The 57,671-nt window shown below is 40.5% G+C and carries 54 protein-coding genes and 1 pseudogene; 40 read left to right on the top strand and 15 right to left on the bottom strand.

Features of this window, described 5'->3' with window-relative positions:
• Positions 1 to 129 precede the first annotated feature (129 nt).
• The gene (locus tag ACZ5AE_RS17740; protein WP_464565931.1) at positions 130 to 999 is read right to left on the bottom strand and encodes a LysR family transcriptional regulator; all 870 of its coding nucleotides are present in this window, start codon (positions 997 to 999) and stop codon (positions 130 to 132) included.
• A 221-nt stretch (positions 1,000 to 1,220) separates the two neighbouring features.
• Between ACZ5AE_RS17740 and ACZ5AE_RS17735 the strand changes: the two genes are divergently transcribed.
• On the top strand, positions 1,221 to 2,114 hold the full coding sequence (locus tag ACZ5AE_RS17735; RefSeq protein ID WP_464573656.1) for a DMT family transporter: 894 nt from the start codon (positions 1,221 to 1,223) through the stop codon (positions 2,112 to 2,114).
• Positions 2,115 to 2,568: 454 nt separating this feature from the next.
• Positions 2,569 to 2,769 (top strand): cold-shock protein, encoded by a 201-nt coding sequence (locus tag ACZ5AE_RS17730; protein ID WP_090629284.1) that lies wholly within the window; start codon positions 2,569 to 2,571, stop codon positions 2,767 to 2,769.
• Positions 2,770 to 3,050: 281 nt separating this feature from the next.
• Here the strand turns inward: ACZ5AE_RS17730 and ACZ5AE_RS17725 are convergent, their stop codons facing one another.
• The 4 genes and pseudogenes from ACZ5AE_RS17725 to ACZ5AE_RS17710 all read right to left on the bottom strand — a co-directional run bounded on the left by ACZ5AE_RS17725 (position 3,051) and on the right by ACZ5AE_RS17710 (position 7,680).
• Complete coding sequence (locus ACZ5AE_RS17725) at positions 3,051 to 4,223, bottom strand: MFS transporter (protein ID WP_464573655.1); 1,173 nt, start codon at positions 4,221 to 4,223, stop codon at positions 3,051 to 3,053.
• Positions 4,224 to 4,448: 225 nt separating this feature from the next.
• Positions 4,449 to 5,927, bottom strand: coding sequence for a flavin monoamine oxidase family protein (locus ACZ5AE_RS17720; protein WP_464565930.1), 1,479 nt, complete (start codon positions 5,925 to 5,927; stop codon positions 4,449 to 4,451).
• Between the two features lie 367 nt (positions 5,928 to 6,294).
• Positions 6,295 to 6,621, bottom strand: a pseudogene (locus ACZ5AE_RS17715) (YnfA family protein).
• 87 nt (positions 6,622 to 6,708) lie between these two features.
• Complete coding sequence (locus ACZ5AE_RS17710) at positions 6,709 to 7,680, bottom strand: LCP family protein (protein WP_464565929.1); 972 nt, start codon at positions 7,678 to 7,680, stop codon at positions 6,709 to 6,711.
• 325 nt (positions 7,681 to 8,005) lie between these two features.
• Here ACZ5AE_RS17710 and ACZ5AE_RS17705 point away from each other — a divergent pair, with 325 nt between their 5' ends.
• Complete coding sequence (locus tag ACZ5AE_RS17705) at positions 8,006 to 8,194, top strand: hypothetical protein (RefSeq protein ID WP_464565928.1); 189 nt, start codon at positions 8,006 to 8,008, stop codon at positions 8,192 to 8,194.
• A gap of 79 nt (positions 8,195 to 8,273) precedes the next feature.
• Here ACZ5AE_RS17705 and ACZ5AE_RS17700 read toward each other — a convergent pair whose 3' ends face one another.
• The gene (locus ACZ5AE_RS17700; protein ID WP_464565927.1) at positions 8,274 to 8,900 is read right to left on the bottom strand and encodes a metal-dependent hydrolase; all 627 of its coding nucleotides are present in this window, start codon (positions 8,898 to 8,900) and stop codon (positions 8,274 to 8,276) included.
• Positions 8,901 to 9,063: 163 nt separating this feature from the next.
• Between ACZ5AE_RS17700 and ACZ5AE_RS17695 the strand changes: the two genes are divergently transcribed.
• Positions 9,064 to 9,918, top strand: coding sequence for an MBL fold metallo-hydrolase (locus ACZ5AE_RS17695; RefSeq protein WP_464565926.1), 855 nt, complete (start codon positions 9,064 to 9,066; stop codon positions 9,916 to 9,918).
• Between the two features lie 11 nt (positions 9,919 to 9,929).
• On the opposite strand, the gene ACZ5AE_RS17690 is transcribed toward ACZ5AE_RS17695, so the two are convergent.
• Together ACZ5AE_RS17690 and ACZ5AE_RS17685 are read right to left on the bottom strand one after the other, a co-directional pair.
• Positions 9,930 to 10,445 (bottom strand): DnaJ domain-containing protein, encoded by a 516-nt coding sequence (locus ACZ5AE_RS17690; protein ID WP_464565925.1) that lies wholly within the window; start codon positions 10,443 to 10,445, stop codon positions 9,930 to 9,932.
• Positions 10,446 to 10,625: 180 nt separating this feature from the next.
• Positions 10,626 to 10,961: a L,D-transpeptidase gene (locus tag ACZ5AE_RS17685; RefSeq protein WP_213119178.1), complete on the bottom strand. Its 336-nt coding sequence runs from the start codon at positions 10,959 to 10,961 to the stop codon at positions 10,626 to 10,628.
• A gap of 230 nt (positions 10,962 to 11,191) precedes the next feature.
• On the opposite strand from ACZ5AE_RS17685, the gene ACZ5AE_RS17680 reads away from it, so the two are divergent.
• From ACZ5AE_RS17680 to ACZ5AE_RS17635, 10 genes are all read left to right on the top strand, one after another.
• On the top strand, positions 11,192 to 11,563 hold the full coding sequence (locus ACZ5AE_RS17680; protein WP_464565924.1) for a heterocycloanthracin/sonorensin family bacteriocin: 372 nt from the start codon (positions 11,192 to 11,194) through the stop codon (positions 11,561 to 11,563).
• A gap of 163 nt (positions 11,564 to 11,726) precedes the next feature.
• Positions 11,727 to 13,679 (top strand): putative thiazole-containing bacteriocin maturation protein, encoded by a 1,953-nt coding sequence (locus ACZ5AE_RS17675; protein WP_464565923.1) that lies wholly within the window; start codon positions 11,727 to 11,729, stop codon positions 13,677 to 13,679.
• Positions 13,676 to 15,616 (top strand): TOMM precursor leader peptide-binding protein, encoded by a 1,941-nt coding sequence (locus tag ACZ5AE_RS17670; protein ID WP_464565922.1) that lies wholly within the window; start codon positions 13,676 to 13,678, stop codon positions 15,614 to 15,616. The genes ACZ5AE_RS17675 and ACZ5AE_RS17670 overlap by 4 nt, the downstream gene beginning before the upstream one ends.
• A 22-nt stretch (positions 15,617 to 15,638) precedes the next feature.
• A complete protein-coding gene (locus ACZ5AE_RS17665) occupies positions 15,639 to 17,219 on the top strand; it encodes a SagB family peptide dehydrogenase (RefSeq protein WP_464565921.1) in 1,581 nt (526 codons plus the stop codon).
• Between the two features lie 247 nt (positions 17,220 to 17,466).
• Positions 17,467 to 17,775 carry a hypothetical protein gene (locus ACZ5AE_RS17660; protein WP_464565920.1) on the top strand — a complete coding sequence of 103 codons (309 nt, stop codon included), beginning with the start codon at positions 17,467 to 17,469 and terminating at the stop codon, positions 17,773 to 17,775.
• 229 nt (positions 17,776 to 18,004) lie between these two features.
• On the top strand, positions 18,005 to 18,325 hold the full coding sequence (locus ACZ5AE_RS17655) for a heterocycloanthracin/sonorensin family bacteriocin (protein WP_464565919.1): 321 nt from the start codon (positions 18,005 to 18,007) through the stop codon (positions 18,323 to 18,325).
• A gap of 408 nt (positions 18,326 to 18,733) precedes the next feature.
• On the top strand, positions 18,734 to 20,101 hold the full coding sequence (locus ACZ5AE_RS17650; protein WP_464565918.1) for an arsenic transporter: 1,368 nt from the start codon (positions 18,734 to 18,736) through the stop codon (positions 20,099 to 20,101).
• Between the two features lie 26 nt (positions 20,102 to 20,127).
• Positions 20,128 to 20,802 carry a DUF2642 domain-containing protein gene (locus ACZ5AE_RS17645; RefSeq protein ID WP_464565917.1) on the top strand — a complete coding sequence of 225 codons (675 nt, stop codon included), beginning with the start codon at positions 20,128 to 20,130 and terminating at the stop codon, positions 20,800 to 20,802.
• A 444-nt stretch (positions 20,803 to 21,246) separates the two neighbouring features.
• Positions 21,247 to 21,420 (top strand): hypothetical protein, encoded by a 174-nt coding sequence (locus ACZ5AE_RS17640; RefSeq protein WP_464565916.1) that lies wholly within the window; start codon positions 21,247 to 21,249, stop codon positions 21,418 to 21,420.
• A 40-nt stretch (positions 21,421 to 21,460) separates the two neighbouring features.
• Entirely contained in the window at positions 21,461 to 21,655 is a 195-nt protein-coding gene (locus ACZ5AE_RS17635) for a hypothetical protein (protein ID WP_464565915.1), read from the top strand.
• A gap of 183 nt (positions 21,656 to 21,838) precedes the next feature.
• Here the strand turns inward: ACZ5AE_RS17635 and ACZ5AE_RS17630 are convergent, their stop codons facing one another.
• Positions 21,839 to 23,095 (bottom strand): MFS transporter, encoded by a 1,257-nt coding sequence (locus ACZ5AE_RS17630; RefSeq protein WP_464565914.1) that lies wholly within the window; start codon positions 23,093 to 23,095, stop codon positions 21,839 to 21,841.
• A 523-nt stretch (positions 23,096 to 23,618) separates the two neighbouring features.
• On the opposite strand from ACZ5AE_RS17630, the gene ACZ5AE_RS17625 reads away from it, so the two are divergent.
• The 4 genes from ACZ5AE_RS17625 (at position 23,619) to ACZ5AE_RS17610 (ending at position 27,352) form a co-directional block, all read left to right on the top strand.
• On the top strand, positions 23,619 to 24,671 hold the full coding sequence (locus ACZ5AE_RS17625) for a flavin-containing monooxygenase (RefSeq protein ID WP_464565913.1): 1,053 nt from the start codon (positions 23,619 to 23,621) through the stop codon (positions 24,669 to 24,671).
• A gap of 167 nt (positions 24,672 to 24,838) precedes the next feature.
• Positions 24,839 to 25,033, top strand: coding sequence for a hypothetical protein (locus tag ACZ5AE_RS17620; RefSeq protein ID WP_464565912.1), 195 nt, complete (start codon positions 24,839 to 24,841; stop codon positions 25,031 to 25,033).
• A gap of 133 nt (positions 25,034 to 25,166) precedes the next feature.
• Positions 25,167 to 26,645 carry a PAS domain-containing sensor histidine kinase gene (locus ACZ5AE_RS17615; protein ID WP_464565911.1) on the top strand — a complete coding sequence of 493 codons (1,479 nt, stop codon included), beginning with the start codon at positions 25,167 to 25,169 and terminating at the stop codon, positions 26,643 to 26,645.
• Between the two features lie 155 nt (positions 26,646 to 26,800).
• Positions 26,801 to 27,352 (top strand): CBO0543 family protein, encoded by a 552-nt coding sequence (locus ACZ5AE_RS17610; RefSeq protein WP_464565910.1) that lies wholly within the window; start codon positions 26,801 to 26,803, stop codon positions 27,350 to 27,352.
• A 121-nt stretch (positions 27,353 to 27,473) separates the two neighbouring features.
• On the opposite strand, the gene ACZ5AE_RS17605 is transcribed toward ACZ5AE_RS17610, so the two are convergent.
• Entirely contained in the window at positions 27,474 to 27,773 is a 300-nt protein-coding gene (locus tag ACZ5AE_RS17605) for a hypothetical protein (RefSeq protein WP_464565909.1), read from the bottom strand.
• Positions 27,774 to 28,027: 254 nt separating this feature from the next.
• Here ACZ5AE_RS17605 and copZ point away from each other — a divergent pair, with 254 nt between their 5' ends.
• The 6 genes from copZ to ACZ5AE_RS17575 all read left to right on the top strand — a co-directional run bounded on the left by copZ (position 28,028) and on the right by ACZ5AE_RS17575 (position 36,678).
• Positions 28,028 to 28,237: a copper chaperone CopZ gene (copZ, locus tag ACZ5AE_RS17600; protein WP_464565908.1), complete on the top strand. Its 210-nt coding sequence runs from the start codon at positions 28,028 to 28,030 to the stop codon at positions 28,235 to 28,237.
• Between the two features lie 67 nt (positions 28,238 to 28,304).
• Entirely contained in the window at positions 28,305 to 30,863 is a 2,559-nt protein-coding gene (locus ACZ5AE_RS17595; RefSeq protein WP_464565907.1) for a heavy metal translocating P-type ATPase, read from the top strand.
• Between the two features lie 1,230 nt (positions 30,864 to 32,093).
• On the top strand, positions 32,094 to 33,020 hold the full coding sequence (locus tag ACZ5AE_RS17590) for a hypothetical protein (RefSeq protein WP_464565906.1): 927 nt from the start codon (positions 32,094 to 32,096) through the stop codon (positions 33,018 to 33,020).
• Positions 33,021 to 33,199: 179 nt separating this feature from the next.
• Complete coding sequence (locus ACZ5AE_RS17585) at positions 33,200 to 34,621, top strand: PAS domain-containing sensor histidine kinase (RefSeq protein ID WP_464565905.1); 1,422 nt, start codon at positions 33,200 to 33,202, stop codon at positions 34,619 to 34,621.
• A complete protein-coding gene (locus ACZ5AE_RS17580) occupies positions 34,621 to 35,271 on the top strand; it encodes a response regulator transcription factor (protein ID WP_464565904.1) in 651 nt (216 codons plus the stop codon). The genes ACZ5AE_RS17585 and ACZ5AE_RS17580 overlap by 1 nt, the downstream gene beginning before the upstream one ends.
• A gap of 237 nt (positions 35,272 to 35,508) precedes the next feature.
• Complete coding sequence (locus ACZ5AE_RS17575) at positions 35,509 to 36,678, top strand: uracil-xanthine permease family protein (RefSeq protein WP_464565903.1); 1,170 nt, start codon at positions 35,509 to 35,511, stop codon at positions 36,676 to 36,678.
• A gap of 148 nt (positions 36,679 to 36,826) precedes the next feature.
• Here ACZ5AE_RS17575 and ACZ5AE_RS17570 read toward each other — a convergent pair whose 3' ends face one another.
• Positions 36,827 to 36,988, bottom strand: a complete 162-nt coding sequence (locus ACZ5AE_RS17570) for a hypothetical protein (RefSeq protein ID WP_464565902.1) — start codon at positions 36,986 to 36,988, stop codon at positions 36,827 to 36,829.
• 139 nt (positions 36,989 to 37,127) lie between these two features.
• Here ACZ5AE_RS17570 and ACZ5AE_RS17565 point away from each other — a divergent pair, with 139 nt between their 5' ends.
• The gene (locus ACZ5AE_RS17565) at positions 37,128 to 37,580 is read left to right on the top strand and encodes an SgcJ/EcaC family oxidoreductase (RefSeq protein WP_464565901.1); all 453 of its coding nucleotides are present in this window, start codon (positions 37,128 to 37,130) and stop codon (positions 37,578 to 37,580) included.
• Positions 37,581 to 37,856: 276 nt separating this feature from the next.
• The gene (locus ACZ5AE_RS17560; protein WP_464565900.1) at positions 37,857 to 38,000 is read left to right on the top strand and encodes a YrzI family small protein; all 144 of its coding nucleotides are present in this window, start codon (positions 37,857 to 37,859) and stop codon (positions 37,998 to 38,000) included.
• 458 nt (positions 38,001 to 38,458) lie between these two features.
• On the opposite strand, the gene ACZ5AE_RS17555 is transcribed toward ACZ5AE_RS17560, so the two are convergent.
• A complete protein-coding gene (locus ACZ5AE_RS17555) occupies positions 38,459 to 39,220 on the bottom strand; it encodes an SDR family NAD(P)-dependent oxidoreductase (protein WP_464565899.1) in 762 nt (253 codons plus the stop codon).
• Between the two features lie 302 nt (positions 39,221 to 39,522).
• On the opposite strand from ACZ5AE_RS17555, the gene ACZ5AE_RS17550 reads away from it, so the two are divergent.
• From ACZ5AE_RS17550 to ACZ5AE_RS17515, 8 genes are all read left to right on the top strand, one after another.
• Positions 39,523 to 40,965, top strand: a complete 1,443-nt coding sequence (locus ACZ5AE_RS17550; protein ID WP_464565898.1) for a sigma-54 interaction domain-containing protein — start codon at positions 39,523 to 39,525, stop codon at positions 40,963 to 40,965.
• 129 nt (positions 40,966 to 41,094) lie between these two features.
• A complete protein-coding gene (locus ACZ5AE_RS17545; RefSeq protein ID WP_464565897.1) occupies positions 41,095 to 42,249 on the top strand; it encodes an acyl-CoA dehydrogenase family protein in 1,155 nt (384 codons plus the stop codon).
• A gap of 174 nt (positions 42,250 to 42,423) precedes the next feature.
• Positions 42,424 to 43,599, top strand: a complete 1,176-nt coding sequence (locus ACZ5AE_RS17540; RefSeq protein ID WP_464565896.1) for a thiolase family protein — start codon at positions 42,424 to 42,426, stop codon at positions 43,597 to 43,599.
• A 64-nt stretch (positions 43,600 to 43,663) separates the two neighbouring features.
• Positions 43,664 to 44,551, top strand: a complete 888-nt coding sequence (locus ACZ5AE_RS17535) for a 3-hydroxyacyl-CoA dehydrogenase family protein (RefSeq protein ID WP_464565895.1) — start codon at positions 43,664 to 43,666, stop codon at positions 44,549 to 44,551.
• On the top strand, positions 44,548 to 45,330 hold the full coding sequence (locus ACZ5AE_RS17530) for an enoyl-CoA hydratase (RefSeq protein WP_464565894.1): 783 nt from the start codon (positions 44,548 to 44,550) through the stop codon (positions 45,328 to 45,330). Before ACZ5AE_RS17535 ends, ACZ5AE_RS17530 begins: the two co-directional genes overlap by 4 nt.
• Positions 45,331 to 45,420: 90 nt before the next feature.
• Positions 45,421 to 46,656, top strand: a complete 1,236-nt coding sequence (locus ACZ5AE_RS17525) for an acyl-CoA dehydrogenase (RefSeq protein ID WP_464565893.1) — start codon at positions 45,421 to 45,423, stop codon at positions 46,654 to 46,656.
• A 78-nt stretch (positions 46,657 to 46,734) separates the two neighbouring features.
• A complete protein-coding gene (locus ACZ5AE_RS17520) occupies positions 46,735 to 47,802 on the top strand; it encodes a phosphotransferase family protein (RefSeq protein WP_464565892.1) in 1,068 nt (355 codons plus the stop codon).
• A 371-nt stretch (positions 47,803 to 48,173) separates the two neighbouring features.
• Positions 48,174 to 48,614, top strand: coding sequence for a hypothetical protein (locus tag ACZ5AE_RS17515; protein ID WP_464565891.1), 441 nt, complete (start codon positions 48,174 to 48,176; stop codon positions 48,612 to 48,614).
• A gap of 188 nt (positions 48,615 to 48,802) precedes the next feature.
• Here ACZ5AE_RS17515 and ACZ5AE_RS17510 read toward each other — a convergent pair whose 3' ends face one another.
• A complete protein-coding gene (locus tag ACZ5AE_RS17510) occupies positions 48,803 to 49,399 on the bottom strand; it encodes a hypothetical protein (protein WP_464565890.1) in 597 nt (198 codons plus the stop codon).
• 231 nt (positions 49,400 to 49,630) lie between these two features.
• Between ACZ5AE_RS17510 and ACZ5AE_RS17505 the strand changes: the two genes are divergently transcribed.
• Positions 49,631 to 50,320, top strand: coding sequence for a DUF1259 domain-containing protein (locus ACZ5AE_RS17505; RefSeq protein WP_464565889.1), 690 nt, complete (start codon positions 49,631 to 49,633; stop codon positions 50,318 to 50,320).
• A 150-nt stretch (positions 50,321 to 50,470) separates the two neighbouring features.
• Here the strand turns inward: ACZ5AE_RS17505 and ACZ5AE_RS17500 are convergent, their stop codons facing one another.
• Positions 50,471 to 51,013: a DUF1259 domain-containing protein gene (locus ACZ5AE_RS17500; protein ID WP_464565888.1), complete on the bottom strand. Its 543-nt coding sequence runs from the start codon at positions 51,011 to 51,013 to the stop codon at positions 50,471 to 50,473.
• 134 nt (positions 51,014 to 51,147) lie between these two features.
• Positions 51,148 to 52,734 (bottom strand): GMC family oxidoreductase, encoded by a 1,587-nt coding sequence (locus ACZ5AE_RS17495; RefSeq protein WP_464565887.1) that lies wholly within the window; start codon positions 52,732 to 52,734, stop codon positions 51,148 to 51,150.
• 270 nt (positions 52,735 to 53,004) lie between these two features.
• On the opposite strand from ACZ5AE_RS17495, the gene ACZ5AE_RS17490 reads away from it, so the two are divergent.
• The 5 genes from ACZ5AE_RS17490 (at position 53,005) to ACZ5AE_RS17470 (ending at position 57,122) form a co-directional block, all read left to right on the top strand.
• Positions 53,005 to 53,682, top strand: a complete 678-nt coding sequence (locus ACZ5AE_RS17490; protein ID WP_464565886.1) for a TerC family protein — start codon at positions 53,005 to 53,007, stop codon at positions 53,680 to 53,682.
• Between the two features lie 350 nt (positions 53,683 to 54,032).
• Complete coding sequence (locus tag ACZ5AE_RS17485; protein ID WP_464573654.1) at positions 54,033 to 54,881, top strand: DUF1002 domain-containing protein; 849 nt, start codon at positions 54,033 to 54,035, stop codon at positions 54,879 to 54,881.
• A 334-nt stretch (positions 54,882 to 55,215) separates the two neighbouring features.
• Positions 55,216 to 55,407, top strand: a complete 192-nt coding sequence (locus ACZ5AE_RS17480) for a hypothetical protein (RefSeq protein ID WP_464565885.1) — start codon at positions 55,216 to 55,218, stop codon at positions 55,405 to 55,407.
• A gap of 249 nt (positions 55,408 to 55,656) precedes the next feature.
• Positions 55,657 to 56,775, top strand: coding sequence for a cysteine desulfurase family protein (locus tag ACZ5AE_RS17475; RefSeq protein WP_464565884.1), 1,119 nt, complete (start codon positions 55,657 to 55,659; stop codon positions 56,773 to 56,775).
• 176 nt (positions 56,776 to 56,951) lie between these two features.
• Positions 56,952 to 57,122, top strand: coding sequence for a hypothetical protein (locus ACZ5AE_RS17470; RefSeq protein WP_464565883.1), 171 nt, complete (start codon positions 56,952 to 56,954; stop codon positions 57,120 to 57,122).
• Positions 57,123 to 57,671 lie beyond the last annotated feature (549 nt).

Genomic DNA, 57,671 nt, shown 5'->3' with positions numbered 1-57,671 from the left:
ACAATATTTAAATTTGAGTGGAAGATAGAGGGAGGAGGGGGCCCTTTCTTTTGCCTTTGTGACGATGAATGGGTCACTTACTTCTAATAGGCTATTATATGTGTTTTATAATGAATCCACCATAATCATTTACTCTGTGTTCCTATATGGCAAATATTCTAAAAATTTCTTGGATGCAAGGGAAAGTGATTTTTGTTCTCTCATCGCAACACCAATATTTCTAAAAGCAGGTACTTCTAGCTCTTTCGCTATAATTTTGTGCGGAATGCGCTGTAATATCAATTCTGGCAAAATACTGATTCCTAGCCCATTTTCCACCATAGACATAATGGCATAGTCATCCCATGTTGTAAAATTAACATGCGGTGAAATATGGTGCCTCTCAAAAATTTCAGAGATCTCTGCTTTAGCTCCTTTCTCCAACAGCATAAACGGACTGTTCAATAAGCCGTTGAGGGGAAACGTTTCGCAATTAGCTAGAGAATGATTTTTTGGAAGCACTGCCAGTAAACGATCTTGTTCCAAAAAGATTGTTTCAAGTTCTGCTTTTGTAGGCAGCCGCAAAAATCCAAAGTCAACACGCCCATTTAGGATCCAGCTCTCAATTTCAGTATAATCACCAAGCAAAAATTCAAAATCAATCTTTGGGTAATCCTTTTTAAAAATTTTAATCATGTTAGGGAGCCAATGAGATGCTACGCTGGAAAATGTCCCAATGCGAATCAGCCCAGATTCCACATTATGTAAGTCTTTAATTTGCTTCATTAAGATTTCATACTCATTGCAAATTCGCTTTAATTGGGGCAGTAATTTTAAGCCATCCGAGGTTAAATTGATACCCGCGCGTCCTCGCTCAAAAAGGAAAATCCCCCATTCCTTTTCTAAATCGTTAATCATTCGGCTAATCCCAGACTGTGAATAGTCCAATATTTCGGCAGCTTTTGTAAAACTACCCGATTCCACTACTTTTACAAATGCCATATATTTTTGGATATTCATTTCTCTTTGCCCCCACATCTGGTTTTATCATATATTGTATGATAAACATTCGTTTTTGTAATACATGGGGATATGATATGTTATTACTATTAATAATTCAAGTTATGAAAGGGTATGAAAAGATGTTTATTGTGAATGAAATTTTGCAAAATGCACCAGACAGCTGCAAGTCACAGAATCTGCGAGTTATAAGCTGTTTCGCGGATTCGCAGGAGTAGATGATGAAATCTAAAATTCAGTTTATATTATCAATGATTATTTTCGGTACAATTGGGTTAGTTGTTCGAAACATTGATCTATCTTCGAGCGAAAGAGCTTTATTAAGTAGTTTCATAGGATGCTTATTTTTGCTGTTAATATTCTTCATGATGAAGAAAAAAATTTCATGGAATGTAGTCAAATCTAATGCTTTATTTTTGATTCTTTCAGGTATTGCATTGGGGGGAAATTGGATTTTTCTTTATCAATCATATGACCATACAACAATTGCCAATGCAACGCTAGGTTATTACTTTGCACCTGTATTTGTGATGATTCTATCTCCCTTTGTACTGCGGGAACAATTATTCATCAAGAAAATGATGTGTATTGGTATAGCGATCATAGGGATGATAATGATTGTCGGAGAAGGCGTGAGAGCATCCAGCTCAGACGATCTTCTTGGCCTTACCTTCGGACTAATCGCAGCTGCATTTTATGCTGCGTTATTGCTTCTAAATAAATTTATTAAAGATATGGGAAAGTTAGAGCTGACTATCATTCAGCTTGGAACAACCACTTTGCTTCTAATGCCATATGCTTTCTTGACTTCCGGCTTTGGTATCTTTGAAGTATCAAGCTCCTCCATTTCTTATATTTTAATTTTAGGGATTATTAATACTGGGATTGGATTTTGGTTATTTTTCTCTGGTATGGAAGGATTAAAAGGACAGAGTATAGCTATGCTAAGTTACGTAGATCCATTTGTAGCCATATTAATTTCTGCCATTATCCTGCATGAACAAATGACCATTGTTCAAATGCTTGGCGGTGTATTGCTATTAGGCTCTACATTTGTCAGTGAGATTAAATCAGTCAACTTTTCAAAACAACAAATGAATACACCAGCTGAATAACTTAAAGGCTCTTTTCGTAAAGTTTGTTGTTTTTGGGAATAACACTGTCCGTTCCTTTCCGCTACAGGCGCTCAGCAAACCCGCGGGGAGGAAGTCGAGCCTCCTCGACGTTCCGTCTGCGGGGTCTCGACCTTTCCTCTATTTCCCGCAGGAGTCAAGCACCTTTCGCTCCAATCCACTCGGTGTTTTCAATAGAGTTAAAAGCAACAATCTCTGAGAAAAGAGCCAACTTAAAAAAAGCGGAACCAGTTGTTTCCCACTTTTTTGTATTTTGAGTGTTCTTTTTTCAAACTACCCAATTAGTGACTAAACTTTTCCAGTGTTAACTTGAAAACGTTTTTATTAAGTGATATTCTTTAATAAATATTTTTGTTCGGTGTATTTCGTCTTGATGACCACTTAGAGCAAGGATAGGAATATATTGTGTGTTAACACACTAGGAGGCAACTGAAAAATGGAAAATGGCAAGGTAAAATGGTTTAACAGCGAAAAAGGCTTTGGATTCATCGAGCGTGAAGGTGGAGAAGATGTCTTCGTACACTTCTCAGCTATCCAAGGCGAAGGCTTCAAAAGTCTTGAAGAAGGTCAATCAGTTACTTTTGACGTTGAGCAAGGTAACCGTGGACCTCAAGCGGCTAACGTTCGTAAAGCTTAATTTAAACTCATTGACGGACTCCACTTTGGGAGTCTGTTTTTTAATGCTAAAAAAATAAGGACCCTACTTTTGAATAAGTGGGGAAGAAGCTGAAAATTAAACGGTATACAAAGCAGTACATAAATGTTGAAAAGCTCATTCGCTGTTCAATAAATGAAAAAGAAATGGCTCAGTATGTGGACTGCCATTTCTTTTTGCTGTATACATTAGTGATTATACTAACGATTAAGAACATAGACCATATTAATAGAGATTTCATGTACTATTTGTGTTCCTTTTCATCAAGCAGCCAATTTCTTTTCCATACGATCATTCGGTAAAAAGACGGCAATCAGTGAGCCAGCAAGCGGGAGCAGCGAGAGAATGGTGAAAACGGTCGCGATCCCAAAGATGTCAGATATGCCGCCCATAAACACGGATCCAATCCCGCCGGCACCTACACCAAATCCAATCGAAAGTCCGGACGCCAGACCAATGTTTTTCGGCAGCATGCGCTGCATGTAAACCACACTGACAGAGAAGGAAGAAAGAACACTGAAACCAAACAAGAGCAGCACAAGTACCGACAACACCCCATGTACATAAGGGAACATGAGCGCAAACGGTGTCGCTATCAGCATCGAGCTGACCAGTAAACGTTTCATGCCAAGTTTGTCTGCCAGAACTCCGCCGACAAAAGTACCAAGTGCTCCTGCTCCGACAAAGACAAAGCTAAGAATCTCTGATTGTTGAATGGTGAGGTTGTGCAGGTAAAAAGGCAAAAAGACGACAACACCAATTTGGCACCAGGAACGCAGGATGATTACAAGGGAAAGCAGGGTAGCTCCCAGTAAATTGTTGTCTCCATATATTTGTTTCTTTGATTGAAGTTTAGTAGTCTCTAATTTTTCACTTAACCAAGGCAGAATTTGTCCAGTTAATAGAAGAGATAAGAACGCTACTGGAATGAGCCATAGGAGTCCCTGAATCCCTGAGTGGCTAACATATAGGGAAACTAATAATGGCCCAAAGGCTTGCCCGGCATTTCCACCAACCTGAAAAATGGCTTGGGCGAGAGCTTTTTTAGATCCCGAAGCAAGATGGGTAGCTCGGGAGGCTTCCGGATGGAACGCGCCCGATCCGAGACCAGAGATCGAAATAAATAAAAGCAGCCAAGGCAGTGATGGTGCAAATCCTGTTAAAGCAAGCCCCATAATCGAACAGAACACTCCTGCTGGATACAGCCAGACACGAGGCTTTCGGTCCGCGAACATGCCAAACAAAGGCTGAGAGACGGAGGATGTTAGATAAGACATTAAAACCACTAGTGTGGACTGGGTATAGTTTAGGTCAAAGGCTTGTTTGTATAGCACAACCAGTGCCGGAACCATACCTGTGGTCACTAAATCATTTAAAAAATGTGAGCCGCTGAAGGTAAAAACACCTCGTCGAAAAAGGGGTTCTTTTCCTTTCATTATGGGTTGTGATGCTGTTTCCAATGGTGTGCTCCTCCAATCAATTGCAAAGCGATATTTTGTGGTACAAATTTTTTCCTTTTTTAATAATATCTCAGCTTCATATAATTGTCACTTTTTCAAACCTTAATTTGGAAAGGGATTTTTTGGAAGGGTGATTGGTGATGAATGAAAAAAATAGATGGGTGTTCCCGTAAAAAACCAGGGGAAACCCATCATTTTTTTCTAGATTGGCAGATGATTTACTTCATTGGCAACGCGAATGCCTGATTCAATTGCCCCCTGCATCCAACCGTGGGTAAGTGTCGTATGTTCTCCTGCAAAGTGAACTCTTCCTTCTGGCATTGTTATATAAGGAAACAATTCATTTTCCTGGCCAGGCTCAAATGCCACCACCGCTCCTGTAGCCAGCGGATTATCGACCCAGCTATAAGAAGTACCAGAAACAAATTCAGAATAGACTTGGTTTCCAAAAATTTCGGCTAAATTCTTTAAGGCGAATTGAATTCGTTCTTCGTTTGATAAACCATTCCATGTCATCGCTTCATCCGCCCATGTATAGCTTGCGACCACCACAGCCGGTTCAGAGGTGCCGATCCCCTGACTCGGGTAATAGGTGAACCGAATGGGCAGGTCCGTGATAGATTTACCGCCGTATTGGCCGTACCTTTCCCAAAAACGGCTCTTAAACTGAATTCCGATTTTTGTGGCAGCCATATAGTTGATTTCACGAATCGCTCTGTGTTTGTAATATGAAAAAGAATGATAAGGTTCAATGGTTACAAATCGTAATACAGAAAAGGGGATGGTGATGATGGCAAGGTCACTAAAAGTAGTCGAATTGGATAATGTACGAGGATTAGTCGAATGGATGGTGACACCATTGTTATGTTGGGAAATTTTTGTTATCCGATGATTAAACCAAATATCCTCTTTTAACTGTGGCAAAAATGCCTTCGGAAGCAGATCCATTCCACCAGTGATTTCAGAGAAATGATTAGTTGAGAGGTCCGCCGTTTCGCGCAAAACTTCAAGGAACGACATCCCCATAAAAGCTTCATAGTCGAGAAGGACATCAATCATATCAATGGCACCATCTGAAAAAGTCGTTCCATATTGATAATGATACGATTTCAAGAACGTACCGAGTGACTGGTTTTTAAATTCTTTTTCGATAAGAGGCCAATGTCTCTTTGGGTTCTTATTAATAAATTGCACAATCGGATCTGTTGCTAATTTCCATAGTTCTTCTGCGCTCTTGCCTTTTTCATTCGGCTTGACAGGAAAGTTTAGTATATCAGGATTTTGTTCAAATATGCTGAGAAGGGTCTTGACACCATTTACATAAAGAATGTCAGTAGAAGTCCGGTTGATAAAAGGGTTTACGGGCAATCCAAATTTTTTAATATATTCTAGAGTCAATAAATGGGTATGGGGAATACGCATAGGGCCTGTGTTTAAATAAAGTCCATTGCTGAATGGGCCGCGAATCGTGCATATACGTCCGCCAACCGTGCTGCTGGCTTCTAAAATCGTAACCTTGTGCCCCGCCTCCTTCAGCAGGGAGGCTGCCACAAGCCCTGCAATTCCCGCACCGACAATGGTAATATGCTTAGGAGTTTGTGTTTTATTAAGCCCATTCCTAATCATGTGCATCATTTGTTGGGGCGTAAATAATGTTGGTCCATTCATATTTATTGGCATCTCTCTACCTCGTTTAAATAAGAATTAATACATTTTATTCACTTGTTGAGATGTCTATGTACGATGAATGGGGACGGTTCTGATGTAAACAAAAAGAGAGGGGCCGCTTCTTGTATTGATTCGCAAATATTACAGGGAGATTCGCAAATAAAAGGAGAAGATTCGCAATTAATAGGGATTTTTCGCAAATAACTTGCAGGGGCAGTGCCTTCATGTTTCCGGTCCGCATCTATTACAGGGGGAATCGTAAATAAAAAGGAGAATTTCGCAACTATTCCGCTTGGATTCGCAAATACTTTGTTTGAAATCGAAAATTAGATAAAAAAAATGAGGAACATCACTCAGATGTTTCTCATTTTTTATAGTTTTATTGGCGAGGTGCAAACAAGATCACGGCAGCTCCAATTAAGCATATGCCGGCGCCAATCCAGTCATATAAGTCAGGAGCTTTTCGATCAATTCCCCATCCCCATAAGATAGACAGAACGATAAATACTCCTCCATACGCAGCATATACTCTGCCGAAGGATGGGAATGATTGAAAGGTTGCTATGACACCATACAGTGCCAGGATAAGTCCGCCGAAAATTCCCCATTATAATGGTTTACCTCCTCTTAACCATAGCCAAACTAGATAGCCGCCGCCAATTTCGGCAAGTCCAGCAAGTTTAAATAATACAATTGATTTAATCAAATGACATACACCTTTCAAAAGCCTATCTAATTGGAATTATATTTTTCAATTAGGTTTAGGTCAAATTCGGCAAAAACAGCTTGGTAATCAGTCGGGTGAGTTGCTTTTATCTTCATTTTGACTATCACTGTTCCCGTCAAAAAAACGGTCAAGAGCTTCTTTATTTTTCACGAAATCCACTTCCAATACATCCCCAAGCTCTTCATCCCGTTTATTTTGAAAACTGCCATCCTCAGGAATCCGTAAAGTTTCAATCTCGCTGTTCTTTCTCGTAAGTATATCTTTTCCAATTCCAATAAGGGTGGAACTGTTCATATTGGTCTCCAAATATTTATCTAAAAGCCCGATTAGCTCGGGGAGTTTTAACACACTTTTTGGACCTAATGCTTCTTCCTTTAATTTTGAAATCACTTCCTGCTGCCTTTGAATCCGTCCGAAATCACTTAGACGGTCATGACGAAACCTAACATAGCCTAGCAGCTCTTTCCCATGGAGCCGCTGCTTGCCTTCTTCTAACGTCATGCCAATCCCATATGACATCTCATACGGCACGTCCACTTCGATTCCCTTTGGAACGAGAATGTCGACTGCTTTTTCGAAGCCTTTAAAATCGATGATTGCATAATAATGAATATCGAGTCCGAAATTTTCTTTGATTGTTTTACTTAGCAATTCAGTACCGCCAAAAGCGTAGGCGGCATTTAGTTTTTGCTGGCCATGATCGGGGACAGATACAAGCATATCTCGCATTAAAGAAATCAGTTTAAATTGATGTGTTTTTGGGTCATAATGGGCGATCATAATTGTATCTGTTCGGGATTGTTTTTCTCCCCGTGAGTCACTTCCTAATAAAAGCACATTGACCTCATCGATGTTACTCTTTGCATCTTGAACTGTATGTTTTCCCTCCACTTTTTTAAGCGGGGGGTTGATTGTTTTAATTTTTCCTTCTATGTATTGAAAAATGGTAAAGAGACCAACTGTGATAATGCCAATTACAAGCAGGGCGCCAAAAACTCTGCCCCATCTTATTCGTTTCTTTTTTAACCGAGTCAACATTTGCACCACCTAGACTAAACTTATATCCTTGGTTCAAAGACTATTAAGTTGGAAAATTTTACGAATCCCTGAAGTAGTGATTATCCCATAAATAGTTTACATTTATTTAACTATCAGGTTACAATTTTTTAAATTTCTTATTATATTAATAAAAGGTGTCGGGAATGAGGCATGCTATTAGAGGAAGTTTCAGCGTAAAGCATAAAAGGAATTTATTTGATTAATTACAAAAATAATAGTAAGTTATTTGAAAGGTGAAGGTGATTTTCACAGAACCCGAATGTACTAGAAACAACTACATAAATTCACCACTAGAGGTTATGGAATGAAGGTATATAAACTTAAAAAGCAGTTTAATGGATATAAAAAAGGAACACATTTTTATTTGATTAGCGAATCAGAATTTATAGGAGTTAAAGAGTTTGTTTTTAGAACAAAAGATTTAGCCAATAGGATATCCATTAATGAAAATGAACTTCTTAAGAATTTTATTTATATAAAAGAAATCTTTTAACGAATTAATGAGCCATTCTGGAGACAAAAAAGAGCTGCCCCCTATAAAGGGCAGCTAATCACTATTTTTCCAGCTTGAATCATATTTCTTTAGACGTCAGCGGCAAGAACAGTTTAATCCCCCGCTTATTAAATGGCAAGATTTTTAGATCCGCAATTAGGTGACTGATATAGCCTGCTAAACAGGTATAGAAAACACCGTGAATCCCAAGCGAGGACTCAAAATTGAAAGCAATGACTCCGAAGAATACAACGCCTAAGATGGAATGAGTATAGCTCCGATGAGAAGTCAAGGAAGCAATGATAAAGAAAATTCCTAAGAGGATGATCCATAGCTCCCTTAAAGATAATCCTCCAAGCAGAACAGCAATCCCCGTAATGGTTAACATATGTTTTTGCTTAATGAGGGATGCAGCCAGGACGATCAAAAGCCCGATACCGATCCCCATCCATCGTTCTGCTGCCGTTTTCTCTAAGATACTATAGGAAATCATCAGCAATCCAATGATCATCGCAGATAGCCGAACCATCTTATGCGACAGTGTAATTTTTCCGCGAAGCTTCCCGTCAATATCCAAATCAGGCATCAATCCTGACACGGCTCCTAATCCGACAAATAAGAGTGTCGCAGAAGGAGACGTCTGATAGGTATTAGCCACCATATATCCCGTTGCTGATCCAATTACTGCATGTGCTGTACCATTCAAATTCTTTCCACCTCTAAAACTATTAATCTAGTCAAACTAAACAGACATACCTATTTTACACTAAAACATCTGTTCTGTTTACAAGTTAAATTAAATTTCAGTAGACTTGGATTAGGATTCATATTGTTTAACATTTAAAGATGATGAAAGAGGTGAAATCGTAATGCAAACCATAAACAAAATAGGCCATTCATTTTGGTATATGACACCTGTTTCGGAGACAGACCGGCCGATATTAGGGATGGTTGTGGGAAAAGATAAAAGATTAATGATTGATGCCGGGAATTCGGAAGCACATACTCAATTATTTTTAAAAATGCTGGAGGAACAAAATGTGGGCAGTCCTGATATGGTTGTGTTAACCCATTGGCATTGGGACCATATTTTTGGACTGTCGGCATTAAAGGATAGTGTATCGATTTCTTCAAAAGCAACAAAAGTAGAAATAGAAAAACTAATGCCGTTAGTATGGTCGGATGAGGCTTTAGATGAACGGGTAAAGGCAGGCGCAGAAATTGAATTTTGTGCCAGCTGCATTAAAAAGGAGTTTGCAGATCATAGGAATATACATATCGCATCGCCACAGGTCGTTTTTGACAACGAACTCGAAATCAATCTCGGCGGGGTAACTTGTGTATTAAAGCATGTGGGAGGGGACCATGCTTCTGATTCTGTTGTCATCTATATTAAAGAAGAGAAAATATTATTTTTAGGTGATAGCATTTATCCTGATATATTTTCTCCCAAACGGAACTATACAATTAAACGAACAAAGGAACTGTCGGCAATCCTGGAACAGTTTGATGCAGAGACCTATATCCTTTCCCACTGGAAACCAATATCGCGGACTGAGTTTACCAGCGAAATGCAATTGTTAAAGACAGTGGCCGATTACACAGAAACATATAACGGTGATGCAGAACAAATAAAAGCGAAATACGAACGAAAGTTAAATCGTGAGTTAAACGAAGATGAATCGGAAACGATCGAATATTTTGTAAATGGATATGAATTATAACTCACTTTCACTTAATCTCGTGAACTTGATTGCTTAAGGTTCTCGTAATGTTCATTAAACACTTTAAAAAGCCGTTCATCCCCGCCTCGGTCGGGATGGAGGGCTTTTAGCAGTTTCTTAAATTCTTTCTTCATTAGATGAATGCTTGAGTCTTGATTTAATCCCAAAAACTCACCGTAGTGAGAAGTCCTAGATTCGGTGACTTCAATCTGTGTGTTAAGTAATTTTTTTAAGGTGCGTACCTTTGATTGTTCAATATGTATACGGGTTTTTAATATTACTATCTGTTCGGTAAGGTTTTGATTTACTTCTAGGGACTCTTTTAATTGAGCGGTAAGTTGAGCGGTATGCTTATGGATGATAAATTCAATTAGATCCTTAACATTGATTTTGTAGGTAGTTGTTCTCCTTCTGTTTATTTCGGCCTTCATTTTGCCTTCCTTAATCCACGCTATTACGTCATCGTCACTGGCGGTTATGCCAGACAGGGTTAATTGCTCAGCAGCTTCTTTTATGTTCAACATCATTTTTCACTCGCTTTTTTTAAAATCTAGCATTCTGTATTACAGATAGAACCATCATAACATTGAATTTTTTCAGAAAAAGAACAAGAGTATGACATTAAATTAAAGTCTCTTTACATTGAGACATTTTAAAAAAAAGGATGCTCTATAGGTGAGAACATCCAAATTTTATGGATAGATGAGTTATTTATGAATAAAAACCTGCGTGCCAATAGGGACTAAAGATGACAATTCGAGAACATCATGATTAAACATTCTAATACAACCATGTGAGACATTCTTACCGATAGAAGATGGATTATTTGTTCCATGTATACCGTAATGAGGTCTTGACAATCCCATCCAAAGGACTCCGAATGGTCCGCCGGGATGAGGATCTTTGTTTATAATCGTGTAGGTTCCAGTAGGAGTTGGTGTCAATATTTTCCCAACTGCAATTGGGTAAGTTTTTAGAAGCTTATGACGATCAAAGAGTTTTAATTGGTGTTTTGATGTTGATACATCAATCCATTTCGCCATGTGGATCCACTCCATTTTTTGATTAGTGTATTAAACAAAACAAACAAATGTTCATTAACAAGAATTGGCGAACCGTTATTTTTACTTGCGAAACCAATTAATCTAGTATTTGTAGACGTATTTTGGAAACATTCTTTAGACCATCAGCATAAAATAGGCTCTTGATTTAGTGACAGCAACCTATAAGAAATCATAATTTGTTGAAGAGAGTACACAGCGAATCTGATGTCTTGATATACACAAATAAAAACAATCACTCTCTATACAGTTTTCAGCTGATTAAATACAAAGGGGAGGAAAAAATGCAAAATTTTCATAATGAGCTGCAAGGGTTGGGAATCGACCCTTATCAAGCTGGTCAGTTAGTTCCATTCGACCAACAGATGGATGATTCACGATTGTGGGGTCGCTGTGGCGGCTTCCATCGATGCGGAGGCTTTGGTTTTCGCTGTGGTTTTGGCTGCGGTTTTCGTTGTGGTTTTCGTTGCGGCGGTTTTGGCTGCGGCTTCGGTTGCGGCTTTGGCTGTGGCTTCGGCTGCGGCTTCGGCTTCGGTGGATTTGGCTGTTTTGGCTGTGTTGGTATCGGTGTCGGTTTTATTTAATTGGTGTGGCTTTTGGCAATTACTCCAAAAATATGAAACAAAGTGCCCCTGCACGGTCTTGCGCCTCAGGGGCTCTTTTTACTGTGTTTATCATATTGGACAAAAAATCGTACATAAACTGATAGTGCGCAAGTAGTAAAGATAGGAATAAGGAGGAGCGCCAGTGACAGAACTTACCTCGTCCTCACGTCTAAAGGTCAAAAGGGATACCTTTTTTCTCCCAGACCAAAAGGGGGGTGTCTATTTTAGAAATAACACAAGTTCATTCAAAATGGAAGGCAAAACCATCTATCAGTGGATTGAAAAATTGGTTCCGATGTTCAATGGAGAGCACACTTTGGAAACTTTGACACACGGACTAACGCCGCCTTACCGTGACAGGGTATTCGAGATTGGAGAAACGTTGTACAAGAATGGGTTTGTTCGAGATGTCAGCAAAGATATTCCCCATGCATTAAATCGTCAAGTTCTTGAAAAATATGTATCACAAATTGAATTCATCGAGAATTTTGTCGATTCAGCTGCTTACAAATTTCAAGAATACCGCCAAGCTAAGGTTTTGGCTGTAGGTTCAGGACCCTTCATGGTTTCTTTGGTTTCTGCTTTACTGGAATCAGGACTGCCCAAATTAAATGTCATGATAACAGATGGGGTTCCAACCAATCGGTTCCGTGTCCACGAGTTGGTGGAAAATGCGAGAAAAATAGATTCTGAGGTAGAATTGGCAGAAGTCCCTTACCATCATGGGGCAGGGATAAATTTTTGGAAAGAAGCCGTTTCGGACTATGATTGGATTCTATATGTTTCTCAGGAGGGAAATTTAAATGAATTAAGGAGTCTAAATCAAGTCTGCAAAGAAGAAAAAAAGGCATTCCTTCCAGCCATCTGTTTGGAAAAAAAGGGGATCTGCGGTCCGTTGACCCATCCTGAATCAGAGGAATGCTTTGAGTCAGGGTGGCGAAGAATTCATCAATCTTACCTGCAATCAGGAAAGCAGTCTGAAGAGTATTTTTCCACATCAGGAGCGCTTTTAGCCAATGTCTCAGTTTTTGAATTTTTCAAGAAGGCTACAGGAGTTGCAGGTTCAAATCAAAGTAATCAAATTTACCTGCTTAATCTTGAAACGATGGAAGGAGACTGGCTTTCTTACATCACACATCCCTTATTAGCAGCTAAACGTAATACACCTGAACTGATTGAAAATCTTGATGAAAGACTGAAGCAAGAAACGGACAGGGATGAGGAACCGGGTTTGCTTTTAGAGTATTTCAGTCGATTAACGTCAAAAGAAATAGGCATTTTCCATACCTGGGAGGAACGGGATTCGCTGCAGCTTCCTCTTTCTCAGTGCTATGTTCAGGCTGTTGACCCATTGTCAGAGGGACCTGCAGAGCTGCTTCAGGAAGTGTTATGTTTAGGCCTGACACATGAGGAAGCAAGAAGAAAAGCTGGGTTGAAGGGTATTGAAATGTATGTTTCAAAAATGATAGATTCCAATCTATTTAGAGGCAGGAATCAGTCAGAGGGAGCACCAGTCGGTTTTATGGGCATCGGTTCGGGGGAAACAATTGCAGAGGCTGTTTGTCGGGGGCTGCAAGCCTATCTGGATGAAGAGTTGGAAAAAAGAAAGGCTGAAGGGCACAACACGGTTTATCGTATGCCGATTGGAGCCATAGAAGATAAAACATGCAGATTTTATATTAATGCCCTGAATACCTTGAAGGGTTCACCGGCCATTGGTGTAAAAGAAGATTTAGCAGGCTTCCCAGTTGTATGGGTAAAGTCAAACGGCCGCTGGTACACAGGCACTGGCTTAAATGCAACATTGGCATTGCGAAATACACTCGAGCAAGCACTTTTCGATGCTCAAAACGGGATTAGTTCCGCTGAAAGGCAAGAGAATGATTCGATGATTTATCTGGAAAGAATAGGTACCAAATTCGAAATCTCTTCATGTGAAGACATGACACAATTGGAGCTATTGCAATCTGCTATTCAGGTGCTGCACAGAAACAACAAACAGCTATTAGTCTATGACCTGTCGTTGGAGCCTTTTTTACAACAAGGGCTGGCAGGAGTGTTTGGTGTGCAGGTCCGAGAGGGGGATCCCAAATGACTGCACAGATCCTCATCGACGGAAATGGTTTATTAGCGGATTATGTCTGTGACCAATTGGCAGCCGATTATCTAGTAAGACGTCAAAGCATTATGGAAGAGATTCCCGAAGGAACAAAATTAGTATTGGTGCTTGACGATGCTTGGCATCCAGCCGTTCATCAAAAAGCGGAACAGAGATGCAGAACCACCGGTATTCCTTGGATTCGAGGTTTCGTTTCCTTTGGTGAGGGGATCATTGGCCCAATAATAAGGAGAGAAAAACCGGGATGCTCACTCTGTGCTGACAAACGGCGCTTGATCGCCGGACCCGACCGCCTTGAAATGTGGGGAATACAGGCGAAATTGACTTCAAGTGAAAGTGTGCTGCATGATGCCTGGGCTTCCCGAACGGGGCTATCGCAAATGGCCATCTTGATCAGAAACGAGGTTGAAAAAGTTCTTCAAGGTGAACCCTCCTTCTTGGAAGAAAGAATGTTCATTACCAATCTGAGATCGTTAACGACCTCTAGTCACTTTTTCCTGCCGGAACCATTGTGCCCGGTCTGCAGCCCAATCCCTGAAGACATACCGGAATTAGCACAAATCAAGTTGGAATCCAGTCCTAAATTCAATGGTGAAGGCTATCGCACTCGTTCGATGGATGAATTGAAAACGGTGTTAGCCGCAGATTATCTGGATGAGCGGACTGGAATCATGAATGGAAAAATGGAGGATTTCAGGCTCCCATTTGCCGATGTCCTGGTGAACATGCCGCTGTTTGGAGCGGACGAAGGAGTAGCGGGCCGTACTAATTCCTATGAAATGAGTGAGCTGACGGCCATTTTGGAGGGGCTGGAGCGATATTGCGGAATCGAGCCTCAAGGCAAAAGGAGGAAAGTCCGAGATAGTTATAACAATGTAAAGCATATTGCACTAAATCCTGCATCAGTAGGATTACATGATCAGGACCAATATGCAAAGCCTCATTTTCCGTTTAAACCGTTTCATCCTAATGCCCCGATGAATTGGGTCTGGGGTTATTCTTTTTTACAAGAACGTTCAATACTGGTACCGGAGCTGCTTGCCTATTACAGTTTGGGCAATGGGGATGGCTATGTTTACGAAACCTCTAATGGATGTGCGTTGGGTGGGAGCTTGGAGGAAGCCATTTTCCATGGGATTATGGAGGTCGTCGAGCGGGATTCCTTCTTGTTAACCTGGTATGCCAAGCTGGCCCTTCCGCGGCTTGATCCTCGTTCAGCTGACGATAAAGAAGTAGAGTTGATGGTGGACCGCTTACGTGATGTCGCGGGATATGACGTTTATCTTTACAATTCAACGATGGAACATGAAATCCCCAGCGTTTTTGCGATTGCAAAAAACAGACAATCAAAGGGGGTGAACCTTATCTGTGCTGCTGGGGCAAATCCTGACCCTGTCAGAGCTGTAAAAAGTTCCCTTTTTGAGCTCGCTGGAATGATGGTTCGGCATGATAAAGAACTGGAGGAAAACCGGCATAAATATGAACAAATGCTGAAGGATCCATATGCAGTCCGGTTGATGCCGGACCATGGCCTGCTCTACGGTCTGAAGGAAGCGGAGAACCGGCTGGACTTTTTATTGGATGACAATCGTCCATTACGAACATTTGCTGAGGAATTTAAACAGCCTCCTTCGAATACCGATTTGAAGGATGACCTGCAGGAAATTCTTCAGCGGTTCCAAGAATTGGACCTTGAAGTTATTGTGGTGGACCAAACAACACCGATCACCAAACGAAATGGATTATACTGTGTAAAGGTTTTGATTCCTGGTATGCTGCCGATGACATTCGGACACCACCTGACCCGCGTCAAAGGGCTGGAAAGGGTCCTCCAAGTGCCAGTGAAACTTGGATACGCCAGACAGCCGTTGTCGTATGAACAGCTAAATCCAGATCCGCATCCATTTCCATAATGGAAAGGAAGGAGGTTTACACTTGAAACTCGAAACATTTCTGCACCACCTTCACTTTGATCCGGATAAAATCGCTCCGCCAGATTGGCAGGTCGATTGGGACGATGCACCGCTTCCCTATAAACTATACCGCGGCCTGCCCGAGATTTCATTGAACGGTGAAGTGCCGTTAACACTTGAACAGCGAAAAGCTGATGCAGAGGCCGGATTAGAGGAACTCGGGTGTTTCTTATGGTATGTATACGGTCTAACGCATTACACACAATCCGCATTCCTTAAGGATCCCGAGGATAGAACTACTGTAAGCTATCTCCAGTTATTACGTAGATTTGTTCCTTCTGGCGGTGCGTTGTATCCCAATGAATTATATGTGTATGTAAAGATGAAGGACGTCCCAACGGGAATTTACCATTACGATACAGCCCATCACAGCCTTCACTTGCTCCGAGAAGGAAATTACGATTCCTACGTGTCCAGGAGCCTTGGAAATTGTGATGTTTCTGACTGTTTCTGCACGGTTTTTGTCTCGACTGTTTTTTGGAAAAATTTTTACAAATATAATAATTTTTCCTACCGTCTACAAGGTTTAGATGCCGGTGTGGTCATTGGGCAAGCATTAGAAGTGGCCGATCGAATGGGCTTCTCATCACGCGTATGCTACCAATTTCTTGATCGTTCTATTAATCATTTACTTGGGCTAACCGAACAGGATGAAAGTGTCTATGCGGTGCTATCTTTATCTATCAATCCATCAATCCAGTGTGATGACAACGTTAATAGAGAGGAGATTGTTTCTGCCGCTGAATTGTCCCAGGAAGTGCCGTTGTTGAAAACGGAAACCTATAACCGTTCAAAGAGAGTACTTGATTACCCGCTGCTCAGAGAGATGAACGGGGCATCGATGTTTGAAACAACCCAGTCATTTGTGAGGATAAAAAAGGATGATCGTGTTCAAAGGTCCTATGGTACGGAATTGATCATGCTTCCATTTACAGAACCCTATTCTTACGATCTTGCTTCTGTTTGTAGAGAGCGGCATTCTCCTGATGTTGATTTTATAATGGGGAAAGTAAGTCAAACCCAACTAGCCACCTTGTTGAAAGAGGTCTTTTCCAAACCTTACCATAATGATCTTGACGTCAAAGATGGAAAAATGGGGACTCGTGTTTCGCTGTACGGCTTTTTTTATAACGTGGAGGGTATACAAAATGGCGCTTACGCCTATGAAAAAGGAGCTCATACACTTAGTAAAATAACCAACGGGGATTTCCGTGAGATATTGCAAAATGGTTTAACCATGCCCAATGTTAATCTGTTTCAAGTTCCGCTCTGCCTGCATTTGGTTGCAGACAAGGATCATCTTAAAGAAGAACTGGGCTATAGGGGATACAGAATTCAACAGATGGAAGCGGGAATATTCTTGCAAAGGCTGCTGTTGGTTTCATGTGCCTTAGGGATGGGAGGCCACCCTTTATTAGGGTTTGATGCGAAACAATGTGATGAACTTTATCGAGCTGAAGCGAAACAAATAACGAGCCTTATCCAAATCCCTGTGGGGCCGTACCGTTCGCGTGCCTGGTTGAAAGGAAGTTTAAAGAGCTAGTTTTAGCTATTTTACTTTTTATAACTGAAAACAGGCAGGGCCCTAGTCAAAGGAGTTTAAAGGACTAGGGTCATTTGTTTTTATTAACGTAAATGACAATGTGTAGGAATGCATGCCGAGTTATAAACAAAAAATTCTTTACTGCAATTGCCTGAAATCAAAATGTAAATATTCTGTCACTATAATATCGTTGAGGTTTTGAATTGATAAGTTTAAACTTTAATTACTATTTTGAGGAGTGATTAAAGTGAAAACAGTTTCAGTAAATGAATTAAAGTTTAAGAAAAATTTAACGATGATTGAACAATTTTCAATCCAAGATTTCCTATTTAGGTATATAAGACAAACCACAGAAGATATTGAAGAGATTTTAAAACTTGAGTATTCAGAGAATGTCTTTGCCAAGATGGAGGCAAAGCCGGAACCAGTGGTACTTATTAATGGGGATGAACAATTCAGATATGTGACAATATCTGAAGATAATCAAATTGTAATAGGTGTTTTAGATTCCAATAAAGAGTTAAAGCATAGAATCATTTTTTTAGATGAAGTATAAGCGACTTACATACATAACAAACCTTTTAATCTAGTTAATATTAATTTTGGACATTTTGGTGAACGTTTTACAGAACTTCAACGTGCGAAAATAGGCTCTTTATATAGTGACAGCAACCTATAAAGAATCATAATTTGTTGAAGAGAGTAAACGGAGTGTTTAATGTTCTAACTTACACAACATCTCTCTATTCAGGTTTAACCTGATGAAATACAAAGGGGAGGAAAAAATGCATAATTTTTCAAATGATCTGCAAGGGTTGGTAATCGACCCTTATCAAGCTGGTGAGTTAGTTGTGATGGATCCACAGAGCATGGATCCGCGCTTGCATGGTGGTATGCGGTGCGGCGGAGGTATGCGATGCGGCGGCATGCATTGCGGCGGCATGCATTGTGGCGGCGGCTTTCATTGCGGCGGTTTTCGTTGTGGAGGCTTTCGTTGTGGTGGTTTCCGTTGTGGTGTTTTTAGCTGTGTTGGCATTGGTTTTTCGTGTGGCGGATGTGGCGGCTTCTATAACTGCTATAACTGTGTTGGCGTTGTTGTTATTTAAACTCATTCAAGTAACCAGCAGTTTAGCTAAATAAGCATAAAAATAGTAAAGGGACAAGTATGTTTCCTTTCCGTTGGATTTAAATAAATTTTACTTTGCGAAGCATAATTTGCTTCGCTTTTTTTGTTTTCTCCGTGAGACTTAGCCTGCAGCGTTTCATTCTTTATTGGACTTTCCTTCTGCCTGGGCATCTGTAAATTTATATCATCATTATTTTTTAGACTTCAGTTGATTTATTGAAAAAAGGGTACAAGTCTATAGCCTGTCTTAATCGTTTTTCATAGGATAAAGTACAACAACACAAGAGGGACAGATGGCAGGGGGGGACATCAGCGGAACGATGGAAGAGGAAGGTATGTGGTTTCAGGATACTTCCTGAGAAATCACAAAATGAAGGGAGAAAAAAATATGGTCCATTTAACCGTTTGGATTACCATTGTGACTTTTTTGGTTACCCTCACATTTATTCTGTGGAGACCAAAAGGTATCAATGAAGCGATACCTGCCGCAATTGGTGCGGTTATCGTCGTCCTCAGTGGAAGTGTTTCATTATCAGACCTAGGGATCATTTCAGAAACCATTAGCGGTGCCGCCATTACGATCATGGCAACGATCGTCATGGCGATTGTCTTAGAAAGTTTTGGTTTTTTTAACTGGATGGCTGAGAAGCTCGCTGAGAGAGCAAAGGGGTCTGGAATTCGATTATTCTGGTATGTCAACCTTTTGTGCTTTCTTATGACACTTTTCTTCAATAACGATGGAAGTATCCTGATTACAACCCCCATCCTGGTCATGCTGTTAAACAATATGGGTTTAAAAAACAAGCAAAAAATTCCGTATTTGCTATCTGGAGCGTTAATTGCGACAGCCTCGAGCGCCCCGATTGGTGTAAGTAACATTGTCAATTTAATCGCGCTTAAAATCGTTCATATGGATTTGTGGCTGCATACCGCAATGATGTTTGTACCTGCAACGCTTGGGTTGCTGCTGCTGACTTGGTTTTTGTTCCTTCGCTTTAAGAAAATATTACCCAAAACCGTTCCGACGAATGTTTCAGGGCTGACAAGTTCAACGTATCACCCGCTTAAACCAGCCAAAAGCATTCAATATCCTTCAGAAAAAGCCCGTTCAAGATTTATGCGAAATGTTCTGCTGTTCGTGTTTGCTGTCCGTTGCAGCCTGTTTGTTGCATCGTTTTTGGGCATTCCCGTTTATCTAATGGCAGTAATCGGCTCGCTCATTCTATTAGCATGGAGATGGGCATATTTAAAAATTTCCCCAGCCGATATGCTGAAGAAAACGCCATGGTATATTATCGTTTTCGCCTTTTGTATGTATACCATCATTTATGGTCTCAATAACATCGGATTGACAGACTGGATAATTGGTTTCATGGAACCAATAGTTTCCGGAAGCCTGCTCCACGCGAGTGTGATGATGGGCGTGCTTCTATCCGTTCTTTCCAATATTTTCAATAATCACCCAGCCCTCATGGTTGGAACACTCACCTTAACCCATATGGATCTTAGTTTGCTCGAATTGAAAATCGCCTACTTGGCGAACGTGATTGGCAGCGATATGGGTTCGTTACTGCTCCCGTTGGGAACCCTTGCTACATTGATGTGGATGCATATCGTAAGGAAAGGAAAAGTAATGATCAGTTGGTGGGAGTATATCAAAATCACGGTCGTCGTCATACCACCTGCAACTTTGTTTACCCTAGTCATTTTATATTATTGGGTCTCTTGGCTTTTTGGCGGCGCTCTTTCGCATTAAGATTTTAATAAAAAAGGAGAATTAAGATGCAGATTGATTTTGTTGATTTAGTAGGAAAGAAAATAGAAGTTGAACTATCGGGAGGAATTTTTCAAAAGGGAATTCTATTAGATAGCGGATTAGACATCATCGTCTTGTACGACAGTAGAAACTATCGTTTCATTTATATTCCATTCCTTCATGTACAAAGAATAAAAGAAACAGAATTAGAAGAAGAAGATATTACTAATACCCCGCCTGAGGAAAAACCAATTGAAACGGATGCCATATCCTTTCGAAAGACATTAACGGTCGCTAAAGGATTGTTCTTGAATGTTTATGTCACAGGGAATAAGTCCATTCATGGCTACCTAACGAGCATTATGAACGACTATTTCGTATTTCACTCACCTGTATATAAAACAATGTGCATCTCGATGAATCATGTGAAATGGCTCATTCCCTATCCGCCAAATACAACTCCATATTCCTTAAATAGTGAAAATCTGCCGCTTATGCCCAAGTCCACTCCCTTAGCAAGGTCATTTGATGAGCAGTTGAAAAAATTTGAAAATCAACTTGTGATATTTGATGGCGGAGACAATCCTGAAAAAATCGGCGTACTCCACAAGATTCAAAATAACAAAATTGCTTTAATTACAGCCGAAGGGGAACGGATCTATCGGAATGTGGAACACATTAAAACAGTCCAATTACCATAACAACGATTTGAAAACTGGTGAAATTGATATAACAACATTAAAGAAAGGCAGAGTGGTGTCATGTTTAGTCAATATAAACAAAACAAATAATCCATCCTGTTGGCCGACAAAGATGGATTATTGAATCACCGTTAACACTGTATTTGACCGTGCCGCTTTTGTCACGGTCTTTTTTCTGGTGTCCTACCTATGGTTATGATATGTTATTGACTTTAATTTTGTTCAGGCTAATAAAATTTTGTCAGTTCATCTTTCAAAAAAATTTCTTAGAAGGCTTCTTCCTGATCCACCGTATTTTTTGTGAGTACAGGTTCATTGACAAAAATCAACAATTATATGGAATTATATGTTAATATTAAAATTAGGATGTATAATTTTTGATACAATAAGGTTTCGTGAAAAGATCCACTCCATAGTGCAAAATGGAAAGGGGGGCATTTTATCATGAAATCCAATCTTACATCGCTCTTTTTTTTATTGATTGTATTCGTGCAAACAGTTGGTTTGTTAGTTGATTTTCCTTGGGAGGGGATCATTTTATGGACCCTGACGGTAGTTCTGCTTTTATGTGCTGGATACTTCACAAAATACCTTAATAAAACAAATACTAATAAATAAGTAGATTCAAAACTTAGTTAGAAATAGGGAGAAAATGCTGATGGATATAAATAAATATCTTATTAGGTTATCTTATATGATCATTTTAATATTTGGCGGAGTATTCGTAATTCGTTATTTGAAAGATCATGAGTTGCTATTGGGAGAAATGTTAGGGCTAGTTGTAGGAATTCTTTTGCTTATTTCATCGATTATATGGAAAATAAGTAATCAAGAGACAGAAAAGAGTTATTAGCAATGGCTGATGACTGTGAGAAAATAGCAAAGGAATAGAACAAGTAACGAACAGGAAAGAAGCGCTGTGGTGAAGTATAGCACTCCCAGCATTTTATAAAGCGTTCAATTCTTTTATCCAATGAAAAAGCACCCGAATCACTCATTCGGGTGCTTTCTGTCTGCAACTCTCTAAAAGGCCCATTTAATGGTGCTGCATAGGGACTGCTTTTACTTGTTTGGCTGATTTAAGCTTTAGCATTGGGAGTAACGCTAATGCGCCGATAAGGAATAGGGAGGATGCCATTAGATACATCACAATAAGCGGATATTCTGCCTTTAATAGACCCACCAAGCTCATGTTTAACACCATTCCACCCATAAATAGAGGGTTTAAGATTCCATTGACTCGACCTACAAAAGATTCTTCAGCATTTGTTAAAATTAATGTATTACATGCAATATGGATAGGAGGACCCATAATTCCGAATACGAATTGAGCGAGTAAGGCTGCCCAAACCAGGTTAACAGACCCCAATACCGCAACAGATACGGCACTCGAAATAAAACCAATCAGAAGCATCTTTTGTGGTGTGATCTTTTTTGACAGTGCCATTGCCCCGACCCCGCCAAGGATCATACCTGCACCATTTAAAGCGGTAAACCATTGCAGGTTTTGTGCCGATAATCCGAGGTTTTCAGTGACCAAGAAAATGCCCAGCGGGTTAACAAGGCCCAGCCCCATACCAGCAGCAAGGAAAAATCCCCCCATGAAAAGGAAAAGCTTATTTGAAAATACATATCGCAAACCCATTTTCATCTCTGCGGACACATTTGTTGTCGACACCGTTTCTACCTTTTGATCAGCAGGCAAGAAGGCAAGAACAAGCGCTGATAACAGAAAACAAATGCCCATAATGGCGATCGAAACATAGATGCCGAATTGGAAGTAGATTAAAGTTCCAATGATGGGTCCCAATACCGTAAAGATAGATTGAAGTGTTTGGTTCATGGACATTCCCAGCTGCATTAAGACTTGCGGAACATGAAGCTTAAACAATTTCATACCAGATGGCTGTGAAAATTGTGACAAAACAGATGACACAAGAGTAGCAAAGAAGATCGCTTTCCAGCCGCCAAATACGAGCGCCAGTAAGACAGCGAATATGGACAGTGCACTTAGCAGATCACATAAAACCATGGTGCGTTTTGGTCTCCACCGGTCAGCGAAGGTCCCGCCGATAAAGGAGAATAAAAAGATTGGCCCGAATTCAGCAACAGAAATCATGGAAATTGCGAATGGATCCTTATTGGTTTGTTCGGTTACAAACATTAAGATAGCAAAGTTTCGGACCCAGATGCCTAACTGTAAAAACAGTCCTGATAATAATATGGATTGAACAAAGCGATTGGCAAACAACGATTTCATCGTTGGTGCCTGGATTTGTGGTTGACTTGACATTTTAACAACACCCTTTCAAATTTTTTTGGAAAGCGAAAATTCAGCTTGTGATTCTAAAGGTGCTTCTTAAGAATCGGCTTCGTCTGCTTTGAAATTATCTTACGCCTGTTTGAAGAAGCCAAAACCGCAAACATACGGCATGATTTCCGCAAATAAGCCGGGTGGGCTCGCAAATAAATAGATGAAGTCCGCAATTATAGTGTGAGTTTTCGTAAATAACTTGTGGGGGGCTGCTCCGCTTGTTTAGATTTGCAAATATTTTAAGTGAAATTTCAAATAGATTTGAGGAGCTCCTAATAATTATTTAGGTTCGCAAATAAAAAGGGGGGGCAAAACTAAATCTCTGAATATTAAAAATGACTTGCTCCCCTGCAAAAGCGTAATTATTGCAGGTATTTTCAACTTAATGAAATTTGAATAGAAAGCCACTACAATTTTTTGCGGGGGAGGGGTTCAAAATTGCGCGTTGTAACTTCCCCTTCTGCCGTATGATAATTTCAGATCATTGTTAAAAAAGGGGGTCTTGGATATGATTTACGATATGGTCGTTGTTGGTGGCGGGCAGGCTGGTTTATCAATGGGTTACTACTTAAAGCAAACAGAGTATTCGTTTTTAATACTTGATAATCAAAGCAGGGCAGGGGATGTTTGGCGAAATCGTTATGATTCTCTCGTTTTGTTTACACCAAGATTTTATAGTTCATTACCTGGTTTGCCTCTACCTGGCGATCCGACGGGGTTTCCAACAAAAGATGAAATTGCGGATTATCTCGAACAATACATTCAAGCATTTGAGTTGCCAATAAAGTTCAATACCCAGGTACAAAAAGTGCGAAAAGAAAAAGATATTTTTGTCCTATCAACCAATGATTCAATGATAGAAACAAAGAGAATCGTCATTGCTGCAGGTCCATTCCACACACCAAGTATTCCATCCTTTGCGAAAGAACTTTCAAAAGAAATAACACAGCTTCATTCTTCAGAATATAAAAACCCGTCTCAGCTGCAAGATGGTCCTGTATTAGTCGTAGGCGGCGGTAACTCGGGTGCCCAAATCGCAGTTGAGTTATCGGAATCTTACGAAACATACTTATCTGTTAGTCAAAAAATCCGCTTCATGCCTTTAAAAGCTGCTGGCAAAAGTATTTTCTGGTGGTGTGATAAATTGGGGATATTAAAGGCTGATCGTCACTCTTTCATCGGTAAAAAAATCCAAAGCCAAGGTGACCCCATTTTCGGATACGAGCTGAAGGAGAAGATAAAGAATCATCGTGTAATAGTAAAGAACAGAACCAAGTCTGTTCTTAAAAATGAGATTCAATTTGAGGATCGAACCTCCATCACGGTAAGAAATATCATTTGGGCTACTGGCTTTACTCCTAACTATTCATGGATCGATATCCCTAATCTGCTGGATTCTAACGAAAAGGTAAAGCATGAAAGAGGAGTAACGGAAATTGACGGACTCTATTTTCTTGGTTTGCCATGGCAGCACCGCAGGGGCTCGGCCCTGCTTTTAGGGGTTGGGGAAGATGCGGAGTATCTTTATAAATACATGACAAGGAAGGACTTATGAATCTGAAATCGCCATCTGGCGTTTTTTTTTTTGCCAAGGAATTTTTTGCGGGAAACTGAAAAATAATTGCGCTGCTTTACACTTTTTTTGCGGTTTTTAAAGTCTACTTGAATTCTTCTATGATAGAAATGTAACATCTAATAAGTATTAGATTGGGGAGGAATATTATGAAAAAGCAATGGAATGTAGGTATATTGTTGTTTGGAAAATTAATGGGGGAAACAGCGGCAGAAAGAACGGCAGCTACAGAAGAATATCCGTATGACTGGAGATTAAAGGAAGCTATTGAAATGCAACCTATACCAACAAATCTGGAGGAGGTGCCGAAAATGCATCTCCTCCCTTCCAATTTATTCGTATAAAACATGCCAGCCATTCCAGGGAAATGTTTTTTTTGAAAAAAGTACGTAATGGAACGAACATTAATGTATTCAATTCTTAGTTCATCGTGTAAAATGGAATTTATAGGAAAAATTATCCATAGGCGGTGAAAGTTTGGAAAATAAGACCTATATGAACTGGGAATTTGAAACAATTGCAAAGCATACACTAGATATCCTTTTGATTGTTGACCAACATCAAATCGTACAGTTTGCAACACCTTCTGTCGAAACAATTTTAGGCTATCGTCCAGAAGAATTTATTGGGGTAAATGCCTTTGAACCTCTCTCCCCGGAGGATCGGGACCGCCTGATGGCATCACATAAAGAAGCGATTGCGACAGGGGAACCTAGGGTGGACGAATATCGTGTGTTTCATAAAAACGGTGAATTAAGATATTTTGAATCGCGAGTCATGCCGGTTCAAAACCATCCCGATAATCTTGTCGTTGTGTCCATTCGGGATGTTACATTAAGAAAAAGTATGGAATCAGAGCTTGAGCGAAGAAAGAACCGATATCAAGAACTGCAAAATTGCTTAAAAAACTACTCTCAGGACCTATCTGGAGTTATGAAGGTGTCGGAGCTTAGAAGCAGGCTGATTCAAGAGCTTAACACAGTTATCCCGGATTCTGAACCGCAAATGGTAATCTATAATCGGGAATCGATAGCGGAGGAAGGGGCTCACCCAGTAAGTTTAGGGGCTGTTTTGACAAATTTAACGGTTGGAAAACTCAAGGTTGAAAACGAGCAGATTTATATTTTAATAGGTGACCGGAAGGAATTGGCTTATATTCTCATAATAAAGTCCTCTTCCATTAAAGAATCAATGGATTTAATTTGGCTGGAGACATTGGTTCATTATACCGTCATGGTTTTTGAAAGCTTAAATGTGATAGAAAGTTTGATGAGTCAACTGGAGACGGCCCTTCAAAAAAGTGATAAACCTCAGTGGATATTAAGACTTTTGTTTAATTTATCGGAAAAACAAAGAATGGAATTATCCAGTGATTTACATGATACCGTCCTGCAGGATCAAATGGCTCTATATCGAAACCTGGAATCCATTTTAAAGGAATACCAATTTGATAGTGAAATTGACCGGCAGCTAAAGGAGATTGTGCAAGGCCTGCTGGACACCATACATCAAATAAGAATGACCTGTAATGAGCTGCGGCCGCCCCTTTTAAGGGAAGCGGGCCTTATTAGTGCTTTAGAAAATTTATTTGATTATACTCAAGTATCATCAACCTTTAAAATTATTTTTACAGTCGAGAATACAGAAAGCCTTGTGATAAATGAAGAAGAAACCATCGGGATTTACCGCATTGTTCAAGAGCTGCTTAACAATGCCGCAAAACACTCCCAAGCTAGTAATCTCCATTTTCATCTAAGCAGAACGAATGAGAGTATTCGTCTTCACTATTTGGATGACGGCGTCGGCTTTGCTGCTGAAAAGTTGACTCCGTCCTTTAAAAGTATGGGGCTCTCGGGTATGAGGGAGAGGATTCAAAGCCTCAACGGGACTATAGATTTTTCTTCACAGCCCGGCAGGGGCCTAAGTGTAAAGATGCAGATACCACTAAGTATTTAATGAGATAGTATTTTTCATCACAAATTTATAGAAAAAGCGGATGATCCCAGTTTAGGAAAAGGATTGTCCGCTTTTTTTCTTAAGAAGGATAGTTGAACAAGGATGGGGAATACTGGGATTATATTATTTTGTTAGGTGAAAATTAAATGACACCATTGATTAGCAAGGAAGAATTAAAAAATTCTGAACAGTTTTTTCAAAGAATTCATCAAGTCGAAGTGGATTATGTAAATTATTGGATTCAACATACATTATGGCATTGGGAATTTTGGTTTTCTGCAGCCTTATCCATCATTCCTTGGCTTATATGGATCAAACTTCGAAAGCGTGGAAGTGAAGCAAGATTACTTTTAGCTGGAAGTTTTGGCTTAAGTGTAGCTTCTTGGTTTGATTTTTTGGGACTTGTTTTTGGGTCTTGGCATTATTCCGGAAGAGTATTGCCTACGATACCAACATTTTTGCCTTGGGATTTTACCTTAATTCCTGTAACCCTTATGCTTTGGCTGCAATTTAAGCCAACTTTAAACCCTTTTATGAAAGCTGTTATCTATTCCGCACTGACCTCTTTTATTGGTGAACCTTTATTTGAATGGCTTGGATTTTATACGACTATAAAATGGAGTGTTTTTTATTCCTTTCCCATTTACATTATCATCTATTTAATTGCTTACCGAATTTGTACAACTAAAAAATTTGACCCGTTATAATACATATTTTTAAATTGATTCTCTAACTAGCTTTCGAACAATTTTTAACAGCCTGTATCTTAATCAATGATACAGGCTTAATCTATTATCCTTAATCTATATAACTTTAGGGTCCAATTCTTTAAATTTTAATTTTAAATTCCGTCCCGTTTTCTATATAAATTGTGTTTTGTAATCCGGTTTGTTTTACCAGATATTCAAATATGTTTTTTGCAGTGCTTCTGATTATCACACTCAAACCAATGGTGTCGAACACGCGTGCATAGCAGCGGATTACCAATGTATTATCTTCTGTAAACAGATGAAAATAGACGGTTTCCTTCTGTTTTTTCGAAAAACAGTGGATAAATAAATATTCCTCTGTTGGTTCTATTCCCTTTATCAAAAGGTCTTTTTGAAGGATTCGTTTTATTTCCTCCATTTGCTTCTCTGAAAAATTTATCCTCATCCCTGGTTCACCATCTTAATTTTGGTTGGATTCCATACCTTTTCATTATACGAAAGTACGAGTTCGCCTGTCACCCTAAGAAATTGCTATACTGATTTTTCCGAAAAAACCTTTGCAGACCGTTCGCAAAATCCTGCGGGGTTACCTAGAAACATTGCGGTTTTACCAAGCGGAAGCTTATATACAATGATAATGTCAAATGATTATTCCAAAAGGAGAGATGGAAAATGGATCGGATTACATTAGCAGTAAAAGGGATGTCCTGCCAGCATTGCGTAAAGTCAATTGAGGGAAGCGTCGGAAAACTAGAGGGTGTCAATAAAGTAAAAGTTAATTTAAAGGAAGCAAATGTGGCGGTCGTGTTCGATTTAGAACAAGTAAGTCCAGAACAAATTAAGGAATGCATTGAAGGTGGCGGATACGAAGTCTGCCGTTAAGATTAGTCCTACTATTTTATTAGGTCTCTTTTAAACGGGGTGAAAAATGTAGGAAAGGGACGAAACTATGAGCATGAAAGAAGCAAATTTGCAGATAATCGGGATGACTTGTGCAGCCTGCGCGGGAAGAATCGAAAAAGGTTTAACAAAAATGGATGGGGTTATCGAGGCAGCTGTAAATCTCGCCTTAGAACAATCTACCATCAAATACGATCTGGAAAAAGCAAGCGTAGAAGCCTTGGAAAACAAAATCAGAGAGATTGGCTACGATGTGGTGACGGAAAAAACAGAATTCCTGATTAGGGGAATGACCTGTGCAGCCTGCTCGGCAAGGATAGAAAAAGGTTTAAATAAGATAGATGGGGTATCTAAGGCAGTAGTGAATCTGGCAATGGAAACAGCCACAGTGGAATTTCATCCTTCGATGGTTCAAGTGCATGAGATCATTCAGGAGGTTGAAAAGTTAGGGTATGGTGCCGAGAGGAAAGAAGAGGCGGGAGTAGAAAAGGAGGATCCAAGAAAGCTTGAGCTTCTGCAACAAAAGGCCAAGTTTCTGTTCTCCATGCTGCTGTCGTTTCCAATGGCTCTGGTCATGTTCGCGAACATGGCCAAAGTGCCGGATGCTTTAGGCATACAGGCATTCTTTATGAATCCATGGGTGCAGCTGATGTTAGCTGCACCTGTACAGTTACTCATTGGCCTTCAGTTTTATCGCGGAGCATATAAAGCATTGCGGAGCCGAAGTGCCAATATGGATGTATTGGTGGCGCTGGGAACCTCGGCGGCATTTTTCTATAGTTTATATGTGTTGATGGAGTCTTATGGAAAGGGCGCCGCGATGCTGGAGGTCTATTTTGAGACCAGTGCCATTTTAATTACTCTCATTATTTTAGGAAAGATTTTTGAATCAAGCGCAAAAGGACGCGCCTCTGAAGCCATCAAAAAGCTGATGCAATTACAGTCAAAGCTTGCCGTCGTGGAAAGAAACGGGCAAGAGGTGGTAGTTCCGCTAGAGGAGGTTGTGGTAGGGGACATTTTATTCATCAAGCCTGGTGAGAAGGTTCCAGTGGATGGAGAGATTATCGAAGGTAGAACCGCTTTGGATGAATCGATGTTAACCGGTGAAAGTGTTCCGGTAGATAAAACGATCGGGGACATGGTGATTGGCGCTACCATCAACAAAAACGGCTTCATCAAAGTTCGTGCCACTAAAGTGGGAAAAGACACGGCTCTTGCTCAGATAATAAAAATTGTTGAAAGTGCTCAGGGCTCTAAGGCTCCAATCCAGCGATTGGCTGATCAAATATCTGGAATCTTCGTTCCGATTGTAATCGGTATTGCTGTCCTAACTTTTCTGATTTGGTATTTCTGGGTGACACCAGGTGACTTTTCTGGTTCCCTTGAAAAATTAATTGCCGTTCTTGTGATCGCCTGCCCTTGTTCATTGGGGTTGGCCACACCAACATCGATTATGGCCGGTTCGGGTCGTGCGGCTGAGTTTGGAATCCTTTTTAAAAGCGGCGAACATCTGGAATGGGCTAGCCGACTAACCACGGTTGTTTTGGATAAAACAGGAACCATTACCAATGGTGAGCCTGTATTAACTGACATTATCATTGATGGGAATGTGAGCGAAGAGGAATTTTTATCAGTGGTCGCGGCTGCCGAGAAACAGTCGGAGCATCCGTTGGCACAAGCGATTGTTCAAGGGATTCAAGAAAAAGGAATTTTAATTAAGGGTTACGCTGATTTTGAGGCTATACCGGGGTTTGGTGTAAAAGCAAATATTGATGGAAGAGCAGTCTTAATTGGGACCCGTAGACTTTTAACGGAGTATAACGTTTCTTTTGAGAAAGCTTTAGCAAAAATGGAGAACTTGGAACGCCAGGGAAAGACTGCGATGCTGGCTGCCTTTGATGGGGAATATGTTGGAATTGTTGCAGTCGCAGATACGATTAAGACAACGTCGAAAAAAGCAGTGAAACGCCTAAAAGACTTGGGATTAGAAGTCATCATGATTACAGGAGATAATAAAGAGTCTGCTCATGCGATTGCCAATCAGGTTGGCATTGACGACGTATTGGCTGAGGTACTTCCTGAAGGGAAAGTGGAACAATTGAAGAAACTTCAGGAACAAGGAAAAATCGTCGCTATGGTAGGGGACGGAATCAATGATGCGCCTGCTTTGGCGGTTGCCGATATTGGCATGGCGATTGGAACTGGTACGGATGTTGCGATGGAGGCGGCGGATATTACCCTGATGCGCGGGGATTTAAATAGTATTGCAGATGCCATTCATATGAGTAAAAAGACGATGCAAAACATTAAGCAAAACTTGTTCTGGGCATTTGCCTACAATACTGTCGGCATTCCTGTTGCTGCATTCGGTTTGCTCGCTCCATGGCTGGCGGGTGCGGCAATGGCATTTAGCTCTGTATCCGTGGTATTAAATGCTCTTAGACTGCAAAATGAATCGGTAAATACCGAGGAGGCCGCTTTTTCTCCAAAAAGATGGCTGATACCGGCTTTGCTGTTACTAGTGGTACTGTTTGGTGGTTATTTTATCTACGAAAATTTGTTAGAGGATGCCGGAATACAGAAGTTAGTGGATGTGATTTTGCGATGAAATTTCACCACTTGCTATTAGGAGCTTGCGAATTGTCCTGGAAAAAGGACCCGCAAGCTTTTTGGTTTGCTGAATTCTTTTATAGTAAACATTGTTGGTATTGTTTATATGCGAGTTGGCTGTGATTTTCATAGTGTTCATTCGTTTATGAGTCTACATTCTACCGAACCAACGAATTTATGAAGAGTTTGGACGTAGAGAAAGACCATATACTACCGATACAGGGAATGGATGAAGAGTTCGGTAGCATAGAAGGGCTCTATGCTCCCGAACCACCGAATCGATAGAGTATTTGGTAGCAAAGAAAGGCTATAAGCTACGATCTAGGGAATGGATGAAGAGTTCGGTAGCATAGAAAGGCTATATGCTTCCGAAACCATCGAATCGATAAAGAATTCGGTAGCATAGAAAGGCTATATGCTCCCGAACCATCGAATCGATGAAGAATTCGGTAGCATAGAAAGGCTCTATGCTCCCGAACCAGGGAATGGATGAAGAGTTCGGTAGCATAGAAAGGCTATATCTTACCGAACCAGGGAATGGATGAAGAGTTCGGTAGCATAGAAGGGCTCTATGCTCCCGAACCACCGAATCGATAGAGTATTTGGTAGCAAAGAAAGGCTATAAGCTACGATCTAGGGAATGGATGAAGAGTTCGGTAGCATAGAAAGGCTATATGCTTCCGAAACCATCGAATCGATAAAGAATTCGGTAGCATAGAAAGGCTATATGCTCCCGAACCATCGAATCGATGAAGAATTCGGTAGCATAGAAAGGCTCTATGCTCCCGAACCAGGGAATGGATGAAGAGTTCGGTAGCATAGAAAGGCTATATCTTACCGAACCAGGGAATGGATGAAGAGTTCGGTAGCATAGAAGGGCTCTATGCTCCCGAACCACCGAATCGATAGAGTATTTGGTAGCAAAGAAAGGCTATAAGCTACGATCTAGGGAATGGATGAAGAGTTCGGTAGCATAGAAAGGCTCTATGCTACCGAACCAGGGAATGGATGAAAAGTTCGGTGGCATTGGAAGGAGAATCCAACCTAGCCGGTGATTTTACTTTCGATTTATGCTTTGTTGTAACAAGCATTCTACATAGTGGAAGCTAACAAAAATTTTGCGGGGTGTTTCGTTTGATTTGCGGTTTGAAGTTAGCCATTTAGCAGTATGCTAAGAACATACCAATTGGAAGAATTTATCCATTTAACATTAAAAGGAGTGAAAGAAATGAGAAAATGGGCAATAGCGGGAATGCTTTATGTCACAATTGTCATCGTTGGTTTTCAGGCTTATGACAAATGGTTCACGGATGAAAAGACAACCGCTGCAGAGGCGGGAATGCAGGATATGGGTAATACGAAAAACAAAAAGAGCAAGGATAGCAAGGAAAGCATGGATACCATGAAGGATATGGGGAGTTCAGATCATGGTACCGAGGCAGCCGAAACGGGCGCTCATGGGGAGGAAGGGAGCCATGGCCATGATGAGGGCTCTTCACATAGTGATGGCAGCCAAGTAAATGCGTTCGTTTACAATGATAAAGACAATATTAAAATTTATTTAAAAGATAAGGCAGGAAATCCAATCGATGATTTAGAAGTCAATCATGAAAAGATATTTCATCTGATCATTGTCGATGAGCAGCTTCAGAAGTATTACCATTTACATCCAGATCGAACAGGTAAAGGTGAGTTTACGATTGGAAATTTACTTCCTGAAGGGTATTATAAGGCATTTATCGACATCAAGCCTAAATCGCATTCTTACGCAGTAGAACCTGTACCATTTGTGGTGGGATCACCTGCTATAAATACAGCTGCACATGGTCATGCGTTAGAGCCAGATACTGACTTCACCAAGATCGTCGATGGGGAAAAGGTTACAATGACCGTCAGTTCCTTTAAAGCAGGTGAAGACGTTAAACTAACATTCGATCTTGACAGAACTAATTTAACTCCATATTTAGGAGCAATGGGTCATGTCGTGATTCTCGATGAATACGGCAAGAAATTTCTCCATGTGCACCCAACCAATGATACGGAACCGATTTTTGAAACTACGTTTAGTAAGCCTGGTATTTATAAAGTCTGGGCTGAGTTCCAACAAAATGGTAAAGTGAGAGCATTTCCTTTTGTGATTGAAGTGACGGAATAATATATAGAAATGTGGGGGAGAGAAGGCTGGACTCTCCCTTCCATTTAAGCCTCGGGGGAAAAAAATGAAAAATCCGGCTCGTTGTACGAAAAGAGTGCCAAACACGCAAAAATTTTGCGGTTTGCAAGGTTGAAGTTTCATTTAAACTAAGAACAGAGGAGAAAACAGGTGGTGCTTTTATGGATAACAACCAGCAATTTTTTCAAGCTATCATCAATAACACAAGTGACGTACTGATGATTGTAGATCGTAATCGTCACATTGTATTTGTTACCCCAAATATATATGAATTATCAGGTTATAGTCCTGAAGAGTTGGAAAATAGGGACACTTTTTTTATGGTTCATCCAGAGGATCGAGAAAATTTAATGCAAAGGCACGAAAATCTACTCTCCTCTAAAAAAAGTAATTCCTCGGAATATCGAGTCATCAGGAAGAATGGAGAAATTCGATATTGCGAATGTAAAACCACACCACTTCCAGATACAAAGAATTATTTGCAGGTTGTTTCGACAAGGGATATTACCGAACGGAAATTGATGGAGATAGAGCTCGAATACCACAAGAATCGCCATGAAGTTTTGCAAAATAGCCTGAAGAATTTTTCGAATGATCTTTCTTTCGTGATGAAACATGCGGACCTTGAAGAGAGACTAATCAAGGAACTCATAACCATTTTACCAAACTCGAATCCTACCATAATGAAAATTTCTCCAAAAAACATACAGTTATCATTAGGGAAAATGGAGACGGTCTCGGACAAGGTGATGATTAAAATAGGTGAGGGGCAAGAGAGCCCCTGCATCCTGTCCATCAATGCAAGTGCCATACGGGAAAAGATGGAATCCATCTGGCTGGAAACGTTGGCCTATTATTCGATGATGGTTATTGAAAATTTAAATATGATAGAGAATCTGATCCTGCAGCTCGAAACAGCCACCCGTAGTAAGGAAACGCCGCAATGGGTGCTGCGCTTGATGTTTAATCTGCAGGAACAGCAGCGTTTGACGTTATCCAGTGATTTGCATGATACGGTTTTGCAGGATCAAATTGACTTATACCGCAGGCTGGAATCCCTTTTAAACCGTTATGAAATAGACAAGGAAGTCAAAACAAAGCTTGTTGGGATTGAACAGGGTTTGTTGGATATCATTCATGATATTCGGTTGACTTGCAATAACTTGCGGCCTCCGCTGCTAAGAGAGTTAGGACTGAAAAGATCATTGGAAAATTTGTTCGAGCATATCCAGGTTAGCTCCATGTATAAAATTATTTTTACGGCGGAAGATCTCTCAATGCTTCCGTTAAGCGAGGAGCAAACGATCGGGATTTACCGGATTGTGCAGGAACTCCTTAATCATGCAGAGGAACACTCTCGGGCGAATGAAATTAAATTTGATCTCTACTATGAGGATCATCAATTAAAGATGGTTTACAGTGATGACGGAGTTGGGGAGAGTTCTTCTAGTCATTTGAGGTTAACAAATGTAGAACAAAGAGCGCAAAGTCTTGGAGGGAATATGGAGATCAGCTTGGAGCCGGGATGTGGGTTGTTTGCTGCTTTACAGCTTCCCATTAACTTAGAAAGGAGTTTAGTATAATGGTAAATATTTTAATAGTAGATGACCATTTATCCATTATCGAAGGGACCAAAATGCTGTTGGAACAAGAACCGGATTTCAACATTACGGTTGAATACAGTTCATTGAATGCAATGAATTTAATCAAGCTAAACCATTATGATGTATTGTTGTTCGATTTGTATATGCCCCACCTAAATGGGCTTGAGTTAGCAAAGCAAGCATTGGCATATAATCCCGATTTGACTGTATTGATTTATACAGGCTTCGATATCAAACCTCATTTTAATTTGCTGGTTGAAGCAGGTGTGTCTGGGTTTCTTTCAAAAACTTCATCGCGGGATGAGTTAGTTGCTGGAATAAGAAGTGCGTTAAGGCAGCAGGTAGTTCTGCCGCTTTCATTGGTAAGAGAATTAAGAAGGCCAGGGATCATATCGGATCAGTCCACTCCAAATGAAAAAGTGGTTTTAACCAGCAATGAAGAACAAATCCTGACAGAACTATCTAAAGGGAAAAGTACAAGGGAAATCGCCTCCAATTTAGCGATGAGCCAGCGGTCGTTAGAGTATAACTTAACGGCGCTTTACCAAAAGTTTGGCGTCCGAACAAGAGTCGACACTATTGCAAAGGCCAAGAAGCTTGGGTTGATTCCAGAGGAAGAATTGAAATAATAACATTCTTATTTAGCGTACCAGTGTTGAAAAAAATCAATAAAAAAGCAGTGGAATATTAATTAAAAATCACACTGATTTTAGCGTGTAATGGGGTTCCGCGGGAGCCCTTTTTTTTGTGTATGACTGCAGCAACAACAGAAATTACAAAAAGGTAAACAAAATAGACATAAAATAATTTCGATGCGAATATTTAACATTGAATAGACAAAGGGACTACTAAAGGGGGGAAACGGATTGAAAAATTTTTTAAGAGCAATACCATTGTCATTACAACATTTGTTTGCAATGTTTGGTGCAACAGTTTTAGTGCCAGCGCTCACCGGTCTTGATCCAGGAAGTGCCCTTATTGCCAGTGGTGTTGGAACCTTGATTTTTCATCTCATTACAGGTGGAAAAGTTCCTACGTATTTAGGTTCATCCTTTGCGTTTATTGCTCCACTTGCGTTGTATGTGGGGAAGCTTCACTCACCGGGTCAAGCCGTGGCAGGCCTGATCAGCGTATCCGTTGTTTATGCCATCGTATCGCTGATTATTGCCACAGTTGGCTTTGATAAAGTGCGAAAAGCCATTCCTCCAGTCGTCGTCGGTCCGGTTGTCAGCATTATCGGTCTTTCCTTGGCGACAACAGCTGTCACCAATATGGCCGCGACACATTGGGACGCTGCCATTGTGAGCCTTCTTGCCGCCATTATCGCAACCCTTGCCGGCACGAAGGTGATCCGCCTCTTACCAATTATCATCGGTCTTATCGTCGGTTATATTTATTCTGCTGTGCGCGGCTATGTCGATTTTCAAAACATTGCAGATGCCCCTATTTTCGCGCTCCCTCATTTTGTGATGCCTGAATTCACCTGGGTTGTTATCCTTGGTATGGCACCGATTGCACTTGTTACCATTATCGAAGACTTAGGTCATATGTTTGTATTAAACGAGATTACTGGAAAAGATGTCACAAAAGATCCTGGATTCGGCCGTATTCTATTAGGTAACGGCCTTGCCACCTTTATCTCCGGATTCGTCGGCGGACCAGCGCAAACTACTTATGCTGAAAACCTAGGGGTTCTGGCCATCACACGACAGTTTTCCAGTAGGATCATTCAAGGCGCTGCCGTTATTGCGATTCTCCTTGGCCTATTCGGTAAAGTTGGAGCTCTAATCCAATCTATTCCAGTTGCGGTGATGGGCGGCATTTGTATCCTGTTATTTGGTATGATTGCCGCAATGGGGATCCGTCACCTCATCGAGGAAAAAGTAAGTCTGGGAAATATGAAGAATCTGGTCATCGTCGCGATCATCTTCATCGTCGGAGTTGGATATGCTCATAATGGTATCGCCTACGCTACCATTGCCGGATTACTTATCCACTGGCTCGTACCCGATTTTACGACAAAGAATGAAGGTTAAAAAGAGACATAGGGACGGTTCTTATGCATCATTTTTTAGTTCTAAAGAGGTCTGCTCTTCTGTGAACCAAAAATGAAACAAGAGAACCGTCCCCATGAATCATTTAAGCAACGGCAGAACCGTTGCTTTTTAAATTCTCCCTGTGATATTAATCGCGCATTGCTCCTGCCTCTCGGGAAGTCATCGCACCTTGTCCTGCACTTACATCTTTTTGAATTTCTTGTTTTACTTTTTGGGCATCAGTTCCGGCAAATTCTGGTTGCATCATAGAAGCCGCATTCCCTTTAGCTTGTTGATTCTGTTGCTGCATATAAATCCTCCTCGATTATCATTTAACAAATGTATTATTTACAAAAAACACTTGGCAAATCCTCTTCATTATTGAATAAACGTTTTATCTATTTTAGAATTGTAGATATTAACTGCAGGTATTAAAGGAGTCGTCGATCATGGACAATAAGGATTCAAAAGGAGTACAAGCAGTCTATAATCAATTATTAGATGCCTGGAATAATCGAGATGCTAGTGGAATGGCAGTTTTATTTATTGAAGATGGTGAAAGTATTGGCTTTGATGGAAGCCAATCAATTGGCAGAGAAGAAATATTCTCGCACCTAAATCCAATCTTTGAACACCATCAAACGGCTCGGTTCGTTAGCAAAGTTAAAGATATACATTTTCTAAGTATGGATATAGCAATTTTGCGAGCAATTGCTGGTATGGTACCGCCTCAGGCAAACGACATCAACCCAAAAGTGAACACACATCACACTCTTGTTGTGGTAAAAAAAGAGGGTAATTGGCGTATTCAACTATTCCAGAACACTCCTGCACAATTTCATGGAAGACCTGAATTAGTGGAACAAATGACCGAGGAACTAAGAGAAGTATTAAGGGCGTAGAAAATAAATTCAACAAGATTGGCTGTTTCGACGCCTTTTTCTTGTGATGAGCTCGTAAAAATAGGAGAAAGAATGGCGCAGTATAGTGAACTGCGCCATTTCTTTATGCGAGGAAAACGTCGTAATCTTTAACGGCTTCACTGCGGTAACATACAAAAAAAATGCGGTGGTCTTCAAAAAGAGTGCGGTTAGGGAAGGGGCAGAAATGAGTAATATGTGAATATAGAAAACAACAAATAGCGTGATCGAAAAAATCCATTAAGGAGGAAAATGACAATGACATTGAATCTATTATTCTTTACCCTTAGCATTAAAAAGCGAATAATCGCTCCGGAAAAAGCCCTGCACGATGAAATGGTTGAAAAACTATATGAAGAACATAAAGATCGGCTAATCTCCAATCATTATTTGATGCATTAACAAACTGCCAGGAAGTTAATCCTGGCAGTTTAATAGAAAGGCTCTTTTCGTAAAGTTTGTTGTTTTTGGGAATAACACTGTCCATTCCTTTCCGCTACAGGCGCTTGCTTTCCGCGGGGAGGAAGTCGAGCCTCCTCGACGTTCCGTCTGCGGGGTCTCGACCTTTCCTCTATTTACCGCAGGAGTCAAGCACCTTTCGCTCCAATCCACTCAGTGTTTTCAATTTAGTTAAAAGCAACAATCTCTGAGAAAAGATCCAATAGAAAAAAAGGAATTTGTGCGAGGACACAGCGGGCTTTTCAGTGATTTACGTCAAGAATTGATAAATGAGGGTAAATGGGAGCAAGAAACTGCTGTTTCTACCCTCTTACGAACTAGCGGCTTGCTTGTAATTTAATAAAAAATGGTTGCTTTGTAGCAACCATTTTTTATTTAGTATTCTTTAATCCAATAAAACCTCAGAAATTCATCTTCGATTGTCCGCCATCAACATTAATGCTGGCACCAACAATCCAGGAAGCCTTTTCTGAAGCAAGGAATACTGCAACATTGGCGATTTCTTCTGGGGTACCGAAACGGCCAGCAGGAATTTCCTTATTTACAAACTCTTTGATTCCCTCCGGATCCTCGTTCATACGTTTTATCCAATTGCCGGTCTCGTGCAAAATGCTACCAGGAGCAATACTGTTGATCCGGATCCCATAGGGAATTACTTCGTCTGCCAAAGATTTTGTAAAGCTGATGAGTGCAGATTTAGCATTATTGTAGGTGATTTTTCCACCGCTTTCTCTCCCATAAACTGAGGTAATATTAATGATTGATCCCGACCGCTGATTTTTCATTTGAAGGGCAGCTAGTTTACTCATATGTACTGCGGAAAAATAGTTCAGTTCCATTGCCTGATAAAAAAGCTCCATATCGGTTTCAATTGCCTTACCACCGTTGCTGCCGCCGGCATTGTTAATCAGGATATCAATCGTTCCATTTTCCTCGATAAACGTGTGAATCAATTTTTTCCGTTCCTCTGGATTTGTAAGGTCTGCTTGAAAAATAGAAACGTTGCCGCCAAGTTCTGCCTTTGCCTCTTCTAAAAAACCTAGCCCTCTTGCTGTAATTGTCACATTTGCTCCTTCAGCAACAAATGCTTCGGCTATTGCTTTTCCGATTCCTTTTGAACCACCAGTAATGAGTACGTTTTTGCCTTGTAATTGCAAGTCCATTGTGAAAGCTCCTTTTTTACTTCATTTTTGTGTTTTATGTATGTAAACATTATAATGCAAACACCTTATAAAAAACGATGCACAGGGACAGTTCTTGCATCAATCGCAAGAATTTTTTCGTAAAGTGGAATCGATTACTAATGAATGAGGTAAGATCCATTTCGCGAACGGGGATTAAATAGATTAAATCGTTTATTTTTCAGAAAATATAGAATACAATAACTGTATTCGGATTATTTACATAAAACCGTAAATTTGGAAGGGGGACTAAGATAATCGCAAACAGGGAGCGTGAGTCGACGTTGGTATCTGACGCACCGTACGAATTAGAGAAACTGGAAGAGATTTATGAGACGTATCAGCAAATGTTTCAGCATTCCGTAACAGGTGTGGTCATCACGGATAAGGACGGCAGGATTACCGAAGTGAATCCGGCATTTAAGGAACAAACGGGATTATCGGCAAGTGATGTGGTTGGCCGCAGGCATCGGGAATTAATGATCGAGGAAATCATCGACCAGACCGCCGAACTGCAGGCTCTTAAAGAAGGAAAAACTAGTACTCAGCTAACAAAACTCTATAATGGCAAGGAAGTTTTAGTAACCGCCATCCCCATAAAAAATAAACAAGAGCAAATCATTAAAGTTGTCAGTCAGATTTTGGACGTTACGGTATTAAATCAACTCAAGGATGAAATTTTTCAATTAGAGCAGGAGCATGAGGAAATCACTCGGCAGCTAGAGGAACTAAAATCTAATAAAAACGCCATTCATTCTATTGTTGCCTATGACATGAAAATGAAGAAAGTCATAGACCGCGCCCTACGAGTCTCTCAGCATGATTCAACTGTCATTTTATATGGGGAATCAGGAGCAGGTAAAGAGGTTATTGTAAAATTAATCCATGAAAATAGCAATCGAAGCAGCCAGCCGCTTATCAAAGTGAATTGCGGGGCAATTCCCAATGATTTATTAGAATCTGAATTGTTCGGCTATGAACCTGGAGCCTTTACTGGAGCCAGCCCTAAGGGAAAGGTTGGTTTATTTGAACAGGCAGCTAAGGGGACGATTCTATTAGATGAAATTGGCGAGATCCCCTTACATTTACAGGTCAAATTACTAAGGGTGCTGCAGGAATTTGAAATTACCAGGGTCGGCGGGACAAAGCCGATAAAAATTGACACCAGGGTGATTGCTGCAACTAATCAAAATCTGGTAAATTTAATCAAAAAAGGAGGGTTTCGCGAGGACCTCTATTATCGATTAAACATCATTCCGATTCATATTCCTCCGCTAAGGGAAAGACCAAATGATATCGTTCCGTTAACCTATCACTTTATCAATAACATAAGACAAAAATACGGCGTGAATAAGATTTTTTCAAAAGAAGTTTTGGATAGCTTTCAACGGTATCATTGGCCGGGAAACGTGCGGGAACTTCAAAATATAGTCGAGCGGCTGTGCATAATGATTGAAAAACCGATCATTACTGCTGAGGACATCAGAAATGAATTGTTTATACAGCAACATAAAGAAAAAACTAAGGTTGAACCAAAAAGGGAAAGTGACGAAATTAATCCAGCAACTGACAGTGTAAGACCATTAAAAGAGCAAATGGAACTTTATGAAAAACAAGTCATCGAAAGTGCCTTGAAGAATTATCCCAGCATACGCGCGGCAGCAAAAGCACTGGACGTCGATGCTTCCACGTTATCAAGGAAAGTGCAAAAATACTCTAATTCTTAAAATAGTGCAAAAATGCAACACGTTGCAATTTTGCACTATTTTTTTGTTGTGTTTTTGCATTACCGGGGGAGTTGAGCCCTAAGTATCCTGTTTATTTAGTTGGCACAGAAATTGCATAATAAAAGAATAATGACCATGGAAGGAGCAATGGAATTGATTCAGGAAGAGATTCATGTGGTTCGGCATTTTATCCGATCAATTGCAGAGGATTGCTTTCGTCCTGCAGCAAAAGAGGTAGATCAACTTCAAAGAATACCGGACACCCACGTCAGGAAGTTAGCAGAAAATAGATTATTCGGAACAAGTGTAACGACCAGTTTTGGCGGCGGCGGCCTATCGCACTTGAATCAGTTGATCATTATTGAAGAGATTGCTCGCTGCTGTGGTTCGACATCCATGCTGTTGACGAATCAGGAAATGGTGATGAATCCCATTCTTCTAGGTGGTACGGAGGAGCAAAAAATAAAGTATTTACCCCCGCTTACATCAGGTGATTTAATAGGTGCGATTGGGATTACAGAAGAGGGAATCACCAGCGATCTTGAAACAGTATATACAACAGCTGAGAAAATGGGAGATTATTATGTTTTAAATGGTAAAAAGTTATTTGTATTTAACGCTGGGGTTGCTGATGTTTACATGATTGTAGCAACAATGGATCCCAGAATTAAAAATGCAGGAATCACCTATTTTCTTGTCGAGAAAGGAACTCCCGGACTAATAATAGGCAGAGAAGCAGGGAAAATGGGGGTAAAAGGGATTCCCGCAAGAGAGGTTATTTTAGAAAATGTTAAAATTCATCATTCACAGCTAATTGGAGGGGAGGGCAGGGGATTTAAAATATTGAAAGAAACGCTTAATCGGACGAGATTAAGTGTTGCGGCGCTAGCTTTGGGGATTGCACAAGGCGCTTATGAGGAGGCAATAAAGTATGCCCAAAAATTTATGCGTTCTTCGAGGGAGAGTTTGCGATTTCATAATACCCAGCTTATGCTCGCTGAAATGGCAACAGAGATTGAAGCTGCAAGAAGATTACTTTACTACGGTGGAGAATTGCTTGAAATAGGGTCAAGTGAAGTGGCAGGTGCTGCATCAATGGCAAAGCTTTTCTGTTCGAATGTCGCGATAAAGGTGACCACGGATGCGGTTCAAATGCTAGAAGGCAGCGGCTACACAGATGACTACCCTGTGGAACGAATGTTGCGGGATGCGAAAATTACCCAGTTTTATGAAGGTTCAAATTTGATACAAAAACTTGTCATAGCCAGACAAGTTTTACTATAAATTTGTAAAATGGAAGGGCTCTCAAAATGGTGTGCCAGATGAAGTGATAGACCCGCGAAAAAAATCGGGATTTTCTTTCTTAGAGAGTTTGTGTGAAAAAAGGTTCCCTAAGGAGACTGGTAGACTAGTTTTTACAAGAATAAAAATTAATAGATGAATAGGGAGGAAAAAAGAATGTCAAACAGAGATGCAGTGATCGTTTCAGCAGTAAGAACCCCAATAGGAAGACAAGGTGGTGCATTAGCTAGCCTGAATGCCCATGAATTTGGTGCAGTCGTGATTAAGGAAGCGTTAAATCGAGCAGGTGTGAATGCAAATCAGATTGATGACGTTATTTTTGGAAATGTGTTAAGCGGCGGCGGAAACATTGCTAGATTAACAGCCCTGCAAACTGGACTTTCTCTTGAAATTCCTGGTTTAACTATTGACCGTCAGTGCGGGTCTGGTATCAATGCCGTTGTTTTAGCTGCGCAGGCGATTAATGCCGGAGCAGGAGATATTTATGTGGCAGGTGGAACAGAGAGTATGAGCCGTGCTCCATATTTAATGGATCGCGCAACAAAAGCATATAGTGCAGCGCCGCCTAGTTTTCGTAAATCGCAGCTGTCGCCAAAGGAAATTGGTGATCCGCCAATGGGAATCACGGCTGAAAATCTAGTGAAAAAATATAATATTTCTAGGGAAGAACAGGATGCCTATTCATTAAGAAGCCAGCAAAGAATGGCAGCCGCCATGGAACAAGAATTTTTTAAACAACAAATTGTGCCGATTGAGATTCCGGTAAGAAAAGGGCAGCCAATCACAGTTGCAGTGGATGAGCATCCGAGACCATCTACGACGCTTGAGGGATTAGCTAAATTGCCGCCAGCCTTCATTGAAGGAGGAACAGTTACAGCAGGAAGCAGTTCAGGACTCAATGATGCCGCTAGCGCATTAGTGATTATGTCCCGTGAAAAGGCTGAAGAATTAGGCTTAAAGCCGCTGGCTGTTGTTCGTGACTCAGCGGTAAGCGGTGTGGATCCTAATATTATGGGAATTGGTCCGGTACCGGCAACTAGAAAGCTATTACAACGGACAGGATTGAAGATCGATGATTTTGATTTAGTAGAATTAAACGAAGCGTTTGCCGCTCAGGTAATTGCTTGCAACCGCGAACTGGAAATTGACGAAGCAAAGCTGAACGTCAACGGAGGGGCAATTGCACACGGGCATCCACTCGGAGCAACAGGAGCGATTTTGGTGACGAAAGCCGTTTACGAATTACAAAGAACAAATAAACAGCGGGCATTGATTACAGCTTGTATTGGCGGTGGCCAAGGCATTGCAGCACTGATTGAGCGAGAAGGATAAGAAAGTTTGCCTTTTTGAATATTGGTAAAGTACTAACCGGTTAGTACCGGAAGGAGTGAAAACATTGAATATACAGGACGTAAAACATATTTCAGTGTTAGGTGCGGGGTCAATGGGTCACCAGATTGCCATGTTATGCGCGCTGGGCGGTTTTTCTACAACGATCTACGATATCCAGGAGAATGCCTTGGAAAAGGCAAAGGAAAACCTCGATTTTCAAATGGGAAAATGGGTTCAAAAAGGGAAAATCAGTCAGGAAGGCTTGGATAAGGCCTTCGCCCGACTGAGTTTTACTACTAGTTTAGAAGAGGCAGTAGGAAATACCGACTTTGTCATTGAGGCCGTCGTAGAAAAGCTAGACGTCAAACGGGAGCTTTTCGCTGTTGTTGATCGTTTGGCACCTCCTCATGCCATTTTAGCATCCAATAGTTCCACTATTGCTAGTTCAAAAATTGCTGATGTTACCAGTAGACCGGGAAAAGTCTGTAATATGCATTTCTTCTTTCCAGCTTTAGTAATGGATTGTGTAGAAGTCGTTATGAGCGAAACCACATCTGAAGAAACGGCTGCTGTCACTTTGGCTGTTTGTGAAAAAATCAATCGTACAGGCGTTTTGCTGCGCAAGGAAACATGGGGTTTTATAGCCAACCGTCTGTTGTTTGCTTTAAACAACGAGGCGCTCAAGCTGTATGAAGAAGGAATCTGCGATTATAAAGACATTGATACGATTGTCAAAAAAGCATTAAACCACCCGATGGGTCCCTTCGAGCTGATGGATTTATCAGGTATTGATGTCGGCTACTATGCACTGGCAGAAAAATATAAAGAAACAGGAAATGAAGAAGATAAGCCGTCTGCAAGCCTGGAAGAAAAAGTGAAGGCCGGGACTCTCGGCCGTAAAACCGGAAAAGGCTGGTATGAATATGAAAAAACAGGGGTGAAGGCAAAGTGAATACGCAATTAGTCAAACTGGAAAAAAATGATCATATTGCGATTGTGACCATTGATAATCCACCTTTAAATGTCTTAAGCGGGCAGGTAACAAGTGAGTTAAAGACTGTTTTTGACGATATTGCCAGCGATAACGACATTGTGGTGGCTATCTTGACAGGGGCGGGAAGCCGGGCGTTTATGGCGGGAGCAGATATTAAAGAGTTCCCACAATCCATTGGCAAAGCAGGCATGAAGGACCGAGTCTTGGAACAGCATGCCGTCTTTAACCAAATCGATTTCCTGCCGAAGCCGACGATTGCTGTCTTAAATGGGCTGACCTTCGGCGGCGGCTGTGAGCTTGCCATTACTTGTGACATCCGGATTGCCGAAGAACATGCACAGCTCGGCCTGCCGGAAATCAAATTGGGAATCTTCCCAGGCGGAGGGGGCACCCAGCGTCTTCCTAGAATAGTAGGTGAGGCAAAAGCGAAAGAGCTCATGTTTGTCGGCGACCCAATTTCGGCACATGAGGCACAGAAGCTTGGACTCGTGAACAAAGTGGTCGCAACAGGACAAGGAATGGTTGCGGCACTAGCGATGGCCAAGAAAATCAGCGGGTATTCCCTGCAGGCACTATCTCGAATTAAAAAGGCGGTAGATGAAGGAACAAATATGGAATTCCATGCCGGAATTGAAAGAGAAGCTGAACTGTTTGGAGAGGTCTTCTTAACTGAAGATGTGAAAGAGGGAGTTTCAGCATTTATCGAAAAAAGAAAGCCCGTTTTTGCCCATAAATAAACTAGGTAACAGTGAACATGTCAACACTCGATTCAGGTCTAATGTACAATCTGAAAATTTATCTAAAAACATGAAAAGGAGATGGACAGGATGAATTTTTCATATTCTGAAAAGGTTGTTAGCTTGCAAAAGAGAGTAATTAAGTTTATGGAGGAGAATGTTTACCCAAATGAAAAGCTGTATAAGGAACAGTTGAATCAACAGGAAACACGCTGGTCTGATGTTCCTCCGATTATGCAAGAACTAAAACAAAAGGCAAAAGCGGAAGGGCTATGGAATTTGTTCTTGCCAGAAAGTGAGTATGGAGCAGGATTAACCAACCTGGAATATGCACCACTGTGTGAGATTATGGGGAGATCCGTAATTGGGCCGGAAGTATTTAATTGCAGCGCACCAGATACAGGCAACATGGAAGTTCTAGTTCGTTATGGGACAGAAGCGCAAAAGAAACAGTGGCTTGAACCACTCTTGGCTGGTGAAATCCGTTCCTGTTTTTCGATGACAGAACCAGCTGTGGCTTCCAGTGACGCAACCAATATTGAAACAAGTATTATCAGAGATGGCGATGAATATGTCATTAATGGCAGGAAATGGTGGTCTTCAGGAGCAGGAGACCCGCGCTGTAAGATTGCGATTGTGATGGGGAAAAATGATCCAAACGCAAAGCTGCATGAACAGCAGTCCATGATTCTCGTACCATTAAACACACCGGGTGTGAAGATTGAACGAATCCTGCCGGTGTTTGGGTATGATGATGCCCCGCATGGTCATGCAGAAATCTTCTATGACAATGTCCGGGTGCCAGCCGAGAATATCCTATGGGAAGAAGGAAAAGGCTTCGCGATTGCCCAAGGGCGGCTTGGACCGGGCCGGATTCATCATTGCATGAGATTAATCGGCCTAGCAGAACGTGCACTCGAAGACCTCACTAAGCGCGTGCTGAACCGGACTGCTTTTGGTAAAAAAATCGCTGAGCAAGGTGTTGTTCAAGAGTGGATTGCAGAATCAAGAATTGAAATCGAGCAAGCCCGGTTATTGACATTGAAAGCTGCCTATATGATGGACACAGTTGGAAATAAGGAAGCCAAAACGGAAATCGCGATGATTAAAGTAGTTGCACCAAATATGGCACTAAAAGTGCTTGACCGCGCGATTCAAGCATTTGGCGCTGCCGGCGTAAGTGATGATTTCACGCTTGCCTATCATTGGGCACAGGCACGTACATTAAGACTCGCCGATGGTCCTGATGAAGTGCACCGCCGTCAGATTGCCAGATTGGAACTTAAAAAATATCAAACTCCAGAATTAACAGCAGTCCGGAGTTAGAAATAATATCCGAGTTCAGGTAATGGGAGGTCAGTACTCCATTGCCTGAACTTTTTTTAAAAGGGAGTGATTAAAGAAATGAAGGAAACCTATCGTGACACGATTGATGTGAGAAAAGGGGAGGAACTCGATTATGAGAAGCTCCAAAAGTTTATTCAGGAAAATATAGAGGAGGCCCCTGCAGGCAAATTGGAGATTGAACAATTTGGTGCAGGTAAATCTAATCTGACCTATTTAATCAGAGTTGGCGAATGGGAGGCGGTGCTGCGCCGGCCGCCGCACGGGCCTGTTGCGCCAAAAGCTCATGATATGGAAAGGGAATATACGATTTTATCGAATGTAAACCCAATCTTTTCAACTGCGCCCAAGCCGTATATTTTTTCTAATGATCACTCCATTGTCGGCAGTCCTTTCTTTATCATGGAAAGAAGAAAAGGGATAGTGCTAGATCATGAGTTCCCTGCACATGTTCCCTATCATCCTGGTTTAGGGAGAAAAATATCGGAAATCATGGTCGATCAATTAGTTGAACTACATCAGGTCGATTACACGAAAACGGATTTACTAAAAATTTCAAAGCCTGATGGATTTATGGAGCGTCAGACCGGCGGCTGGATTAGACGGTACGATAATGCCAAAACGGAAGAGGTTCCCGGTGTTGAAGAGTTAACATCCTGGCTGCAAAAAAATATCCCTGTTTCACCAAAACCCGCCATCATTCAATATGATTATAAATTGAATAATGCGATGTTTTCAGTGGATTTTCGTGAGATGACCGGTTTGTTTGATTGGGAAATGGCCACAATCGGCGATCCGCTTGCCGATGTGGGGGTTGCCTTATGTTACTGGCTGGAATCCGGCGATCCTGACGAATTAAAAGGCGGGCCAGGAAACCAACCCATTACAGCAAAAGAAGGCTTCTTTACACGCAGAGAATTCTTAGAAAGGTATGCAAAGCAAAGCGGCCTTGACGTTTCAAATATATCTTACTATCTTACCTTCTCGTACTTTAAATTGGCTGTCATCGCCCAGCAAATTTATTACCGGTATTTCAAAGGACAGACCCATGATGAGAGATTTGCACGGATGAACCAGGCTGCTGCAAGCTATATTGAGTATGCCTTGTTGTCAACCAAGGGGCTATAGGTATGATGCATGGGGACGGTTCTAGTTTTTAGAAATCCGTCCCTATGGCATTTTTTTATGCTCTTTTTAAAAGATTGTAGCTAATCAGAATTCGCAAAGATAAATTGAAATCGCAAATAAAAGGGGTAAATTCGCAAATAAAACTCGTAAAATCGGAAATAAAGGTGCTAGGTTCACAAAAAAGGTATCAAGGGATTTTTGATTTGCTAGAGACATGTAAAACAAAACATGTAATTGGAGAATGTCGCTCGATCCTGACGTGGGTATAAAGGATTAAGGTAAATTGAAGGATTTACATTCCGCTTTCATTTCATAAAAATAAAGATAAGCAGGCAGAAAATTGGTTTGAATGTAAAGTCTTTGGAAGGGGAGTGGTTGATAAAATGCTATATATATGGGATATTGAGGAAATCATAAGTAGTACTTTAGAAGAGCTAAATTTAGATATTAATTATGAGATGAACAATAAATTACCTGCACCGATGAGTTATAACGTATCGACAAATACTCTTAAGTTTAACTACCTGCAAATAAATGGATACATAGCGAATATAAACTTTAAAATTAAACAGACAGATGAAGACTGTGTTAGACTTATTCTTTATCGTCAACTTGGCTATTATTTAGATTTTAGGAAAAACAAACATGACCGAAGGACTATTCATTATGGTGGAGAAGAGGAAAAAGCACAACTTCTATCTCTAATAGAAAGAAATGCCTGGGAATATGGCAGAACCTTGGTACCTGAGAAACTATTAAATTCGTATGATCAAGTACGTGAAATTGATAAAATGCTGATAAAAAACTATTAACCTAATATTTTTGGGAGAGTAAAGCCAAAGCTATGGGGGGATCGTTTCTTATAGGGGCAATTGGAAGTTTTCTTTCGTGCGTAAAAAGGCACAGCTAGCAGATTTCAGCCAGCTGTGCCTTAGTGCTTTTGTCGGGTTTTTTTATAAGTAATGAAAAAAACAGACCAAAAACGAATGTTTTCGGACTTTCAGATTTTTCCTTCTTGAATTTGCTTTCGGGCTTGAACGGCTGTCAGTAATTTGTAGCCTCTTAACTTAGGAATCAAGTTCTCAAGCAGTGCAGCCGCCTCTGTCTTTTTTCCTTCAAATACGGCTTGATCGACTTCTAACATCTTTAAAAGGAACCTGTCATTTATTTTCCCCTTATATTGTTTGAACAGTTCGGCGTCATCTTCCTGAATAGCGATATCCGACAAAGCGTACCACTTTGTCTTATGTCCACTCATTTTCGCAAGGAGTTCTTTCGCTTTTCCATATTCTTTCCGCTCCATTAAGAGCATCAATTCTGAGCCTTGTTTCGCTTTTTTCATGCGGATCTTCCCCATCGCATTCTCCGCCGCCGAAAGGTCCCCTTGAAGAAAATGGTACAGGAACTTCAAATGGGGGGCTTTTGATTTTTTTAAGTACAACATGATCTTTTCAGGATCTTTTCCAAACACAAGCGGGTTTCGGATAAAAATGATCATTATTATAGCTGCAATTACGCCATACATGATCCAAATTGGGATCTGAAAAAATCCCATCACTAAAGCAATAACAAAAACAAACAATAAAAACCCAACCATAACATCCTCCGTCTAAACAGGTTCTATACTTATTTTACCACATTGTTTTCAGGACCTCTGAAAGATAGTCGAAAAAACTTGATGGGGGAATTGAGTCATATGATAACGTACTTAATTTTGTAAAAATATTAAAATTGTAAAAAAGGCTTTCGCTCCTAGTTATAAATCTATTCTTGTCCAATATAGCAGAATAAAATGTTTATTAGGTTAAGGACAAGGAGATGGTTTTTATTGGAAAGAAGAGACATTTTTGAAAATTGGTTCAGATTTTTTAATCCTGATACAGATACAAACTCATTGGATAGGAATCAACTGGCGGCAGAAGAATCCAGTTCGAAATCAACTGGGCATCTTTCTAGCAGAAGAGTCAGCAATCAGATGGATTTCGATTTAGAATCCAGTTCAAAATCAACTCGACATCGTTCAAACAAAAGAGTGACTAGTCGTTTTGATCATGAATTTGAATCGAGTTCAAAATCAACGAGGAATCATTCAAACAGAAGAGATACTACAACTTCTGGTGGGAATGTTAGGGGCATAAGTGCATCAAGATGCCAACAACTTGCTGATATTATCGGAGGCATGGTGATCTCAGCAGCTCCAGTGTGTACTGTTATGCGTCTTCGAGACATTAGAGCAACAATTTTAGGCCGGCGCACTCGTTCTCCACTAGCGCTTCCATTTATGTTAACCTTTGAAAATAATGGTCTTAATCTTGGTGAATCGGTTGTTCTCCAAAGAGAAATTAATCCATTTATTTCAGCATTACGAAATAGAGGTATTATCGTGACAGCCGTTCATAACCATTGGTTGTTTGATCAACCAAGGTTAATGTATATGCATTGGGAGAATGTTGGCATGACCCCTGAAGAGTTTGCTAGAAATAGTATTGCAGCAGCAAGAGAAGCAGGCCTTTTCTAAACAAACATTACATCAAGTTTTTTTCGGCAGGTTAATTTAAACCCAATCAATTTTTGCCTTCTTATTGAAGGTCTTTTTTGTTTTAACTTCACTACATAAAAAAATAAAAGCCATCTGTGATTTACTTAAACATCACAAATGGCCTAATTTTTAAAAAAGACCTGCTTCCCTAGCAGCTGCAATACTGTTTTCAGCAAACGTAAATGGATCCCCGACGTTCTCCCAGTGCATATACATTAATCTTGGAGTCTCGAAGAGCCAATGATTATGAACGGCTGTAACTATTAACCCTCTTCTTCTTAATGCAGTAAGGAATGGATTAATCTCTCTTTGAAGGATAACAGTTTCACCCAGGTTAAGAGTTCTTCCATTCCTATTGTTTTCAAAGGAAAGAGCGAAAGGAAGGGCAAGAGGGGAGCGTGTGCGGCGGCCTAAAATGGTTGCATTAATATTTCGAAGGCGCTGGACTACACAAACTGGAGTTGCTGTAATAACCATGCCTCCGATTATATCTGCAAGTTGTTGGCACGTCGATGCATTGATCCCCATCACACGCCCGTGTGCAGCATTTGTATTTCTTCTAGTTGATTGATGCCTAGTGGTGTGTGAACTTGATTCATGTAAACTTGAGCTCTCATCCCTGCCTCTAAAGAAACTTTGATTCCCTTGGTTATCAAATTGTCTTCTACTCACTTTAAATCATCTCCCTGTCCGACGTTAACAACAGTGTATTCAGTCAAATTGGACAGGGTTAGACTTATGACCTTGGACAAGCAGCCTTTTTTTGTAACTTTTTATCTATGCATAAAAAAATCTCTGAAATATCTTTAAAAGCTTTCATCTTGCCTTAAATGCTTTGCAATGGTATACCCAATTAGAAATGCAGCTGCCGAGGTGTTACCATCGACTGTAAATGGGATGATTTGTGCATCCGCAACAATTAAATTATTAACTCCATGGACGTTTCCAAACCGATCGACAACGCCTCCTCTATTGATAGGTGCCATTCTTAGAGAGCTTTGTTGATGGTGGTTATGATCAAAATTTTCCTTAATAAATTCTTCAAGTTCCCCGTCATCCTCAATTGTTTCAACCGTTGGGTTAATAAGCTGATAAGAAGGGTCAATTTTTGAAAGTCTTTCGGCAATGTCCCTAATATAAGTCCGATAAATGGCTTTAATTGCTTCCAAATCATAATTGTCGGTAAGGAAACCTTCATCCCCAAGGACAATTTTCAGCGGATCATTATTTTGTAATTTAATGGATCCCCGGCTTCTTGGCTGTAAAAATAATATAGCGATATTTAATTTGCCCTCCGCAACAATTCCAACGAGCTGAACACCACGTCGCCGATTGCCCTTGTTCAGTGGATTAGGTAAAAAAGCTCCCCCGGTATATAAGGAGAACGGATCGTTTTGCAGTTCAGGAAGATCCCTTTGATTAACAGAAAATGTAGCAGTGTTTAAGGTATGGTTGGTCAAAAATGCTCCTACATTTGGATTATTAAAAACAACTGGAATCCCCAGCCTGCGCAAGTCATTCGAAGGTCCGACCCCCGATAACATTAACAGTTGGGCACTGTTGATGCCAGCTGAAACGATAACTTTTTTTCGGGCAAACGCTTTTTCCTTTTTGCCTTCTTTAAGAAATTCTACACCTATCGCTGATTTTCTGTTAAATAGAATACGAAGGGAAGTTGACTTATAAAGTACCCTTAGTTTTCTTCCATTCACTCCAACACCATCACGAGTCATGATGTCTGAGGATAAAAAGGCAGTGGAGGAGCTTTCCCGCTGTCCATTCGTTTTTTGGTATAATTGCCACCGTGTAAACGGACCAATGGGTGTTCTGGGGTCGTTATAATCTAGTATTCTTTTTAATCCTGTAGCTTGTTCCATGGCGGAAACCAATTTTTTTGTTATGGCAGGGGGACTGCCGGGAGTTTGCCTGATGCTGATTCGACCACTATAACCATGAATCTCAGGAGTATGTGTTTTCCCATGAAAATGTTCTAATTGTTTAAAGTTTTTTATTGCTTGTTCTGGCGACCATGACGAACCTAGAAGCCTTTCCCATTCTCTTAAGACTGCCGGCGTAGGTCTGACATACTGTTCACCATTAATAGAGGATCCTCCGCCGGATAGCCGTCCTGTTGTCCATTCAAAGGACCTGTCATCAACCCCTTCTTGAGGGACACCTTCTCCTTGCCAAAAATACTCAGGGAAAAAATGTTCTTCAAGTTCAGGGGCAAATCTTGAATCCCTAATAGGTTGATCGGCATCATTATTTTCTCCTGCTTCCAGGACAAGAACTGAAGTTTTTTTATCATCTGTAAGTGTTTTGGCGATCACTGCACCTGCTGGCCCAGTTCCTACAACAATATAATCAAAGGTATTTGATTGGTTAGAAACCATTATTAATTCCCCTTTCTCAATTTATTTATCTTATGAAAAAGGTGAGGGGAAGAAATAGGTAAAGACATAGAAAAAACAAATCAATCATATCTGAATTTTCCCTTAAAAATAAGTACATATCTTTATTGTTTAATAACTATTAAGCGAATCAAGCTTCATGACTTATGCACTTTTTTCAATTATATAGTCTATTTCTCTAGCAATGATCTGAAATCAGGTCTTTTTTCTATCTCAAATTAATATAATGGCTTAGTTAAACTTAAGCCGGAGGTGGTTAAATTGGAGATATTTGGTTTGTCGTTCACCATGCTTTTGGAGGTTATTTTAATCAATATTGTATTGAGTGGAGATAACGCAGTGGTAATCGCAATGGCAGCTCGCAATGTTCCTAAGAAACAACAAAAGAAAGCGATCTTTTGGGGAACGGTTGGAGCCATTATTTTACGATTAATTTTTGCAGTCGTAATTGTGTACCTGCTAGAGTTACCATTCTTAACCTTTGCTGGCGGCCTTCTTCTCGTATATATAGCCATTAAACTTTTAGTTGATGAGGGTGACAACCATCAAAGAGAAGGAGGATCAAGTTTAATTTCCGCTGTGAAAACCATTATGACGGCTGATGCAGTGATGTCCCTTGATAATGTACTAGCTATTGCCGGTGCTGTTGAAGGAAATTTAGCTGGGATTATCATCGGTGTGATGGTTAGTATCCCAATCGTTGTTTTTGGAAGCCAGTTCATATTAAAAGCCATGGAAAAGTACCCGATAATCACCTATGCTGGTGCTGGAATATTAGCGTGGACAGCAGGTGAAATGTTGGTAGGAGAACCAAAATTCCAGCCAATTCTCCCAAACGATTTTTATTTATTGGTGCCAACTGCTACTACAATTCTTGTAATTGGTTTTGGATATACCATCTCTAAGATAAAAACGGCTAAAGAGGTCTAATTAAAAAATAGGTTAAAAAGGACAACATTAGGTAATCTGTTGTCCTTTTTGCTTTGTGAAATCTTTTTTTGGGTCATAGATTACATGGAACCACTGCCGTCATTATTCTTTTGGAGATGAAATATGGAAGCGGTAACGAAATCGTACTCTGGCTGTAACATTATTCTTCACTATGTAAATACCTTAATAGAATTGGCATAATTGTTACTGATTCTTATAACGAAATCCAAACTTCTAGTGTTATGATAATGCAAAGCCAAATCTTTCAGGTGGTATTTTTATAGAAAGATACTCATCCATGAAAAATGGCGCTTTAAGGAGGTTTTATTTTGAAACTCAAATTAAAGGCAATGTTTCTTGCTTTAGCGATGCTTGTCTCGATCCCTTCAATCTGCTTTGCAGATGCATCAGAAGGAGATGTCATTGTTACGTTAGGAGAAAACCTGTCACAACAGCAAAAAAATGACATGTTAGCAGAGTTAGGGGCACCGGAAAATGTACAAATGATTACCGTTTCCAATCAAGAAGAGCATGACTATTTAGGGGAGTTTGTTCCCAATGCACAAATTGGCAACAAAGCTATTTCATCAGCAAGTGTCACGATCGGCTCTAAAGATTCCGGGTTAAAGATTCAATCAAACAATATTACATGGGTAACAGACGAAATGTATAAGAATGCCTTAATGACAGCAGGGGTAAAGGATGCAGCAATCAAGATTACCGCTCCTTACGCAGTATCGGGAACAGCGGCCTTGACTGGAATTATGAAAGCATATGAAACGACAACTAATAAAGAAATTCCTGAAGAGGTCAAAAAAGCGGCTAATGAAGAAATGGTGAAAACCGCAGAGCTTGGTGATTCCATTGGAGCCGACAAAGCTGCTGCTCTTATGGGTAAGGTCAAGGATGAAATCGCCAAAAATGATCCAAAGACTGAAGCTGATATACGTGAAATCATTCAACAAGCTGCAACGGAGCTCGGAATTTCTTTAACAAATGAAGAGTTAGATAAGTTAGTAGACTTCTTCAATAAATTGAAGGGGATGGACATTGACTGGAACCAAGTAAAGAATCAGGTAAGTGAAACAGCAGAAAAAGTCTCCAATTTTTTACATTCAGATGAGGGGCAATCATTTTTACAAAAGCTGCAGGACTTCTTAAATCGGACAATAGAAGAAATACGTGCTCAATTTAATTAGTCGATAAAACCTATTCTAGCGTGTTCCTAATCAAAGAAGAATATGAATAAAAGAGGAAGACCTTCATTTCGAAGGTCTTCCAGATGTGGAGGACATGCCCCTCATGAAGGTAATAAAAAAAGAAAAGAAGAGAATGGATGGAAGCTAGACTTATTTACTACGATTCGTGATTCATGAATGTAGCTGGGCAAATGTCGATTTTTACGAGTAAAAGTCGGAATATTTTGATTCTATCAATTTCAAAATTTTGCTACAATTAAAAAAATAGACTTAGATTCAATTGTGAAGAAGCAAAACTGGTTAATTCAAAAGAATATGGGGAGGTTCTATCATTATGTTAAGATTGATACGTAATAATCAACTTTTGCAGCAAAACCCAATTCATGATGATGAATACATCGAGAAAATGGCGAACTTTTATACCAGTGAAGCCGCAAAAACAATTTATCCAAATATACACAAAACCCCTTTTTATGAGTGGCTTTGTCAGCAGCAAGACGATTTAAATCTCGAAAAGAGCGGGTGAAACTAAATAATTTATTATCAAAAAAGTGATGGAAATAAAAATACCATCACTTTTTATTTGTATGATGATGCATGGGGCGGTTATCGTGTTTCAAATAGTTAGTTGAATGAATTGGAGAAAGTTGCTGAACTTGTGATAAATGTCGAGTCCTCGTAAAATAAACATAGAATACATACAATCAACTAGATCAACAGTATGAAAGTTTAATGGGGAAATAGGAATCCTCCGGGGGAAGGAATGAATCGGTGAATGACACAAATTTATTTAGACTACAACGCCAGTACACCTCTGGCTCCTGAAGTAATCGATGCCATGACGCCGCTGCTGCATGACTATTATGGAAATCCGTCAGCGCTGCATTGGGCCGGGGCACCGGTGAAAGAATTGTTACAGAAGGCAAGGGAACAGGTTGCCGGCTTAATTGGCTGTTCTCCAAGTGAAGTCATTTTTACCAGCGGGGGCAGTGAAGCCAATAACCTGGCATTAAAGGGCTATTATTTTAAGAATAAGAGTAAAGGTAACCATATTATTACATCAACAATCGAACATCCAGCTGTGAAAAATCCATGCCAATTTCTCGAGCAAATCGGGGCGAAGGTCACCTACGTGGGTGTGGATCAATACGGGAGAGTGTCAGTTGAAGAAATTGAAAAAGCCATAACGAAGGACACCATCCTGATTTCGATTATGCACTCCAACAATGAAACCGGGACTTTACAGCCGATTCACGAGATTGGGAACCTTGCTGAAAGGTATGGGATTGCCTTTCATACGGATGCTTCACAATCAGTCGGGAAAGTACCTGTTGATGTGAATGAGTTAAAAGTTGATATGTTGACCATCGCCGGCCATAAGTTATATGCTCCTAAAGGAATTGGAGCGCTTTATATTAAAGTTGGAATCGTTCTGGAACCTCTCATCCATGGCGCGGGTCATGAATTCGGAATGCGGGCAGGGACGGAAAATACCTTGTTGGCAGTTGGCTTGGGAAAAGCATGTGAAATTGCTGAAACCCAGGTTGGAAATAGCGTATTGAAGGAACTGACGAACTATTTTTGGAGCGGATTAAAAGCAGAGTTTGGGGACCGCGTTCAGTTAAATGGACATCTTGAAGAGCGTCTGCCCAATACATTGAACGTAAGCTTTGTCGAAAAAATAGGCCAAGATCTGCTGGCGGCAATCCCACAGTTAGCGGCCTCAACTGGTTCAGCATGCCATGCCGGCAGCATCGAATTATCACCGGTATTAAAGGAGATGGCTGTTCCTGAAAAGGTTGGAATGGGGGCCATCCGGTTTAGTTTGGGAAGGTATACCACGAAGGATGAAATCGATCAGGTATTGCAATGGTTAAGGGAAACGATAGATTAAAGTAAACTGGGACAACAGTGAGATTCGACTGTTGTCCTTTTTTTTATATCAGAATGAGGCAAAAGAACCGTACGGGATCGCTGAGAAACACTCTCTGTTATGCCTTCTTAAAGACAGAGTCATTTTTTGGCCAGGCTTAGATATCTTTAAGGCAGCTCTTGAAAGAGTCGGTGGAAGTGTCTGAAGCTGTGGAACTTACAGACAAAGTTGCAAGAAAATGGTGGAAGTGTCCGAAGCTGTGGAACCTACGGACAAAGTTGCCTGAAAATGTGGTGGAAGTATCCGAATCAGAGCAGCCTACGGACAAAATCGCAAGGAAAGCGGCTGAACCATCCCAAAAAAGGTAACTTTTTTATGACCTTTTTGGAGTGATTACCATTTATCTGGACATACTTTCCGATTTGGTGTGGTTACTTTCAAAATGGGGAGAAATACTTTCCACAATCATGATTTTACTTACACTTATTAGCCAAATACTTACCAAAATACCTGATTTACTTTCCAAACTTATTTTTTAGAGGGAATTTATCTTAAAAAGCCAGGCTGCGAGCCTGGCTCAGGTAACATAATAATCCTTTTTAAAATTTACTCGCCGGATCTGGAGTTTTACTCGTAAAAAGATAGGATTTACTCGCCACCTTGTGAAGTTTACTCGCCTTATTTCAAGATTTACTCGCCAATCTCCATCTCGAGCTGCTGAACCAACCAAAAAAGGTACCTTTTCAATTACCTTTTTGGATTGATTACCATTTATTTGGATATACTTTCCGATTTGGTGTGGTTACTTTCCAAATGGGGAGAAATACTTTCCATAATCATGATTTTACTTACACTTATTAGCCAAATGCTTACCATAATGCCTGATTTACTTTCCTAACTTATTTTTCAAATAAAAA

The sequence above is a fragment of the Neobacillus sp. S1227 genome, assembly GCF_055385255.1.
The sequence above is the reverse complement of the archived record's forward strand: the minus strand, read 5'-3'. Positions and strand labels throughout refer to the sequence as shown.

Coding starts and splice junctions, on each gene's coding strand:
- ACZ5AE_RS17735 (WP_464573656.1), top strand. CDS start 1,221: ATGAAATCTAAAATTCAGTTTATATTATCAATGATTATTTTCGGTACA.
- ACZ5AE_RS17725 (WP_464573655.1), bottom strand. CDS start 4,223: ATGAAAGGAAAAGAACCCCTTTTTCGACGAGGTGTTTTTACCTTCAGC.
- ACZ5AE_RS17565 (WP_464565901.1), top strand. CDS start 37,128: ATGGACAATAAGGATTCAAAAGGAGTACAAGCAGTCTATAATCAATTA.
- ACZ5AE_RS17475 (WP_464565884.1), top strand. CDS start 55,657: ATGACACAAATTTATTTAGACTACAACGCCAGTACACCTCTGGCTCCT.
- ACZ5AE_RS17510 (WP_464565890.1), bottom strand. CDS start 49,399: ATGGTTGGGTTTTTATTGTTTGTTTTTGTTATTGCTTTAGTGATGGGA.
- ACZ5AE_RS17720 (WP_464565930.1), bottom strand. CDS start 5,927: ATGCCAATAAATATGAATGGACCAACATTATTTACGCCCCAACAAATG.
- ACZ5AE_RS17650 (WP_464565918.1), top strand. CDS start 18,734: ATGGTCCATTTAACCGTTTGGATTACCATTGTGACTTTTTTGGTTACC.
- ACZ5AE_RS17485 (WP_464573654.1), top strand. CDS start 54,033: ATGTTTCTTGCTTTAGCGATGCTTGTCTCGATCCCTTCAATCTGCTTT.
- ACZ5AE_RS17645 (WP_464565917.1), top strand. CDS start 20,128: ATGCAGATTGATTTTGTTGATTTAGTAGGAAAGAAAATAGAAGTTGAA.
- ACZ5AE_RS17620 (WP_464565912.1), top strand. CDS start 24,839: ATGAAAAAGCAATGGAATGTAGGTATATTGTTGTTTGGAAAATTAATG.
- ACZ5AE_RS17495 (WP_464565887.1), bottom strand. CDS start 52,734: ATGGTTTCTAACCAATCAAATACCTTTGATTATATTGTTGTAGGAACT.
- ACZ5AE_RS17640 (WP_464565916.1), top strand. CDS start 21,247: ATGAAATCCAATCTTACATCGCTCTTTTTTTTATTGATTGTATTCGTG.
- ACZ5AE_RS17555 (WP_464565899.1), bottom strand. CDS start 39,220: ATGGACTTGCAATTACAAGGCAAAAACGTACTCATTACTGGTGGTTCA.
- ACZ5AE_RS17590 (WP_464565906.1), top strand. CDS start 32,094: ATGAGAAAATGGGCAATAGCGGGAATGCTTTATGTCACAATTGTCATC.
- ACZ5AE_RS17525 (WP_464565893.1), top strand. CDS start 45,421: ATGAATTTTTCATATTCTGAAAAGGTTGTTAGCTTGCAAAAGAGAGTA.
- ACZ5AE_RS17630 (WP_464565914.1), bottom strand. CDS start 23,095: ATGTCAAGTCAACCACAAATCCAGGCACCAACGATGAAATCGTTGTTT.
- ACZ5AE_RS17540 (WP_464565896.1), top strand. CDS start 42,424: ATGTCAAACAGAGATGCAGTGATCGTTTCAGCAGTAAGAACCCCAATA.
- ACZ5AE_RS17605 (WP_464565909.1), bottom strand. CDS start 27,773: ATGGAGGAAATAAAACGAATCCTTCAAAAAGACCTTTTGATAAAGGGA.
- ACZ5AE_RS17685 (WP_213119178.1), bottom strand. CDS start 10,961: ATGGCGAAATGGATTGATGTATCAACATCAAAACACCAATTAAAACTC.
- ACZ5AE_RS17560 (WP_464565900.1), top strand. CDS start 37,857: ATGACATTGAATCTATTATTCTTTACCCTTAGCATTAAAAAGCGAATA.
- ACZ5AE_RS17570 (WP_464565902.1), bottom strand. CDS start 36,988: ATGCAGCAACAGAATCAACAAGCTAAAGGGAATGCGGCTTCTATGATG.
- copZ (WP_464565908.1), top strand. CDS start 28,028: ATGGATCGGATTACATTAGCAGTAAAAGGGATGTCCTGCCAGCATTGC.
- ACZ5AE_RS17595 (WP_464565907.1), top strand. CDS start 28,305: ATGAGCATGAAAGAAGCAAATTTGCAGATAATCGGGATGACTTGTGCA.
- ACZ5AE_RS17480 (WP_464565885.1), top strand. CDS start 55,216: ATGTTAAGATTGATACGTAATAATCAACTTTTGCAGCAAAACCCAATT.
- ACZ5AE_RS17520 (WP_464565892.1), top strand. CDS start 46,735: ATGAAGGAAACCTATCGTGACACGATTGATGTGAGAAAAGGGGAGGAA.
- ACZ5AE_RS17580 (WP_464565904.1), top strand. CDS start 34,621: ATGGTAAATATTTTAATAGTAGATGACCATTTATCCATTATCGAAGGG.
- ACZ5AE_RS17690 (WP_464565925.1), bottom strand. CDS start 10,445: ATGATGTTGAACATAAAAGAAGCTGCTGAGCAATTAACCCTGTCTGGC.
- ACZ5AE_RS17730 (WP_090629284.1), top strand. CDS start 2,569: ATGGAAAATGGCAAGGTAAAATGGTTTAACAGCGAAAAAGGCTTTGGA.
- ACZ5AE_RS17670 (WP_464565922.1), top strand. CDS start 13,676: ATGACTGCACAGATCCTCATCGACGGAAATGGTTTATTAGCGGATTAT.
- ACZ5AE_RS17545 (WP_464565897.1), top strand. CDS start 41,095: ATGACCATGGAAGGAGCAATGGAATTGATTCAGGAAGAGATTCATGTG.
- ACZ5AE_RS17705 (WP_464565928.1), top strand. CDS start 8,006: ATGAAGGTATATAAACTTAAAAAGCAGTTTAATGGATATAAAAAAGGA.
- ACZ5AE_RS17695 (WP_464565926.1), top strand. CDS start 9,064: ATGCAAACCATAAACAAAATAGGCCATTCATTTTGGTATATGACACCT.
- ACZ5AE_RS17710 (WP_464565929.1), bottom strand. CDS start 7,680: ATGTTGACTCGGTTAAAAAAGAAACGAATAAGATGGGGCAGAGTTTTT.
- ACZ5AE_RS17740 (WP_464565931.1), bottom strand. CDS start 999: ATGAATATCCAAAAATATATGGCATTTGTAAAAGTAGTGGAATCGGGT.
- ACZ5AE_RS17635 (WP_464565915.1), top strand. CDS start 21,461: ATGGATATAAATAAATATCTTATTAGGTTATCTTATATGATCATTTTA.
- ACZ5AE_RS17585 (WP_464565905.1), top strand. CDS start 33,200: ATGGATAACAACCAGCAATTTTTTCAAGCTATCATCAATAACACAAGT.
- ACZ5AE_RS17655 (WP_464565919.1), top strand. CDS start 18,005: ATGCATAATTTTTCAAATGATCTGCAAGGGTTGGTAATCGACCCTTAT.